At 73.8% G+C, this 57671-nt stretch carries 31 protein-coding genes and 2 pseudogenes (1 of these 33 running past the window's edge); 20 read left to right on the forward strand and 13 right to left on the reverse strand.

Annotated features, from left to right (window positions below; translation table 11 throughout):
- Nucleotides 1-196: pseudogene (locus tag HS99_RS46815) on the reverse strand (homoserine kinase); the annotation flags it as partial.
- Here HS99_RS46815 and HS99_RS44140 point away from each other — a divergent pair.
- From HS99_RS44140 to HS99_RS18885, 6 genes are all read left to right on the forward strand, one after another.
- On the forward strand, nucleotides 195-437 hold the full coding sequence (locus HS99_RS44140) for a hypothetical protein (RefSeq protein WP_141763760.1): 243 nt from the start codon (nucleotides 195-197) through the stop codon (nucleotides 435-437). The pseudogene HS99_RS46815 and the gene HS99_RS44140 overlap by 2 nt on opposite strands.
- 250 nt (nucleotides 438-687) lie before the next feature.
- Nucleotides 688-1545, forward strand: a complete 858-nt coding sequence (locus HS99_RS18865) for a sterol desaturase family protein (protein WP_305953116.1) — start codon at nucleotides 688-690, stop codon at nucleotides 1543-1545.
- A gap of 87 nt (nucleotides 1546-1632) precedes the next feature.
- The gene (locus HS99_RS18870) at nucleotides 1633-10932 is read left to right on the forward strand and encodes a non-ribosomal peptide synthetase/type I polyketide synthase (protein WP_030550902.1); all 9300 of its coding nucleotides are present in this window, start codon (nucleotides 1633-1635) and stop codon (nucleotides 10930-10932) included.
- Nucleotides 10919-12613, forward strand: coding sequence for a phytoene desaturase family protein (locus HS99_RS18875; RefSeq protein WP_030283526.1), 1695 nt, complete (start codon nucleotides 10919-10921; stop codon nucleotides 12611-12613). Before HS99_RS18870 ends, HS99_RS18875 begins: the two co-directional genes overlap by 14 nt.
- Before the next feature lie 14 nt (nucleotides 12614-12627).
- A complete protein-coding gene (locus HS99_RS18880) occupies nucleotides 12628-14292 on the forward strand; it encodes a phytoene desaturase family protein (RefSeq protein ID WP_030283529.1) in 1665 nt (554 codons plus the stop codon).
- Nucleotides 14289-15356: an MDR family NADP-dependent oxidoreductase gene (locus HS99_RS18885; RefSeq protein ID WP_223886137.1), complete on the forward strand. Its 1068-nt coding sequence runs from the start codon at nucleotides 14289-14291 to the stop codon at nucleotides 15354-15356. The genes HS99_RS18880 and HS99_RS18885 overlap by 4 nt, the downstream gene beginning before the upstream one ends.
- A gap of 133 nt (nucleotides 15357-15489) precedes the next feature.
- On the opposite strand, the gene HS99_RS18890 is transcribed toward HS99_RS18885, so the two are convergent.
- Both HS99_RS18890 and HS99_RS18895 read right to left on the reverse strand, forming a co-directional pair.
- Complete coding sequence (locus tag HS99_RS18890) at nucleotides 15490-16707, reverse strand: threonine synthase (protein ID WP_030550900.1); 1218 nt, start codon at nucleotides 16705-16707, stop codon at nucleotides 15490-15492.
- A gap of 135 nt (nucleotides 16708-16842) precedes the next feature.
- Nucleotides 16843-17397: a YceI family protein gene (locus HS99_RS18895; protein WP_030550898.1), complete on the reverse strand. Its 555-nt coding sequence runs from the start codon at nucleotides 17395-17397 to the stop codon at nucleotides 16843-16845.
- A 231-nt stretch (nucleotides 17398-17628) separates the two neighbouring features.
- On the opposite strand from HS99_RS18895, the gene HS99_RS18900 reads away from it, so the two are divergent.
- Nucleotides 17629-17931, forward strand: coding sequence for a hypothetical protein (locus tag HS99_RS18900; RefSeq protein ID WP_141763761.1), 303 nt, complete (start codon nucleotides 17629-17631; stop codon nucleotides 17929-17931).
- A gap of 51 nt (nucleotides 17932-17982) precedes the next feature.
- On the opposite strand, the gene HS99_RS18905 is transcribed toward HS99_RS18900, so the two are convergent.
- On the reverse strand, nucleotides 17983-20793 hold the full coding sequence (locus HS99_RS18905; protein WP_030550896.1) for a penicillin acylase family protein: 2811 nt from the start codon (nucleotides 20791-20793) through the stop codon (nucleotides 17983-17985).
- A 213-nt stretch (nucleotides 20794-21006) separates the two neighbouring features.
- On the opposite strand from HS99_RS18905, the gene HS99_RS18910 reads away from it, so the two are divergent.
- Together HS99_RS18910 and HS99_RS18915 are read left to right on the forward strand one after the other, a co-directional pair.
- A complete protein-coding gene (locus tag HS99_RS18910) occupies nucleotides 21007-22230 on the forward strand; it encodes an SUKH-4 family immunity protein (RefSeq protein ID WP_157846517.1) in 1224 nt (407 codons plus the stop codon).
- A 58-nt stretch (nucleotides 22231-22288) separates the two neighbouring features.
- Nucleotides 22289-23002 carry a hypothetical protein gene (locus tag HS99_RS18915; RefSeq protein ID WP_030550894.1) on the forward strand — a complete coding sequence of 238 codons (714 nt, stop codon included), beginning with the start codon at nucleotides 22289-22291 and terminating at the stop codon, nucleotides 23000-23002.
- Between the two features lie 171 nt (nucleotides 23003-23173).
- On the opposite strand, the gene HS99_RS18920 is transcribed toward HS99_RS18915, so the two are convergent.
- Together HS99_RS18920 and HS99_RS18925 are read right to left on the reverse strand one after the other, a co-directional pair.
- Nucleotides 23174-23770 (reverse strand): DUF1349 domain-containing protein, encoded by a 597-nt coding sequence (locus tag HS99_RS18920; RefSeq protein WP_030550892.1) that lies wholly within the window; start codon nucleotides 23768-23770, stop codon nucleotides 23174-23176.
- 24 nt (nucleotides 23771-23794) lie between these two features.
- Nucleotides 23795-24808 (reverse strand): zinc-binding dehydrogenase, encoded by a 1014-nt coding sequence (locus HS99_RS18925; RefSeq protein ID WP_030550890.1) that lies wholly within the window; start codon nucleotides 24806-24808, stop codon nucleotides 23795-23797.
- 101 nt (nucleotides 24809-24909) lie between these two features.
- On the opposite strand from HS99_RS18925, the gene HS99_RS18930 reads away from it, so the two are divergent.
- On the forward strand, nucleotides 24910-25569 hold the full coding sequence (locus tag HS99_RS18930; protein ID WP_046386322.1) for a TetR/AcrR family transcriptional regulator: 660 nt from the start codon (nucleotides 24910-24912) through the stop codon (nucleotides 25567-25569).
- A 98-nt stretch (nucleotides 25570-25667) separates the two neighbouring features.
- On the opposite strand, the gene HS99_RS18935 is transcribed toward HS99_RS18930, so the two are convergent.
- The gene (locus HS99_RS18935) at nucleotides 25668-26039 is read right to left on the reverse strand and encodes a DUF4180 domain-containing protein (RefSeq protein ID WP_030283553.1); all 372 of its coding nucleotides are present in this window, start codon (nucleotides 26037-26039) and stop codon (nucleotides 25668-25670) included.
- A 93-nt stretch (nucleotides 26040-26132) separates the two neighbouring features.
- Nucleotides 26133-26810 carry a macro domain-containing protein gene (locus HS99_RS18940; RefSeq protein ID WP_030283555.1) on the reverse strand — a complete coding sequence of 226 codons (678 nt, stop codon included), beginning with the start codon at nucleotides 26808-26810 and terminating at the stop codon, nucleotides 26133-26135.
- A 240-nt stretch (nucleotides 26811-27050) separates the two neighbouring features.
- Between HS99_RS18940 and HS99_RS18945 the strand changes: the two genes are divergently transcribed.
- From HS99_RS18945 to HS99_RS18955, 3 genes are all read left to right on the forward strand, one after another.
- The gene (locus HS99_RS18945; protein WP_030283558.1) at nucleotides 27051-28676 is read left to right on the forward strand and encodes an ADP-ribosyltransferase domain-containing protein; all 1626 of its coding nucleotides are present in this window, start codon (nucleotides 27051-27053) and stop codon (nucleotides 28674-28676) included.
- A gap of 115 nt (nucleotides 28677-28791) precedes the next feature.
- Complete coding sequence (locus HS99_RS45065; RefSeq protein ID WP_030550887.1) at nucleotides 28792-30861, forward strand: HelD family protein; 2070 nt, start codon at nucleotides 28792-28794, stop codon at nucleotides 30859-30861.
- A gap of 522 nt (nucleotides 30862-31383) precedes the next feature.
- Complete coding sequence (locus HS99_RS18955) at nucleotides 31384-32142, forward strand: thioesterase II family protein (RefSeq protein ID WP_157881836.1); 759 nt, start codon at nucleotides 31384-31386, stop codon at nucleotides 32140-32142.
- 57 nt (nucleotides 32143-32199) lie between these two features.
- Here HS99_RS18955 and HS99_RS41395 read toward each other — a convergent pair.
- Nucleotides 32200-32433: pseudogene (locus HS99_RS41395) on the reverse strand (zinc ribbon domain-containing protein); the annotation flags it as partial.
- An 86-nt stretch (nucleotides 32434-32519) separates the two neighbouring features.
- Between HS99_RS41395 and HS99_RS18960 the strand changes: the two are divergent.
- The 4 genes from HS99_RS18960 to HS99_RS18975 are packed head-to-tail and all read left to right on the forward strand — an operon-like array spanning nucleotide 32520 to nucleotide 38815.
- The gene (locus HS99_RS18960) at nucleotides 32520-34091 is read left to right on the forward strand and encodes a condensation domain-containing protein (protein WP_030550883.1); all 1572 of its coding nucleotides are present in this window, start codon (nucleotides 32520-32522) and stop codon (nucleotides 34089-34091) included.
- Entirely contained in the window at nucleotides 34088-35596 is a 1509-nt protein-coding gene (locus HS99_RS18965) for a lyase family protein (protein WP_030550881.1), read from the forward strand. Before HS99_RS18960 ends, HS99_RS18965 begins: the two co-directional genes overlap by 4 nt.
- The gene (locus HS99_RS18970) at nucleotides 35593-36567 is read left to right on the forward strand and encodes a GHMP family kinase ATP-binding protein (protein ID WP_223886138.1); all 975 of its coding nucleotides are present in this window, start codon (nucleotides 35593-35595) and stop codon (nucleotides 36565-36567) included. Before HS99_RS18965 ends, HS99_RS18970 begins: the two co-directional genes overlap by 4 nt.
- Entirely contained in the window at nucleotides 36557-38815 is a 2259-nt protein-coding gene (locus tag HS99_RS18975; RefSeq protein ID WP_030550878.1) for a pyridoxal-phosphate dependent enzyme, read from the forward strand. Before HS99_RS18970 ends, HS99_RS18975 begins: the two co-directional genes overlap by 11 nt.
- A gap of 96 nt (nucleotides 38816-38911) precedes the next feature.
- On the opposite strand, the gene HS99_RS18980 is transcribed toward HS99_RS18975, so the two are convergent.
- The 4 genes from HS99_RS18980 to HS99_RS18995 all read right to left on the reverse strand — a co-directional run bounded on the left by HS99_RS18980 (nucleotide 38912) and on the right by HS99_RS18995 (nucleotide 51870).
- Nucleotides 38912-44143: a non-ribosomal peptide synthetase gene (locus HS99_RS18980; RefSeq protein WP_050366944.1), complete on the reverse strand. Its 5232-nt coding sequence runs from the start codon at nucleotides 44141-44143 to the stop codon at nucleotides 38912-38914.
- A 51-nt stretch (nucleotides 44144-44194) separates the two neighbouring features.
- A complete protein-coding gene (locus tag HS99_RS18985) occupies nucleotides 44195-45463 on the reverse strand; it encodes an MFS transporter (protein ID WP_030550874.1) in 1269 nt (422 codons plus the stop codon).
- Nucleotides 45460-46212, reverse strand: coding sequence for a thioesterase II family protein (locus HS99_RS18990; protein WP_043387566.1), 753 nt, complete (start codon nucleotides 46210-46212; stop codon nucleotides 45460-45462). Before HS99_RS18990 ends, HS99_RS18985 begins: the two co-directional genes overlap by 4 nt.
- A 141-nt stretch (nucleotides 46213-46353) precedes the next feature.
- Nucleotides 46354-51870 (reverse strand): non-ribosomal peptide synthetase, encoded by a 5517-nt coding sequence (locus tag HS99_RS18995; protein ID WP_050366945.1) that lies wholly within the window; start codon nucleotides 51868-51870, stop codon nucleotides 46354-46356.
- 196 nt (nucleotides 51871-52066) lie between these two features.
- On the opposite strand from HS99_RS18995, the gene HS99_RS19000 reads away from it, so the two are divergent.
- The 3 genes in view from HS99_RS19000 to HS99_RS19010 are tightly spaced (at most 22 nt apart) and all read left to right on the forward strand, a layout consistent with a single transcriptional unit that may run on beyond the window.
- On the forward strand, nucleotides 52067-55264 hold the full coding sequence (locus HS99_RS19000; protein ID WP_050366946.1) for a non-ribosomal peptide synthetase: 3198 nt from the start codon (nucleotides 52067-52069) through the stop codon (nucleotides 55262-55264).
- Entirely contained in the window at nucleotides 55261-56466 is a 1206-nt protein-coding gene (locus HS99_RS19005) for an NAD(P)/FAD-dependent oxidoreductase (protein WP_030550867.1), read from the forward strand. The genes HS99_RS19000 and HS99_RS19005 overlap by 4 nt, the downstream gene beginning before the upstream one ends.
- 22 nt (nucleotides 56467-56488) lie before the next feature.
- On the forward strand, nucleotides 56489-57671 hold the 5' portion of the coding sequence (locus HS99_RS19010; protein WP_030283584.1) for an AMP-binding protein. The gene runs 356 nt beyond the window's last position; 1183 of the gene's 1539 nt are visible here — the first part of the coding sequence; its start codon is at nucleotides 56489-56491; its stop codon lies beyond the right edge, outside the window.

Below are 57671 nucleotides of genomic sequence, written 5' to 3' on the forward strand. Positions count from 1 at the left end.
CTCGTCCCGGGGCAGTGTCCCGGCCCCCTCCCCGGCGATGTCGACGGCGAGCCCGGAGTCGGCGACCCGGACGACCACGTCGTCGTACAGACCCAGCGCGAGCCCGAAGGCGTCGAAGCCCGGGCCGCAGGCTTTGGCGCTGGTCCGCGGGAACCCTGACCCGGACGGCGGCGGCACGGAACGCAGGACCGGCCATGCGGTGGACTCTCCTGGGGATGCCCTCCACCCGGCTGCTGTTCACCGTTCGGGCGGCCGACTGCCACGCCTGTGCGCACGACCCCCGGGCGGCCGTCGAACTGCTCGGACCCGCACTGGAGTCGGCCCCGGCGGCCGCCCTGCCCGCGCTGGTCGGGCACGAGCTGCGCGGCCTGCGCGGGCGCCTGGCGCCGTACGAGCCGCAGGCGGCGCGGCGGTTGGCGGAGCTGGCCGGGGCCTGACCGCTGGTGTCCCAGTCGGGGGCGCGGGGCGGCGGACCGTCCGGACGCCGCGCGCACCGCACTCCGGTGGCCCGGGGAATCCGGCCGCGAACGCGCCCGTTCGCGCCGCTCATGCGTCAACTTCGCATGCAGACCGTCCATCGATCGGGTTATTCATGGCGTCAACACGCCGAATGACCGACCCCGCCGGCCGCTCCCGCTAGAGTCTCTGACGTCTCAGTTCGTTGGTCTGCGAATAACTAGGGGGAGCGTGCTGTCCGCCATCGCACGCCGGCTCGCCCATCCGCTTCTGCTCCTGGGGGTGCTGTGCACGGCCGTTGCGACGCTGCGTTTCCACTGGGCACCCGACCAGGTCTCCCCGCTCGCGCTGATCGCCGTCATCGGCTACCTGGCGCTGCTGGAGCGGTTGATCCCGTACCGGACCGACTGGCACCCCAGCGGTCGTGAACTCCGCTGGTACAGCGTGTACTTCCTCCTGAGCATGGTCGGCGGCGGCCTGGCCCAGGGGCTGGTGACCGCGCTGGTGGAGCTGCTCGGCCCGGCCCGTCCGGCGCTGCCGTTCGCGCTGGAGGTCCCGCTCGCCCTGCTGCTCGGCTCGCTCGGCGACTACCTGGTGCACCGCTGGTCGCACCGCAACCGGTGGCTCTGGCGGCTGCACGGCGTGCACCACGTGCCCGACAAGGTGAATGTCGCCAACAACGGTGTGAACCATTTCCTGGACGTCCTCTTCGCGCAGTCCGTGGTCCAACTCCTGCTGGCGTTGATCGGATTCTCGGCGGATTCGGTGTTCGTGGTCGGAATATTCGTCATGGCGCAGGGCTATTTCGTCCACGCCAACATCGACGTCCGCATCGGCCTGCTCGGCCACGTGCTGGCCGGCCCGGAACTCCACCGCCTGCACCACAGCACCGACCTCGCCGAAGCCGGCCACTACGCCTCCGACCTGTCCCTGTGGGACCACGCCTTCGGGAGCTTCACCTGGCGGCCCGGGCGGACCCCGGAAACCGTCGGCCTCACCGACCCGGCCGCGTTCCCGGCCACCGGCGAACTCGGCGCCACTCTGCTGCACCCGTGGCGCCGGACGAGGACCACCGAGCAGTCCGCCTGACACCCCGGCCCCGACGAACACCCTCCGCGACGCTCTGCGAGGCCGCCCCCTCGCCCGTGCCCGCGCCACCACCCCTCGGATTGGACCATGACCACCTCGCCCTTCGCCCTGCCCTGCGAACGGATCGCGATCACCGGCATCGGCTGCCGCCTGCCCGGACACGCCAACGACCACCGCACCTACTGGCGCAACCTGATCGAGGGACGGGACTGTCTCACCGACACCCCCGCCGACCGGTACGACACCGGCACCCTGGGCAGCCGGGACCGGGCCAAGCCGGGGCGGCTGATCGGCGGCCGGGGCGGCTACATCGACGGCTTCGACACCTTCGACCCGGAGTTCTTCGGGATCAGCCCGCGCGAGGCCGCCCACATGGACCCCCAGCAGCGCAAGCTCCTGGAGGTGAGCTGGGAGGCGCTGGAGGACGGCGGACTGCGCCCCGGCGAGCTGGCCGGGCGGGACGTCGGCGTCTACATGGGCGCCTTCACCCTGGACTGGAAGATCCTGCAGTTCGCCGACCTCGACTTCACCACCATCGCCGCGCACACCGCCACCGGCACCATGATGACGATGGTGTCGAACCGGATCTCGCACTGCTTCGACTTCCGCGGCCCCAGCGTCTCGATCGACACCGCCTGCAGCTCCTCCCTGGTGGCCGTCCACCTCGCCTGCCAGAGCCTGCTCCGCGGCGAGACCGAACTCGCCCTGGCCGGCGGCGCGTTGCTGCACATGGCGCCGCAGTACACGATCGCGGAGACCAAGGGAGGGTTCCTCTCCGCGGACGGCCGCTCGCGCGCCTTCGACGCCTCCGCGGACGGCTACGTGCGGGCCGAGGGGGTCGGCGTGGTGGTGCTCAAACGGCTCTCCGACGCGCTGCGCGACGGGGACCCGGTGCACGCCGTCATCCTCGGCAGCGGCGTCAACCAGGACGGCCGCACCAACGGCATCACCGTCCCCAGCGCCGACGCCCAGGCGGCCCTGATCGAGCGGGTCTGCGCCGAGGCCGGAGTGCTGCCCGGCAGCCTCCAGTACGTCGAGGCGCACGGCACCTCCACCCCGGTCGGCGACCCGATCGAGGCGACCGCGCTCGGCCGGGTGCTGGGCATCGGCCGCCGGGCCGGGGAACGCTGCTACGTCGGCTCGGTGAAGACCAACATCGGGCACACCGAGGCCGCCGCCGGGGTCGCCGGGCTGATCAAGACCGCGCTGGCCCTCAAGCACCGCCGCATCCCGCCCCACCTGAACCTGGAGCGGCCCAACCCCGCCATCGACCTGGCCGCACTGCCCTTCGACATCCCCGCCGCCCCGGTCGACTGGCCCGAGCACCGGGGCCCGGCCCGCGCGGGCGTCAACTCCTTCGGCTTCGGCGGCACCAACGCCCACGTCCTGCTGGAGGAACCGCCGCCGCCCGCCCCCGCGGTGCCCGCCCCGCGGCCGGCCGTCACCGTGCTGCCGCTGAGCACCCGGGACCCCGCCGGACTGCCCGAACTCGCCGCCGCCGTACGGCGGGAACTGGCCGCCGGGGTCTCGCCGGCCGACCTCGGCCACACCCTGGCGCATCGCCGCCAGCACCTGCCCGAGCGGCTCGCCGTGATCCACGCCGGGCCGGCCGACCTGGACGAGGCCCTGGCCGCCTGCGAACGCGGCGAGACCCACCCGAAGGTCGTCCGGGGCCGCGCCCCGGACGGCCGAGGACCGCGCCTGGCCTGGGTGTTCACCGGCATGGGCCCCCAGTGGTGGGGGATGGGCCGGAGCCTGTACGAGAGCGAGCCGGTCTACCGGGAGGCCGTACGGGCCGTGGACGCGGAGATCCGCGCCCAGGCCGGCTGGTCGCTGCTGGAGGAACTCGGCCGCGACGAGGCCGACTCCCGGATGGCCGGGACCTGGCTCGCCCAGCCCGCCAACTTCGCCGTCCAACTGGGCCTCTCGGCGCTCTGGGAGAGTCACGGGCTGCAGCCCGACGCGGTGGTGGGCCACAGCACCGGCGAGGTCGCCGCCTTCCACCGGGCCGGGGTCTACGACCTGGCCGACGCCGTCCGGGTGGTGCTCGCCCGTAGTGGGCTCCAGCAGCGGCTGGCCGGGACGGGATCGATGCTCGCCGTCGGCCTGCCGGAGACCGAGGCCGAGCGGCGGATCCGCCCGTACCGCACCCGGGTCTCGCTCGGCGCCGTCAACAGCCCCTTCGCCGTCACCCTCGCCGGGGACACCGAGGCGCTGCGCGAACTGGCCGAGGAGTTCGAGCGGCAGGGCGTCTTCGCCCGCCTGCTGGACGTCGAAGTCCCGTACCACAGCGTGCGGATGGACCCGATCCGCGGCGAGCTGACCGCCGCGCTGGCCGGGATCCGGCCCCGGCGGGCGCGGCTGCCGCTCTACCTGACCGCCAGGGAGGGGCTCGCCCGGGGGCCCGAGCTGGACGGCGAGTACTGGTGGCACAACGTCCGCCACCCGGTGCGTTTCCGGGCCGCCGTCGAGCGGATGGCCGAGGACGGGCACCGGCTGTTCCTGGAGGTGGGCCCGCACCCGGTGCTCGGCCACGCGATCCGCGAGTGCGCCGCGCAGGCCCGCACCCTGCCCTCGATCCGCCGAGGGCAGGACGAGCCCGAGCAGATCGCCCGCACCCTCGCCGAACTCCACGCCCAGGGAGTCGAGTTGAGCTGGACGGCGCTGCAGCCGGCCGGGCGCCCGGTGCCCCTGCCGGGCTACCCGTGGCGGCGCGAGCGGTACTGGGCGGAGCCCGGGCCCGTCGCGCAGGTCCGGCTCGGGCGGGTCGACCACCCGCTGCTCGGCCGCCGCACCGCCGCCGCCCAGCCCACCTGGACCACCACGCTCGACCCCGAGCGGCTGCCCTACCTGGACGACCACCGGATCGAGGGCCGGGCGGTCTTCCCCGCCGCCGGATACCTCGAGATGGCCGCCCAGGCCGTCCGCGCCCTGACCGGCGGCACCGAGGTGGTGCTCGCCGAGATCGAGCTGAACCGGGCGCTGTTCCTCTCCGACACCGAGCCCCTCCCGGTCCAACTCGGCTACGCCCCCGAGGACGCCCGGTTCACCATCGCCTCAACCCCGCCCGGCGGCGAGCCGGCCGTCCACGCGAGCGGCCGGGTCCGCACCGGCCAGCGCCGCTCCCACGGGCCCGCCGCCGACCTCGACGCCCCGCGCGCCCGCGGGCAGCACCTCGACGGCCCCGACTGCTACCGGCGCCTGGCCGAACGCGGCTACGACTACGGGCCGGCCTTCCGCGCCGTCGCCGAGGTGTGGACCGGGCCCGGCGAGGCGATCGCCCGGATCCGCCCCACCGAACAGCTCGGCCCCGACGCGGCCGAGCACCACCTGCACCCGGTGCTGCTCGACGCCTGCTTCCAGACCCTGCTCACCACCCGGCTGCACACCCCCGAGGGCGGCGGCGTCCGGCTGCCGGTCTCGATCGAGGAGGTCCGGCTCGACGCCATCGGCTCCCGCCCGCTCTGGGTGCACGCCACCGTCACCCGGGACAGCGGCGCGGAACTCGTCGGCGACCTCGCCCTCTACGCCGAGGACGGCACCCCGCTCGGCCGGATCACCGGCTTCAGGGCCACCGACGTCGCCCGGGCGGCCACCTCGGTGAGCCTGGCCACCGTCGACGGCTGGCTCACCGAACTCACCTGGCAGGAAGCCCCCGCACCCCCGCACGAGCGGCCCACCGGCGACCTGCTGCTCCTCGCGGACGACGGCGGCCTCGCCGACCGGCTCGCCGAGCTGGCCGCCGACCGCGGCGCCCGCTGCCACCTGGTCCGGCCCGGCGGCGGGTACGCCCTCAGCGACGGGACGGCGACCGTACGGCCCGACTCCGCCGAGGACCTGCGCCGACTGTTCGACGACCTCGACCCGGCCTACCGGACCGTCGTCCACCTGTGGAACCTCGACCTGCCCGGCCTGGACGCCACCGACCCCGGGCAGCTCCACCGGCTCGCCACCCACGGCGCCTACTCGCTGATCGCCCTCGCCCAGGCCCTGTCCGCCGCCCGCCCGGACGCCCGGCTTCACATCGTCACCCGGGGCACCCAGGCCACCGGTCCGCAGGACCGGGTCGAACCGCTCGGCGCCCCCGCCTGGGGCATCGGCCGGGTGCTGTGGCAGCAGGAACTCGTCGCCCAGCGCGGCCGCCTGATCGACCTCGATCCGGCGGTACCGGCCCGCGAACAGGCCGAGGCGCTGCTCGCCGAGCTGACTGCCGGGCCGACTGCCGAGCCCGCCGCCGAGCGCGCCGCCGAGCCCGCCGCCGAGGTCACCGACGACGAGCAGGAGCTCGCCCTGCGGGCCGGCCGCCGGCTCACCAGCCGACTGCGCCCCGCCGAAGGCCTCACCCGGCCGCTGCCGCCCGTGCTGCGCCCCGACGGCAGCTATCTGGTCACCGGCGGGTTCGGCGCGCTCGGCCGGCTGCTCTGCCGCACCCTGGTGCGACGCGGCGCCCGGCGGCTGATCCTGGTCGGCCGCACCGCCCTGCCCCCGCGCACCGAGTGGCACACCGTCGATCCCACGACGCCCGCAGGGGAGCGGATCGCCTTCCTGCGCGAATTGGAGACGCTCGGCGCCGAGCCCCTGCTCGCCCCGGCGGACGTCACCGACGGGGTGGCCCTCGGCGCCTGGCTCGCCGGGTACCGTGAGCGCGGACTCCCGCCGATCCGCGGGGTGTTCCACCTCGCCGGGCAGGTCAGGGACACCCTGCTGAACCGGATGGACCGCCCGGCCTTCGACGCCGGGTACGACCCCAAGGTGGTCGGCGCCCACCTGCTGCACCGGCTGCTGAGCACCGAACCGCTCGACCACTTCGTGCTGTTCGCCTCCGTCGCCTCACTGCTCACCACCGCCGGCCAGACCAACTACGCGGCCGGGAACGCCTTCCTGGACGCCCTCGCGCACCACCGCCGGGCCGTCGGCCTGCCCGCGCTCAGCCTGGACTGGGGGCCCTGGGCCACCGGCATGATCGAGGAACTGGGTCTGGTCGCCCACTACCGCGAAGCCCGCGGCATGAGCTCGCTGCCGCCGGAGGCCGGCACCGCCGTGCTGGAACGCGTCCTCGGGCAGGACCGCGCCCAGCTGCTGGTCGCCACCGTGGTCGACTGGCCGACCTTCCTCGCCTGGTACCCGGCCCCGCCGCCGCTGGTCGCCGAGCTGGCGGCGAGCGCCGCCGAACAGGCCCCGGCCGCGGCCGGCGGCTTCCTGGACGGCTACCGCGCCGCCGACCCGGGCACCCGCCGACAGCTCGCCACCGAGCGGTTCACCGCCGCCGCCGCGGCCGTGCTGCGAACCGGCGCCGAGCGGGTCACCCCGGACACCGGGCTCGGCGCGCACGGCCTGGACTCGCTGCTCGCCATGGAGCTGCGCGCCCGGGTGCACGGCGAACTCGGCGTCGCCCTCCCGGTGGTGGCCCTGCTCAGCAACGGCACCGTCGCCGACCTGGTCGACCAGCTCACCGAGGGCCTGGACGCGCTGCTCGCCGCCGACGGCGGCCCCGAGCGCGCCGAGGTCGAGCTGTACACCGACGAGACCCGCTATCCGCTCACCCACAACCAGCAGGCTCTGTGGTTCCTGCGCCAGCTGCACCCGGACGGCTTCGCGTACAACATCGGCGGCGCGGTCGAGGTCAGGGCCGAACTCGACCCGGAGCTGGTGTTCGAGGCCTTCGCCTTCCTGGTCGCCAGACACCCCGGGCTGCGCGCCGCCTTCACCACCGAGGAGGGCCGCCCCGTCCAGCGGATCCGCGCCGAAGCCGTCACCGACACCGCGCTGTTCGACGTCGAGGGGCGCCCGTGGGAGGAGATCCACGAGCTGATCGTCCGCGAGTACCGGCGGCCCTACGACCTGGCGGAGGACCCCCTCGTACGGCTGCGGCTGTTCCGGCGCGGGCCGGACCGCTGGGTGCTGATGAAGGCGGTCCACCACATCGTCTCGGACGCCATCTCCACCTTCACCTTCATCGAGGAGCTGTTCGAGGTCTACCAGGCGCTGAGCCGGGGCCGCACCCCCGAACTGCCCCCGGTGGCCGCCCGCTACCTGGACTTCCTCAACCACCAGAACCGCTTCCTGGCCGGGCCGCAGGCCCAGCGGATGCTGGACTACTGGCGCGGCCACCTGCCCGCCGGGATGCCGGTGCTGGAGCTGCCCACCGACCGGCCGCGCCCGGCCGTGCAGACCCACAACGGGGCCTCCGAGTTCTTCCAGCTGGACGCCGAACTGACCGGCCGGGTCCACGCGTTGGGCCGCACCCACAACGCCACCCCGTTCATGGTGCTGCTCGGCGCCTACCACCTGCTGCTGCACCGGTGGTCCGGACAGCAGGACATCGTGGTCGGCAGCCCCGTCACCGGCCGCACCGAGGAGGAGTTCGCCTCCGTCTACGGCTACTTCGTCAACCCGCTGCCGCTGCACGTCAGCCTGGCCGGGGAGCCGACCGTGACCGAGCTGCTGGCCCGGGTGCGGGAGAGCGTGCTCGGCGGGCTGGACCACCAGGAGTACCCCTTCCCGCTGCTGGTCGAGCAGTTGGGCCTCCAGCACGACCCGAGCCGCTCCGCGGTGTTCCAGGCGATGTTCATCCTGCTCACCCACAAGGTTGCCGTGGAGCGCTTCGGCTACCGCCTGGAGTACATCGAACTGCCCGAGGAGGAGGGGCAGTTCGACCTCACCCTGTCCGCCTACGAGGACCGCTCGGACGGCCGGTTCCACTGCGTGTTCAAGTACAACTCGGACCTCTTCGAGCCCGACACCGTACGGCGCCTCGCCACGCACTACCGCAACCTGCTGGACGCCATGACCCGGGCCGCCGAGTCCGAACCGGTCGGCCGGCTGCGGATGCTGGACCCGGCCGAGCGGCAGCGCATCCTCGCCGGGTTCAGTGGCGTCGAGCGGCGGATCGACCACGACGTGCCGCTGCCCGAACTGATCGCCAAGGCCGCCGCCGAACATCCGGAGGCGGTCGCGGTGGTCGCCCCCGGCCGGGGCGCCGTGCGACGGCTCGGCTACGGCGAGCTGGACCGCCGCTCGCAGCGCACCGCCGAACGGCTGCGCGAACTGGGTGTCGGCGAGGGCTCGGTGGTCGCCGTCTGCCTGGACAAGTCGCCCGAACTGATCATCACCCTGCTGGCCGTCTGGCGGGCCGGCGCCGCCTACCTCCCGCTCGACCCCGGCCACCCGGCCGACCGGCTCGCATACCAGGTGGCCGACGCGGGGGCGGCCCTGCTCGTGTTGGACGAGCGGCGCCCCGCCCCGGCCGCACTCCCGGCCCCGCTGGTCACCCTGGAGGAGCTGGAGCGACCGGCCGCCGAGACCGGACCGCTGCCCGCCGCCGACCCGGACCGGCCCGCCTACGTGATCCACACCTCCGGCTCCACCGGCCGCCCCAAGGGCGTACGGGTCGACCACCGCAACCTGGCCGCCGTCACGGCCGGCTGGCGGGCCGCGTACCGGCTGGACACCGAGGCCCGGGTGCACCTGCAGATGGCCGGGACCGCCTTCGACGTGTTCACCGGCGACCTCGCCCGGGCACTCGGCACCGGCGGCACCCTCGTCCTGGTCGACCGCGAACTGCTCTTCGACACCGCCCGACTGTACCGGGTGATGCGCGAGGAGGCGGTGGACTGCGGCGAGTTCGTGCCCGCCGTGGCCCGCGCCCTGCTGGCCCACTGCGAGCGCGAGGGCCTGCGGCTGGACTTCCTGCGCCTGTTGGTCGTCGGCTCCGACTCCTGGAAGGCCGCCGAGCACCAGCGGCTGCGCGCCCTCTGCGGCCCGGCGACCAGGCTGGTCAACTCCTACGGCCTGACCGAGGCCACCGTGGACAGCAGCTACTACGAGGGCGCCGCCGAAGCCCTGGAACCCGGCCGGATGGTCCCGATCGGGCGGCCCTTCCCGAACAGCGCGCTGTACGTCCTCGACCGCTACGGCGAGCCCGTCCCAGCCGGGGTCCCCGGTGAGCTGTGGATCGGCGGCGCGGGCGTCGCGACCGGCTACCCGAACGACCCGGAGCAGACCGAACGGCGCTTCCGGACGCTCGACCTGGACGGCACCCCGCGGCGGCTCTACCGCACCGGCGACCTCGGCCGCTGGGACACCGACGGCACCGCGCACCTGCTCGGCCGGATCGACAACCAGGTCAAGGTGCGCGGTCACCGGATCGAACCGGGCGAGATCGAGGCCCACCTCACCGCCCGGCCCGACATCGCCGAAGCGTGCGTGACGGTACGCCGGGACAGCACCGGTGAAGCCGCCCTGGCCGCCTACCTGGTGCCCGTCGAGGGCGTCCGGCTGGACCGCCGCGAACTGCGCCGCCGGCTCGCCGAGCACCTGCCCACCGTGATGATCCCCTCCTACCTCACCGAACTGCCCGCCCTGCCGCTCACCCCCAACGGCAAGGTCGACCTGGCCGCGCTGCCCGAGCCCACGGCCGACACCGGCGGCGAACGGCCCGAACCACCCGTCACCCTCTACGAGAAGCGGGTCGCCGAGCACTGGTGCGAGCTCCTCGGCCTGGCCGAGGTCGGGCTCCAGCACGACTTCTTCGAACTCGGCGGCAGCTCCATCCGGCTGATCGAACTGATCCACCACCTGCAGACCGAGTTCGCGATCAGCATCCCGGTCGGCCAGCTGTTCAAGGTCACCACCCTGCACGGGATGGCCCGCACCGTCGAGCAGATCATCACCGGCGAACTGGCCGGCGGCCAGCCCCACCTGTGGTTCAACCCCGCCGCGCCCGAGAACCGCACGGTGTTCTGCTTCCCGCCGGCCGGCGGCCACGGCCTGGTCTACCGGCAGCTCGCCGCCCACCTGCCCGGGCACCGGATCGCCGCCTTCAACTACCTGACCGGCGACGACAAGACCGCCCGCTACGCCGACCAGGTCGAGGCACTGCACCCGGCCGGGCCGTACCGGCTGCTCGGCTACTCGCTCGGCGGCAACCTCGCCTTCGAGGTGGCCCGGGAACTGGAACGGCGCGGCCGCAGCGTCACCTCGGTGCTGCTGGTCGACGCCTACCGGTCACTGGAGGCCTTCGACCTCGGCGAGGAGCACGTGGCCGTGTTCGAACGCGAACTCCAGGAGCATCTGCACCGCCACACCGGCTCGCGGACCGTCGCCCGCGAGACGCTCGAACAGGCCCGGGACTACCTGGAGTTCTCCAGTCGCACCCCCAACACCGGCACCCTACGGGCCCAACTGGACGTGGTCTGCGAACGCGCGCGCCTCGCCGTGCACGTCGGCGACGAGCCGGGCTCCTGGCACGGCGCCTCCACCACCGGCATCGCCGTCCACGCCGGCCACGGCAGCCACGCCGAGATGCTCGACGGCGAGTACGCCGCCCGCAACGCCGAGCTGGCGGCCGCGATCCTGGCCGGAGGAACCACCGATGGCCGGGGCTGACCGCGGACCGGACTGGTCCGCCCGCGAGCGGCCGGCCGGCGGCCCGCCCAGGGTGATCGTGATCGGGGCCGGCCTGGCCGGCCTCGCCACCGGCTGCTACGCCCAGATGAGCGGGCTGGAGACCCGGATCTTCGAGAAGCACGTGCTCCCCGGCGGCTGCTGTACCGCGTGGTCCCGGCACGGCTACCTGTTCGACTACTGCATCGACTGGCTGATCGGCACCGCCGAGGGCACCGGCGCCCACCAGGTCTGGCGCGAACTCGGCGCCCTGGACGGCAAGTCGGTGACCCACTTCGACACCTTCAACCGGGTCGTCGACGAACACGGCCGCTCCGTCACCTTCCACACCGACCCGGACCGGCTGGAGGCCCACCTGCTCGCCCTCGCCCCCGGCGACGCCGCGCCCATCCGGGCCTTCTGCCGGGACCTGCGCCGCTTCGCCGCGATCGACCTGCCCTGGGACCTCACCCCGCCGCCGCTGCGGACCACCCGGGAACGGCTGCGCACCCTGCGCGCCGTACTGCCCGCCTTCCGGCTGCTCTGGCGCACCGCGACCACCCCGATGAGCGGCTTTGCCCAGCGCTTCCAGGACCCGCTGCTGCGCCGGGCCCTCCCCACCATGTTCCTCCAGGAGCCGGCCGGCTTCCCGCTGCTGCCGTACCTGTACACCCTGGCCGCCGCCCACACCGGCAACGCGGGCTTCCCGCAGGGGGGTTCGCTCGGACTGGCGCGCTCGGTGGAGGAGCGGTACACCTCGCTCGGCGGGGTGATCGGCTACCGCTGCCGGGTCGACCGGATCCTGGTCGAGGACGGGCGCGCCGTCGGCGTCGAACTGCGGGACGGCACCAGGCACTTCGCCGACCACGTGGTGGCCGCCTGCGACGGCCCGACGGTGCTCGACCGGCTGCTGCGCGGCCGCTACTCCAGCCCCGCGACCGACCGGCTGTACGGCGAACTGCTCGACAGGCCCGGCAACCTCTACCCGGCCGTGGTCTCCGCCTTCGTCGGGGTGGACGGCCCGCTGCCGCCGCGCGAACCGCACTGCACCACCTACCTGCTGGCACCCGAGGACGCCGGACGGCTGCCCGGCTCGCTCCAGCACAGCCTGGTCGTCCAGCTGCGCTCCGCCTACGCGGAGGGCTTCGCCCCGCCCGGCAAGTCGGTGCTGCACTGCACCTACTTCAGCGACTACCGCTCCTGGAGGGAGCTGCGGGTCCGCGACCGCCGGGCCTACCGGGCGCGCAAGCAGCAGGTCGCGGAGTTCGTCCGGGAGTTCCTGGACCGCACCCACCCTGGGCTCGGCGCCCGGATCGAACTGGTCGACGTCGCCTCGCCGGTGACCACCGAGCGGTTCACCGGCAACACCCGCGGCAGCATCCTCGCCTGGCAGGCCTTCTCCGAGGCCGAGGACACCGCCAACCGGCTGGTCAACCGGGACCGGATGCGGCTTCCGGGGCTCAGCGGCTTCTCCATGGCCGGGCAGTGGGCCTCGCTCGGCGGCCTGATCCGGGCCGCCACCAGCGGCCGGTACGCGGCGCAGTACCTCTGCCGGGAACTCGGCCGGCCGTTCCGCGCCTGGCCCAGCGACAACCGGGAACCCTGGCACCCGGGCAAGTGGGGCCACCTGCCGCAACTCGACCGGGTCACCGTCGGGGCGGCGGAGCCGGGAGCGGGCGAATGAACCCCAGGCAGAGCATGGTCGTCATCGGCGGCGGGCTCGGCGGCCTGTCCACCGGCTGCTACGCGCAGATGAACGGCTACCGCACCCGGATCCTGGAGATGCACGAGCTGCCCGGCGGTTGCTGCACCGCCTGGGACCGCGGCGAGTTCACCTTCGACTGCTGCGTCAGCTGGCTGCTGGGCAGCGGGCCCGGCAACGAGATGCACCGGATCTGGCTCGAACTCGGCGCGCTGCAGGGCAAGCGGATGCGCAACTTCGACGTCTTCAACGTGGTGCGCACCCGGGACGGCCGGGCGGTCTACTTCTACTCCGACCCGGACCGGCTGGAGGCCCACCTGCTGGACCTCGCCCCCGAGGACGCCCGGCAGATCCGTCAGTTCTGCGACGGCCTGCGCAAGTTCCGCCTGGCGCTGGCGCGTTACCCGTTCCTCAGGCCGGTCGGACTGATGGGCCGCTGGGAGCGCTGGCGGATGCTCGCCTCCTTCCTGCCGTACTTCAACGTGATCCGGCGCTCGATCTCGGTGCTGATGAGCGACTACTCGGCGCGGTTCCGCAGCCCGCTGCTGCGCGAGGCGTTCAACTTCGTGCTGTACGAGAAGCACCCCAACTTCCCGGTGCTGCCCACGTACTTCCAACTCGCCTCGCACGCGGGGCAGTCGGCCGGGGTTCCGGAGGGCGGCTCGCTCGGCCTGGCCCGCTCGATCGAGCAGCGCTACCGGCGGCTCGGCGGGGAGATCACCTACAACGCCAAGGTGACCGAGATCCTGGTGGAACGGGACACCGCCGTCGGGGTGCGGCTGAGCGACGGGCGGGAGGTGCGCGCCGACATCGTGGTGGCCGCCTGCGACGGCCGCACCACGATGATGGACCTGCTCAAGGGCCGCTACCTGAACGACACCTACCGCCGGCTGTACACCAGGACGCTGACCGAGCCGGGCATGGTCTTCCCCGGCTACCTGACGGTCTTCCTCGGCCTGCGCCGCCCGTTCCCGGCGGGCGACCCGTGCACCACCTACCTGCTGGAGGAGGAGTTCGCGGCGCGGCTCACCGGCATTCGCCACCCCAGCATCAACGTCCAGTTCCGCAGCCGCCACTACCCGGAGCTGAGCCCGGCCGCGACCACCGTCGTCTACGTCAGTTACTTCTGCGACATCGCACCCTGGCGGCAGCTGAGCACCGGCCCCGAGCAGGCGCCCCGGCTGCGACGTGGAGAGGAACTGCACACCCTGCCGGTCGGCCGGGGCCGGGAGTACCAGCGGGAGAAGCGCCGGGTGCGCGACGCCGTGATCGGGTTCCTGGACGGCCACCACCCCGGGCTGCGGGAGGCGGTGGCCGTCCGGGACGTCTCCACCCCGCTCACCCAGGTGCGCTACACCGGCAACTACGACGGCACGGTGCTCGGTTGGCAGCCCTTCGTGGAGGGCGGGGAGACCCTGGAGGAGGAGATCAGGCGCAACGGCCCGGGGCTGCCGGGCCTGGCCAACTTCTACCTCTCCGGCGTCTGGGCGACCACCGGCGGACTGATCCGCGCGGCCGCCGCCGGCCGGCACGTCGTCCAGTTCGTCTGCCGCGACGACGGCCGGCCGTTCACCGCCGAGGTCGACGACTTCGCCCCGCCCCCCACCCTGATCACCGAACCGGTCGGCCCCGACGACCGGCAGTTTGGAGTCACCTCGTGAGTGATGTGGTACGGATCGAGAAGTGGGTCGTCCGGGAGCACGTGGACGGCGTTCCGGACGTGGACCGGATGTACCGGAAGGTCGTGGAGCAGGTGCCCGTCCGGCTCGCCGAGGACGAGATGCTGCTGCGCACCCGGTGGGTGTCGGTGGACCCGTACCTCCAGGGGATCGCGCTGGACACCCCGGTCGGCGACCACATGGGCGCGGACTCGATCATGGAGGTGGTGCAGGCCGGGCCCGCCGCGCGTTTTGCCGTCGGCGACCTGGTGCAGGGCTTCGGGGGCTGGCGCAGCCACGTGATCGGCAACGGCGGGTCCCGGCTCTGGCAGACCGGCACCTTCCCGATGGTCTTCCCGGCCTACCGGCGGCTGGACCGCGCGGACTACGACGAGGCGATGCCGGTCACGACCGCGCTCGGCCTGCTGGGCGGCCCGGGGATGACGGCCTGGGGGACGGTGGAGAAGTTCCTGGACGTCCGGCCCGGCCAGACGGTGCTGGTCAGCGGGGCCAGCGGGGCGGTCGGCTCGGTGGTCGGCCAGCTCGCCAAGCACCGGGGTGCCAGGGTGATCGGCACCACGGCGACCCCGGCGAAGGCCGGGTGGCTGGAGGAGCTGGGCTTCGACGCGGTGCTGAACTACCGCGACGGCGACGACCCGGAGCGGCTGGCGAAGGAGCTGGCCGACCTCGCCCCGGACGGGGTCGACCGCTACTTCGACAGCCTGGGCGGCACGCTCACCGACGCGGTCTTCGGGATGCTCGCGGTGGACAGCCGGGTGGCGGTGTGCTGGCAGTGGGGGAGCCAGGTGGGCGGCGAGTGGGCGGGCCCCCGGTTGCTGCCGATGATCATGTTCCCGCGCACCCTGATCCGCGGCATCTTCGCGCTGGAGTGGTTCACCGAGGAGAACTGGTCCGCGCTGCGGAGGGACCTCGGCGCCCTGGTGCGCAGCGGGGACCTGCGCTACCGGCAGACCGTCCACCGGGGGTTCGACAGCATCCCGGCGGCCTACCGCAGCCTGTACGCCGACCGGTCGGCGAGCCGGGGGAAGGTGCTCGTGGAGCTGTGAGCGGCGGAGCGGCCGAGCGGCGGCGCGAAGTGACGGTGTCCCAGTGTTCCGGTGCTTCGCGTCAGCGAACGGTGCGACGAACAGCAGGCTGCCGGACCCGGTTCCCCGGCCCTCCCCCGTGCCCCGTCCTCGGTCAGCCGGTGATCCCGGCCGCGCGCAGCCGGCGCTCGACCTCCTCCCAGGTGGGGACGGCGGGGGTGGTCCGGTGGGAGCCCATGCCCTTGTCCTTGAAGCCGCTCGAGGTGGAGACGCACACCACCGGGCCGTCGTCCGGGGCCTGCGCTCCGAGGCTGCGCAGCCCGGCCAGACCGGCCGCCGCGGACAGTTCGGCCCACAGCCCGGCGAGGGCCAGCTCGCCCTGGGCCTCGGCGAGTTGACGGTCGTCCACGGTCAGCGTCCGGCCGCCGCTCCCGCGCACCGCCAGCACGCCCCGGTAGCCGCTCACCGGCGAGGCGATCGAGTACGCCTCGCTCGCGCCGACCGTCACGTGCGCGGCCGGCGCGCCCTCGGCGAGCGCCCGGTGCAGCGCGCCGGAGGCCGCGGACTCGCAGGCGAACACCCGCGGCACCCGGTCGGCCAGGCCCAGCCGGCGCAGCTCCTCGAAGCCCTTCCAGACGCCGAAGAGCAGCTCCCCGTACCCGGTCGGGACGAACACCGCGCTCGGCACGCCGACGTCCTGGAAGATCTCGTACGCCACCGTCTTGTAGCCCTCGGGGCCGTAGGCGTGTCCGGTGTGGGTGGTGGTCAGGTTGCTGACCGGGTGCAGTCCGAGCCGCTCCACCACCTGGCGGAGCAGTGGCCAGCGGGCCTCCCACGGCACGGGCAGGACGACGGCGCCGTAGGCGTTGAGGAAGGCGTCCACGGCGGGCGGGGCGTCCGGGCCGGTGAACACCACGCAGGGCAGCCCGGCGCGGGCGGCGTAGGCGGCCGCCGAGGCGCCGTGGTTGCCGGAGGACGCCACCGCGATGCCGGGCGCCCCGGCGCCGACGGCGGCGCTGGTGGTGCAGCGGTTCAGCCGGTCCTTGTGGCTCCACGTGGGGTTGCGGGACTCGTCCTTGACGTACACGCCCGGCTCGAGCTCGACCAGCGGGGTCGCCCCCTCGCCGAGACCGGGCGCCAGCAGCGGCGGTAGCAGCGGCGCCCAGCGCTCCAGGCCGCCGCGGGCCCGTACGGGGGCGAACAGGTCGGCCGGGTCGGCCTTGTCGTAGGCGTAGTCGACCTCGACGGGGTAGGAGACGTCCTCCGTGCTGGTGCGCGGGCAGCCCGAGGTCAACGGGGGCCAGAGGGGGTAGTCGAGGGCGGGGTCGCCGAGCGAGCGCTGTCCGGTCGCGAGGGAGTCGTCTGTTGCCATGTAAGCAGCCTAAGGGGGTTTCAGGTGCTACAGGCGGGTTTTCGAATCATCGGTTCCGGCTGGGTCGTGGAAGGGCCGCCGGTGCCCCCGGTGCCGGCGGCCCACTCGTTCCGGCGGGCTGCCGGTTCCCGAGGCCTACTCGTTCTGGCGGACGGCGGAGATGTCGAACTCCAGGACGACCTTCTCGCCGACCAGGACGCCGCCGCCCTCCAGCGCCGCGTTCCAGGTCACCCCGAAGTCCTTGCGGTTGATCGTGACCGAGCCCTCCAGCCCGACGCGCAGGTTGCCCATGGGGTCGACGGCGTTGCCGGTGTACTCGAAGTCGATGGAGACCGGGCGGGTGGTCCCCTTGATGGTGAGGTCTCCGGTGACCCGGTACTCGCCGTCCCCGCGCGGCTCGACCGCCGTGACGGCGAAGGTGATGGTCGGGAAGTCGGGGACGTCCAGGAAGTCGTTGGTGCGCAGGTGCTGGTCGCGCTGGGCGACGCCGGTGTCGATGCTCCCGGCCTGGATCGTGACCCGGGCGGAGCAGCGACTGGGATCGCTGCCGTCCAGGTGGGCGGCGCCCTCGAACTCGGTGAACGCGCCGCGGACCTTGGTCACCATGGCGTGCCGGGCCACGAAGCCGATCCGGGTGTGGGCGGGGTCGAGGACGTAGTCCCCGGTGAGGTCGGAGAGGTCGGCGGTCATGGTCGGGGTTCCTCCTGATCGGGGTATCGGGCTCCGCCCGGGCGCGTCCGGGCGGTCCCCGGCCCCACGCTAGGAGGGGTTTCGGGCCGGGGCTCGTCGGACTGCGCCGTCCGCCGGGTGTGGCGAGGGCGGCCGGGTGGGAAAGCTGGTCGAAACACCGGGGGGCGGACCGGATCGGTCGGTGTCGGACGGGACTGTCGTTCCGGATCGTCGGACGGGACTGGAGGCGCGATGGACAGCGGGACAAGGGCGATGGTCGACGCGGTCGAGGAGGCTCGGCGGCAGCTGCGGGAGAACGCGCTGCCCACGTCGAAGGAAGGGTGGCGCGCCAGGGTCCCGCCCGCGGAGGAGCGGGTGATGCTGGGCGCGCTCGCCGATCTGGTGGAGGTCACGGCCGAACTGGCGACGGCCCTCTCGGACCGGATGACCACGATCGAGAGCCCGCACTTCTACAAGGGCGCGGGCAGCCGGCTCGGGGACCAGGCCCGCTACCTGCGGGAGGCCGAACAGAAGGTCGCCAGGCGGCTGGGCTGAGCGGGCCGCGGTCGCCGGCGCCGCCAGGGGCGCCGGCGACCGCTTCGCTGCTCAGCGGTGGGCGGAGAACTGCACCACCTGCTGGTAGGTCGGGCGGTTCTGCCAGGTGGTCCTGCCATCCGTCACCCCGCCCAGCGGGCGCTGGATGACGGTGTCGGCGCACCACTGGTCGCCCACCGCGCAGTCCGCGTCGCCCGGGTAGACCTGGGCGGGGGTCCGGGCGGCGGCCTGGCTCAGGGTGGTGAGCAGGACGTTCCGGCAGGCCGTGAGGTCGCCTCCGCCGCAGAAGGGGCGGGCCAGCGGTCCGGCGACCGGATCGCCCAGGACGGACCGCAGGTCCTTGTCCAGGTAGCTCCACCAGCCGTACTGGAAGGCCGAACCCTTGTGCGGGATCGACTCGTTGGCGCTGACCGGGCCGCCCGCGGAGGCTCCCGTCTGCCCGCCGGAGGGCGACTCGTTGATCTGCAGCGCGCCGGTCAGGGCGGTGAACAGCTGGTCGCCGAGCCCGGGCCGCATCACGCCGTCGGCGAGCAGCGGCCACCAGGCGTCCAGCACCCGGATCGCGGTGGCGTCCGCGTAGCCGTGGCTGCCGGGTGAGGTCTCCTTCCGCTGGGCGCCGTCGGCGAGCCAGGCCTCCAGCTGCTGGAGGGCGGTGGCGGCCGCCGGGTCGGTGACCGGTGCGCTGCGCAGCACCCGGATCAGGTCGGGCAGCACGTCCTCGGCCCGCAGGTCGGCCAGTGCGGCGCTCTCCATGGCCTGGGTGAGTGAGACCCTGCTGGCCTTGCCGCCGCCCTGCAGCAGCGCCCTGACGCGGTCGTCGAGCAGGTTGGCGCGGTGCACCGAGCCGTTGCCGAAGCCCGCGGCGGTGTAGCCGTCGGCCTGCTTGTTGTTCCAGGAGACGTAGTAGTCCTGGTTGACGGACTGCGGGTGCTCGGCGGGCGGGGTGTACCGGGCGGTGTTGGTGGCCGGGTCGAAGTCCGCCCACTCGTAAACCGGTTGGGCGAGTACGGGGAGGCCGGGGTCGACGCCGGGGGCGCGGACCGGATTGCTGCCGGAGTTGTAGTAGGCGATGTCGCGGGAGTCGGCGTAGAACCAGTTGAAGGTGTAGTTGATGTCCTGCGCCGCCTGCTGGAAGCTCGGCGCGTCGTGCACCGCGCCGGGGTCGTTCAGCTCCTGGAAGCCGATGATGGAGTCGGCCTCGTGCCGGTAGGTGGAGCGCAGCGAGGTGAAGGCGACCGGGGCGCCGCCGACTGTGCCACGGGCCGTCACCAGGCCGTAGTCGGAGCGGTACATCACCAGGGTGTACGAGCCGGCCGGGGTGGAGTCGGCGGTGGTCGGGCTCCAGGCGTCCTTGCGCTCCAGCCGGTCGAACGGTACGCAGCTGCCGTGCCAGAGGTAGGAGTTGGCGGCGGTGGTGACCGGTGAGCCGTCGGTGGTGCAGAGCGGGACGGCGTAGGTGTCGGTGATGTCCTGCCCGGCCGAGGTGGCGCTCCAGGCGTAGTCCTGGCCGCGGCCGAGCTGCACGTAGAAGCTGAGGCCCGCGAAGGCCGCGCCGCGGGCGCTGATCCCCGGGCCCTGGAGCTCCTCAAGCATCAGCAACTGCGGTGCGAAGTAGCCGGTTTGAGGGCCGAACACGGCGACGGGGTGGCCGTCGTCGGTGTGCGCGCCGGAGACCAGCAGGGCGTTGGACATGCCGTGCTTGGCGGTGAGCAGGTTGCCGGGCAGGACGCCGTTCGCCTTCGTGGTCGCGGTGTTGGCCGAGCCGGTGGCGTCGTAGATCATCCGCTCGGGGACCACCGAGCCCGGGTCGGGCAGCGCCTGGCCCCGAGGGTCGTCGGGCACCGTCGCGTACGGGAAGCTCTGCCCGTCGTGCAGGGTCCGCACGGCCTCCGGGTCGTCGGCCTCGCGCAGGGAGCGCCACACCGCGTCCCCGGCGTCCTTGCCGTAGCGGGCCTCGGCGGCCGACCTGACCTGGGCGGAGGCGAGTTCACCGCCGCCGCCGGAGCCGAACAGCGCACCCACCACCGAGGCCAGGGCGACCAGGTCGGTCAGCTTGAAGGGTGCGATCGAACCGGCGTTGGTGATCGGGTCGATGTGCCCGGTCAGGTCGTACTCGCCGGGGAAGGTGCGGCCGTTGTACGCCTCGGTGACGTACCGGTTGATGCCGTCCAGGTAGGCGTTGGCGTCGGCGAGCGCCTGGGTGGCCCGGCCGCCGCGGGCGGCGAGCGCGTCGATCTGCTGCTGCAACTCGGCCTCGGTGTACGGCGCGGCCTGCCAGAAGCTCTGCTCCAGCTGCCGGTTGGCGGCCGCGCCGCCGGCGAAGCCGGACAGCTCGCCGCGGCCGACGTGCCGGAACAGGTCCATCACCCAGAGCCGGTCCTGCGCGGCGGCGTAGCCGGCGCCGAACTCGGTCCCGTACCGGGTGGTACCGGTGATGTGCGGCACGCCGGTGGCCTTGTCGCGCACGATCGTCACGTCCGGGCGCGGGCTGGCGGTGCTGGCCACCTGGTCGGCGGGCACCCCGAAGGACGCGTCGTTGAAGAAGCTCCGTAACCCGGCCTCGGTGAGCCCCGGGTACCCGGAGGCGAGGGCGGCGTACGGCCCGAGCTGGTCGTCGGTGTGCGCGGGGCGGCTGCCGAACATCCGGTTCAGCAGGATCTCGGCGAGCGTGGCGTTGCCGTTCTCGCCGGGCGGCAGGATGTCGGTGCAGCGGCCGCCGCAGTAGTCGGGGGCGGCTGCCGCGGTGGGGGAGGGGGTGGCGCCGGCGGTGGCCGGTGCGGTCAGGGCGGCGGTGACGAACAGGGCCGACGCGAGGGCGACGGCGGCGGACCTGAGGCGGTGGGGGCGTGTGCGTGGGCGCAAGGAGAGCTCCTCCGTCGAAGCCACGGGGAGTCGACGGTAGGGGGGCTACTGAACGGTTGGCTAGTGGCGTGCATGCCATTTCGGTGCCACGACTGCGGGGAACTGACGGTTCGTGGACCCGGGGACCGGGGCCGGTTGTCAGTGCGGTCGGTTATGGTCGCTCGCGTCGGTGGAAGATCGTCCGTCGCGGGTCGGCGGGGCAGGGGGCGTGCGGTGACGGGGACTGGTGTGGAGGCCGGGCGGCTTCGGATGGTGCCCGAAGGGGTCACGCACGGGCCGAGCCGGGAACTGCTCGCGGCCGGGGAGCTGTGCTGGTCGTACGCGTACCTGGACCTGGAGGCCTCGGGGGACGAGCCGCTGCAGTCCGCGAGCTCCTGGTACGAGCGGCAGGGCGTTCGGGGCACCGAGGGCCTGTACGTGCTGGGGGAAGCACGGTACGAGGCCTTTGAGGGGCCGGTCACCGTGCTGCTGGACGGTGCGAGCGGAGAGGTCTTCCTGGCCCGGCCGGACGATGACGACATGCTCCAGCGGGACTTGCTGGCCAGCAGCCCGCAGTGCCTGATCGCGCTGGCGGCGGAGATCGAGGCCGTCAGCGCGGCCGCTGGCGGCGAGCACGGCCTGGCGGACGGCGAGGTGCGGCCGTACGGCCCGGCGGCCGTCGCCGAGGTCGAGCAGCTGGTGCGACAGCTGCTGCGCGAGGCCGACCCGGAGCTGTTCCGGCGGACGGACGACCGGCCCGCGCACTGGGAGACGGCGCTGGCGATCCGTGCCCTCGACTGGGGAGCCGACGCGGGCGGTCCGGGCGGGGCGGCGTACGCGGTCTCCGCGGCCCTGGTCGAGGACCTCGCGACGCTGGAGGGCGAGGGCAGCGTCCGGCGGTTCGAGGAGGCCGAACTGCCCGCGAGCGTCAGCCACGCCCCGACCCGCCGGCTGCTGCGCGAGATCGGTCTGCCCGTCTCGGACCGGTGCCTGCTCGACGTCGAGGCCGAGGGCCCGCTGCGCACCCTGGCGCAGCAGTACCCGGAGAACTTCGACCCCGGGGACGAGGACGAGGGCGAGCTGACGACCCGCCCGCAGCAGGGCGGGTTCCTGGTCGTCGGCGGGTGGATGTACGACTTCGTGGTGCTGCTCGACGGCGCCACCGGCCGGGTCGAGCTGCCCGACCTGTGGGACGACGGAGAGCCGGCCGCCTACCTGCACCGCGACCTGTCCGCCCTGCTCTACGTGCTGTGGACCTTCGAGCGCCTGCGGGCCGTGCGCCGCGAGGCGGGACACCCGTGGACGCCCGGGCCGTGGTCGGTGTTCGAGCCGTCCGAACTCCTCGACGGCGCGGCCGAGGCGGTGATGCGGGCTCTCGACCCGGAGGCGTTCGAGAGCGAAAGCCACTTCTGGCCGATACGGGTCGACGACGGGCACATGGGCAGCCTGCTGGAGTAGCAGCGCTGGTTGGGACGACGACCGGGGTGGGGCGTTGAGCGGGAGCGGGAGCGGATCCGTGCGGGCGTCGGTGGGGGTGGTGTGGCGGCGGAAGAAGCTGCTGCTCCTGCCCGGGATCACGGTGGCGGTGGTGGGCGGGGCCGCCGCGCTGGTGGTGTGGACGGAGGTGCTGCTCGGGGGGAGCCTTGCGCTGGGCGTGGCGGGGCTGGTGGTGCTGTCGTTCCTTGCCGTGTTCGGCACGTCCGCGTTGCTCGTTGCAGCTGCCGACGCCCTGCGGGGACGGCCGGTCGGGATCAGGGCCAGCTACGGGCGGGTTGCCGGGCGGGCGCGCCCGATCGCCGGGTGGGCGCCGATCGGGCTGATACAGGTGCTCGCGGCGGTGTTGCTGGTCGGCATGGCGTGGGTGCTGGGGAGTTACCTGGTGGTTCCGGCGTTGGTGCTCGACGGGGTGCGAGTGCGCGAGGCGATGCGGCGCTCGCGAGAGGTGTACCGGCGGGACCGTGCGGAGTTCACGCGTGGCTCGACCTGGCTGGCCTTGCCGTTCCTGCTGACCTTCCTGCCTTCCGTCGTCCTGTTCGTCCTCGGGCTCACGGCGACCGACCGCGCGCTCGGGGCGCTGCTGATGGCCGCGGCGGCGCTGTGCCTGGGGGCCGGTACGACGGTGACGGCGGGCTTGTCCGGGGTGTTCCGGGCGCGGCTGTACCTGGAGTCGAAGGGGGTGGCGGCCGCGGACCCGGTGAGCCCGGGGCTGCACGTGTCGCCGGTGGAGTAGCGGTCAGCGGCCCGCGGTGATGCGGGCCCTGACGATGGTGTCCTCTGCTGGATCGCCATCGATCCGGACCCGGATCGATGGCCGGTCGTGGTGCGGAAGGCAGTTCGGGTACACGCTCGGGGGTCGGCGGCCGAGTGCTCGGCTGCCGACCCCCCGGGTGCCGTGCCCGGCTCAGTCGGGCAGGTGCAGGGCGGGGTCCGCGGGCCCCTGGGAGCGGCGGGTGAAGCGGACCTGGAGGCCGGCGCGTTCCGGGGAGCAGCAGAACGGGCCGGCCGTGGCGGTGGCGTCCGGGGCGAGCGGCGCGAGGCGGACCAGGCGCCAGGGGCCGTCCTCGCAGCGGGCGCGGATGGTGACGGCGTCGCCGGTGCGACTGGCGCGGATGGTGACCGGACGGCCGTGCCAGTCGGGGACGGGCGCGAGGGACCAGTCGGAGACGCCGTGGGTGACCACCGCGCCCACGTGCGGGAGGCCGTCGCTCATCTCGACTCCGGCCTTGATCCACGTCCGGGGGTCGACCCGGATCAGCAGGCCGGCCTGGTCGTAGAGGGCGGTGAAGTCCGCGAGGAAGGTGACTTCGGTGGCGCTGCCCGGCGGGAACTCGGTGAGCAGCGCGTGGCCGTCGTCGCGGACGAAGCCGTAGCTGGTGGTGCGCCAGAAATCGCTGCGGTCGCGGGCGGTGACCAGGAGGTCGGTGCCGTCGATCCGTACGTTCTCCGGTTCGTTGAGCCAGCTGCCCTCGTGCCAGGGGATGTCGCGGGTCGGCTGCATGCGGATGTCCTCTCGGTCGGCGGGTCAGGGCTTGAGGACCAGGCGGATCGGGTTCCCCTCCTTGCGCTCCAGTGCCTCGACCGCGCGGGCCGCGTCGGCCAGCGGGTAGGTGCCGCTCACCGAGCGGGCGAAGTCCAGGCGGCCGCCGTGGACCAGGTTGACCAGGTCGATGACGTCCTGGCCGTCGGAGCCGTAGTGGCCGAGGATCTGCTGACGCAGGTAGCTGACCCGGGTGCCGTCGGTGACGGTCAGCGGCTTGTCGGTGAGGCCGACGAGCACCAGGCGGCCGCGCTCGCCGAGGGTGGCCATGGCCTGCTCGCGCACCGGGGCGACGCCGGCGAAGTCGAAGGCGGCGGCGAGCGGTCGGCCGCCGGTGGCCGCGCGCAGATGCTCGGTGAACTGCGGGTCGGCCGGGTCCAGGGCGGTGTCGGCGCCGAAGGCGAGGGCGCGTTCCCGGGCGGCGGGGAGCGGGTCGACGGCGACGATCGGGAAGGCGCCGATCGCGCGCAGCAGCTGGACGCCGTGGGCGCCGAGCCCGCCGACGCCCCAGACGCCGACGGCCTCGGCCGGGCGGACCGCGCCGGTGGTGGTGATGGCGGCCCAGGGGGTGGAGACCGCGTCGGGGATGAAGCAGGCCTGCTCGAAGGGGAGCTCGTCCGGGATCGGCACCAGCGTGGTGGCGGTGGCGAGCGCGTACTCGGCCCAGCCGCCGTCGTAGTCCACGCCGCGGGTGAACACCCTGCCGTTGCGGTGCTCGCCGGCCTGGAGCAGGACCCGGTCGCCGACGGTGGCGCCGGTCACGCCCGCGCCGAGGGTGTGGACGGTGCCCGCCACCTCGTGGCCGAGGGTGACCTTGTCGCCCTTGAGGAGGAAGGGCTTGAGCGTGCCGTCGATCAGGTGCACGTCGGAGAGGCAGACGCCGGCGGCCTCGACCTTGATCAGCACCTCACCCGGGCCGGGCGCCGGGACGGGCACCTCCTCGACTGCGAAACCGCCCTTGGCGACGTCGAGGCGGCCCGCGAGCATGGTGGCGGTCATCGGGATGTCCCTTCTGCCGGGGGCGGCGGGGTCGGGGGAGTGCCTCGCCGTCCCACACTTGCTTGTTGGCCAACAAGCAAGTTCGACCCTAGCATGGTGCCATGCCCACGCACGATGACCTGGCTGCCCGCGCAACCGGCCCGCAGGACGCGCCGCCCCGCCGTACCCAGGCCGAGCGCCGTGCCCATGCCGAGCGCGCGCTGCTCGCCGCCGCCGCCCGGCTGATCGCCGAGCACGGCAGCACCGGGGTCACCCTGGCCCGGGTGGGGGAGGAGGCGGGCTTCAGCCGTGGCCTGGCCACCCACTACTTCGGCTCCAAGGCCGCGCTGCTCGCCCGGCTCCAGGAGGAGGCGCTGGCCGAGGCGATGGCGGCGGCCGCGCCCGAGCGCAGCGGCGCCGGGGCGGCGGAGGAGCTGTGCCGCTTCGCCCGGGGCTGCCTGGAGGGCGTGCGGAACCCGACCGACCTGGGCCGGGCCTTCGTGGTGCTGGGCGCCGAGGCGCTCGCCGGTGCCTCCGAACTGACTGCCGCAGTCGCCGAGTTGGACGAGCGGACGCGGGGCTGGGCAGCTGAGGTGGTCGGCCAGGGGCTCGCCGAGGGGCAGGTGCGGGCCGGGGTGGACGCACGGGCCTTCGCGTTCGCCTTCGTGGGGCTGCTCAAGGGGCTGGTGGTGCAGGCGGCGGCCGCGCCGGGGGCCTTCGACGTGACAGCGGCCACGACGGAGGCGGAGCGCTGGATCCGGCTGGCACTGCCGGCCGGCTGAGGGCGGCTCCCGGACGTACCCGGAAACGCCGCGCGCCGCGCCGGAGGTCCGGCGCGGCGCGGTTCGCAGCGGGTTTCTCAGCAAGTTTCGCGGCGAGGTCAGGGGGCTGCTGGCTCCAGCCGGGCCGCGAGGGCGTCGGTGTCCGCGAGGAACCAGATGTGGGAGCCCCGGTTCGACTCGACGACGAGCGATCGCAGCGCCGAACTGGCCTCCAGATGACGGGAGATGTCGCCGAGCACGACCAGCCGGACGTGGTAGTTGACGAACTTCTGCATCACCTCGCCGGCGAACCCGGTGCTCAGGACGAAGAACGTGTCGTCCAGCCGGTCGGCGGGCACGGCGACCAACTCGGCACCGTCGTACGTCGCGCCGATGAGATCCAGTGCGTCCTGCACGGTGGTGATCGAGGGCCCGGCGGGGTCGCACACGAGCACCTTCACCCCGCTCAGTTCCCGCACTGTGTCTGCCATGGCGCTCTCCTGCCGGTCGGTGTACGGAACCGGACGTGATCATCCGGGAACGAGCCCCAACGTAGACCGGACGGAACGCCGTTCGGAAACGATTTACCGCCTCCGGCCGCGGCCCGTCGGCGCCGTGATGCGCACCCGCGTGGTGGGGGCCGCCTGTTCGAGGTCCTCCAGCTGGGCCAGGACGGTGGCGCGCAGCTCGTCGTCGTCCTCGAAGTGGTGGTCGTTGAAGAGCGTGTAGCCCGTCCACATCAGGTTGGCGCACACCCGGGCCGGCACCCGGCCGGTCTGGGCCCCCATGCCGACCAGTGCCACCGACCGGATGCTGCCCGGCGCCAGCCGGTTCTGCCGGTGGACGGCCTGGAAGGCGGCCGCGCAGGCGAGGGCCACGTTGAGGGTCTCGCTCACGTTCTGCGAGGAGGTCTCCATCGTGGGCGCGGATATCAGGAACTTCGGGTTGACCGCCCCGGACGGCACGCAGACGGCGCTGCCCACCGGCAGTGTGCCCGCGTACCGGCTGCGGATCGCCCGCTGCACCTTCAGCTGGATGCCCGCCCCCAGGTGCCGCTTGATCGCCGCGTCCGTCCCGCCGTCCATCCGGCCGCGGGAGTTGGTCGGGCTGACCCAGGCGTCGACGTTCTCGGCGAGGATCGAGCCGTGCCGGATCTCGATGTCGGGGACGTCGGCGAAGGCCGCCCGCCACGAGTCGACCACGGTCGCGTTGAGGTCCGTCAGTACCACCCTGAGCGGGGACTGCGCGCCGTCCGTCGTCATGCTGCCACTCCTGTCGTTCGTCGAGCCCTGTCGTTCGTCGAGCCCTGTTGTCCGTCGAGCTGTGTCCCGCCGTCGAACTCGAAGCTAATGCCAGGCACTGACAATCCGCCCGCCGTCGACCGGTCGCGCCGGATTGTCAGTGCCCGCTGTTAGGAATGTGCTGTCCGCCAGGGAGCTGACGGGCAGTCATGCGAAGGTCCGTACGACTTTTCCGTGTTCCGATCCAGCCGGAGTACCGCCATGAGCGCTGCCGATTCCCCCACCCCCGTCCAGCCCGACCCGAACGACCCGCTGGCCCTCGCGGAACTCTTCCGCGGCGGCGGCGAGCCGTGGCTCCCGGTGCTGAAGCCGGTCATCGAGGCGCGGCCCGGCGCGGCCTCGTTCATCGGCGCGGGCCGCAGTCCGGAGGTCGTGCCGGTCCGCGAGCTGACCTTCCAGGCGCTCAAGCCGCAGGCCCCGCACAAGTGGAGGGTGGTGGTCTTCGGCCAGAACCCGTACCCGCGGCCGGAGAGCGCCACCGGCATCGCCATGTTCGACAACGCCTTCCACGACTGGAAGGACAGCCAGTTCGGCCGGGTGATCAGCATTCGCTGCATCATCAAGGCCGCGGCGATGTGGAAGTACGGCATACCCAAGAAGACGCCGATCGCGGACGTCCGCGCGCTGCTGAAGAAGGAGGAGACGGTCCAGCCGCCGGAGTGGTTCCAGGCGATGCTGACCCAGGGCGTGCTGCTGCTGAACGCGGCGCTCACCGCCAGCGCCGACGGTTCGATGGGTCCGGACGAGCACACCGGGTTCTGGCGGCCGGTGGCCGAGCGGATCGTCGAGGAGATCCTCCGGGCCAAGCAGCAGGCGGGGGAGGAGGACCGGGGCGTCGTTTTCGCCTGGTGGGGTGCGCACGCGCGCAGCCTGAAGAGCGTCGTGCAGCGGCTGGAGAAGAAGTACCCGGAGGTGCAGGTCCGCCACATCGACCACGCCAACCCGGCGGCCCAGGGCGACATCTTCTGCGACAACGACCACTTCGCCACGGTGAACGCCGCCCTCACCTCGCTCGGCGCGGACGAGATCGACTGGCTGCCCAGCAAGGGCTGGAACGACGCCGCGGCACAGGGTGAGGGCGCGGACGGCGGGGTCGCCGAGCGGATGGGCGCGTTCATCGCCTCCACCATGGAGCTGCACCAGCTCTACCTGGACCGCCTGGCGAGCGTCAAGGACGAGGGCCTCGAACTCCCCGCCATCAGCGGGGTGTTCGAAACGCCGCTGATGGACTTCCGGGATGCCGTGGCCCCGGTCGCCGGGCTGCTCCGCGGCCTGGACCGGCACGTCGCGCTGTCGCACGACTTCGGCAAGCGGCGGGCGGACGAGGGTGCGGCCTCCGGCCTGTCCGCCGACGCGATCGCCGCGCTGTACCTCTACACCTGCGAGTCCGCGTTCTACCGGGAGATCAATGCGGTGCTGCGCTCGCCGGACCGCGGTCGGCTCGTCCCGTACCTGCCGTACCTGCGGCTGCTGTTCGCGGCGGTGGCCCAGCTGCCGGTCCGCACCGAACCGCTCTGGCGCGGGGTGTCGCTGGACCTGCGCAAGCAGTACCCGCTCGGACGGACGGTCACGTGGTGGGGCGTGTCCTCCTGCACGTCCGAGCTCGGCGTGGCGAAGTCCTTCCTGGGCAGCCGGGGCAAGCGGACGCTGTTCGAGGTGCGGCCGCTGCGCGCCACGGGCATCCAGCGCTTCTCGGCGTTCACGGGCGAGGAGGAGTACATCCTGCTGCCCGGCACCCAGCTGGAGGTCACGGACGTGCAGGCGCAGCGCGGCGGGCTGTGCACCGTGACGCTGACCGAGATCGCGGAGGGGCCGCTGGTGTCCTGAGAACCGCATTCGGGCCGAGCGCCGCGGCCAAGCTGTCTGACCAAGTCAGAATGTTGACTGAGTTAAGTTAAGATGGTTCCTCCGAACAACAGCCGAGCCGAGCGCGGAGGAAGCGATGACGTCAAAAGCCATGGGCCTCGACGGTGAGTTGGCGCGCGAGCGGAGCTATGTCGAGTCCTGCCGGGCGGCGTCGGCCCGGCAGGTCGCGGACGCCGACCACCAGGTCGTCGCCGGCGAGGACGTCTCCGGCGACGGTGCCAGTGCCGAAGCCCTGGGCCGGTACCTGCGGACCAGGGCCAAGCGGATGAAGGAGCTTCCGGAGAGCCCCGTCTTCTTCGGCCGCCTCGACTTCGGTGACGCCCCCGAGGCCGGGGACCACCGGGGGCAGCGCTACTACGTCGGCCGCCGGCGCATCTCCGAGGACCCGACCGTGCCGCCCCTGGTCGTCGACTGGCGAGCACCGGTCTCCCGGGCGTTCTACCGGGCGAGCGCCCACGACCCGCTCGGACTCGCCGGACGCCGGCGGTTCGGCTGGGCGCCGTCGAGTCCGGGCCTGCCGGAGGACCTCACCGGACTGGAGGACGAACTCCTCGGCGACGCCGACGGGCGGGGACCGAGCCGTCCGGGCGGCATCCTCACCGCCGAGATCGAGCGCCCGCGCACCGGTCCGATGCGCGACATCGTCGCCACCATCCAGCCCGAGCAGGACGAACTGGTGCGCGGCGAGCTGAGCGAGTCCGTCTGCGTCCAGGGCGCGCCCGGCAGCGGCAAGACCGCCGTCGGCCTGCACCGCGCCGCGTACCTGCTCTACAGCTTCCCCCAGCGGATCCGCCGCGGCGGCCTGCTGGTCATCGGACCCAACCGGACCTTCCTGCGCTACATCGCCGAAGTCCTCCCCGCCCTCGGCGAACTCGACGTCTCCCAGTGCACCGTCGAGGACCTGGTCGCCAGCCGCCCGGTCACGGCGGTGGACGGGGAACGGGCCGCCGCGGTCAAGCAGGACGCCCGGATGGCCGAGGTGCTGCGCCGGGCGCTGTACGGCCGGATCCGGGCGGCCGGCTCCGAGCCGCTGGTCGTCCCTGAGGGCTCCTACCGCTGGCGGGTGCCCGGCGAGCGGCTCGACCGGCTGGTCGCCGAGGTCCGGGAGCAGGCAGCGCCGTACGCGATCGGGCGGGAGAACGTCCGAGCCCGGGTGGTGGCGCTGATCCAGCACCAGGCCGAACGCCGGACCGACGTCAAGAACGCCACCTGGCAGCAGAAGATCGGCCGCTGCCGACCGGTCGCGGCCTTCCTGGAGACCGCCTGGCCGGCGCTGCGCCCCGAGACGGTGGTGGCCGCGCTGCTCGGCGACCCCGCCGTGCTGGCCGGGGCCGCGCACGGCGTGCTCGACACCGAGGAACAGGCGGCGCTACGGTGGCCCAGGCCGCCGCGCTCGGAGCGCAGCGCGAAGTGGTCCGAGCACGACCTGCTGCTCCTCGACGAGGTGGCCGGACTGATCGAGCGCCCGGCGAGCTTCGGCCACGTGGTGGTGGACGAGGCCCAGGACCTCTCCCCGATGCAGTGCCGGGCGATCGCCCGCCGCAGCGCCTTCGGCTCCCTCACCGTGTTGGGCGACCTCGCCCAGGCCACCGCCCCCTGGTCCGCCCGCAGCTGGGCCGAGCAGCTCGCCCACCTGGGCAAGCCGCAGGCCGCCCTGGTACCGCTCACCACCGGCTACCGCGTCCCGGCCGCCGTCATGGCGCTGGCCAACCGACTGCTCGGCGCCCTGGACGTGGACGTGCCGCCTGCGCTCTCACTGCGCCCGGACGGCGAGGTGACCGTCCGTCCGGTGCCCGACCTGGACGGGGCCGTCGTGGCCGCGGTGCGAGCCGCCCTGCAACGGGAGGGCTCGATCGCCGTGATCGCCGCCGACGACACCCTGACCCGGGCCGCCGCCGCACTCCGGGCCGCCGGGATCCCGACCGCCCCCGCCGAGGACGCCGGCACCACCGCCCGGGTCACGGCCCTGCCCGCCGCGCTGGCCAAGGGTCTCGAGTACGACCACGTCATCGTCCTGGAACCCGCCGCCATCGCCGAGGCCGAACCCCGCGGCCTGCACCGCCTCTACGTGGTCCTCACCCGCGCGGTCTCCCGCCTCGACCTCCTCCACACCCGCCCCCTCCCGGCCCCGCTGACCACTCCCTGACCGCCGCCGCGGGGTCAGAGCACCCGGCGGGGCCAGGAGCGGGGGTCCTGGGGCGTAGTGCAGCACCGCCGCGCCCGGGTGCAGCGGGAACGGGGCCGGCGGACCGACCCCGGCTGCCCCGGGCCCCGCGCGGGCGGGCCGTGCCCGTCCGGTGGCGCTGCGGCGAGGCGGCGCCGGATAAGCCAATGCGACTTCCCCGTGAGTTGCGCCCCCGATTCCCCGCCGGGGTGGCCCGGTTGTCGAATCGGACCATTCAGGAGGGGGCGCAGCCGGGCAGCTGGCCGGTTATCGCCAACTATTGAGCGTGCTCACTCAGCTGAGGTACAGTCATCAGCGGTTGATCGGCACACTATTCATCATCCTCGATGGCAGAACCGACCAGGCGGCACAACCGGCCTCCGCAGAGCGGCGATCCAGTGACGGATCGAATGAGTTCTGGCATCTTTTCCAGAAAGGCCGCTTCGGAGCCATGGACTTTCCGGACGACCTCGGGCCAAAAGCCGGACTTCCTGGATGGCGCCCGTGAACGGCCAGATACTCCCCGACAAATGGTTCGTTTCCCGAGAATTGCGTCCGGAGGCGACGGTCAGGCTCGTCTGCTTCCCCCATGCCGGCGGCGCCACGGCCATGTTCGCCCGCTGGCCCGCCGCGCTCGGCCCCGGGGTCGAGGTCGCCGCACTGGCCCTGCCGGGCCGGGAGCGCCGCATCGGCGAGCCCGCGGCCGTGGAGGTGGAGCGGATCACGGAGGCCGTCGCGGCCACCGCCGACCGGCCGTACGCGCTCTTCGGCCACTCGATGGGCGCCCTCCTCGCTTTCGAGGTGGTCCGCCGACTGCGCCGGGACGGGGCCGAACTGCCCGTCCACCTCTTCGTGTCGGGCTGCCCGCGGCCCGATCACCCGCGTGGCGGCGACATCTTCGACGGCCTGTCACGACTGCCCGACGCCGAGCTGCTGGACCGGCTGGTCCGCGGTGGCGGTCTGCCCGCACTGGTGCTGGACGAGCCGGAGCTGCTGGAGCTCGTCCTGCCCGTCTGCCGGGCCGACCTCGGCTGGCTGGACGCGTACGACTGCGGCGGTGAACCGCCGGTGCCGGTACCGATCACCGCCTTCGTCGGCACCGACGACGCCTCCGCCCGGCCCGAGGACGCGGCCGGCTGGGCCGCGCACACGACCGGGCCGTTCACCCAGCACGTGGTGCCGGGCGGCCACTTCTTCCTCGACGACAACCTGGACGCCATCAGCCGGGCGATTCGCACCGGGATCGGGAGCCCCGTGGCATGACCGCCGGGTCGGTCCACTGGGTCCGGTCCACGCCACAGGGGCCGTTCCGCAGGTGTTCCGGTGGGTTCCTGTTTCAACGGGCTGTGCCTGGCGTGGGGTCGTCACACCGGGTCCCACCGGCCCTCCGCAGGCGTTTAGCCTGTCCGCCCGTCCGGCGGCCAGGATGTTACGAGAGGCGTTGAGATCACGGTCATGGAGTGCGCCGCATGCCTCGCACGTCCACTCGCGTACGGCGAGGGGTTTCGGCCCGTCCAGGACGCCACACGCGGAGCAGACCTGAAAGGTCGCCTGCGAGGATCGCTCCGTGGCGTCGCGGCTCCGATCCAGGCACTCGTTCCCCCTCGTGTCAAGGCCAGGGCCGTCCGGGGAGAACTCCGGTGACGGCGGACGGAACCACCGGGTCGGCCGTGCCCGGCGCGGGCGGGGAGCGCGTCGCCCGCGCGGCCCACGGTCAGGAACTGGTCTGGCTGACCGGCCGCCGCTCCCGGGGCCTGCTGCTCCAGCACGTGGCCGACACCTTCCGGCTCGGCGCCGCGATCGACGAGGCCCGACTGCGCGCCGCCCTCGGTGAACTGGCCGAACGGCACACCGCCCTGCGCACCTCGCTGCGGGTGCTGGACGGCGAGCTGCGGCAGGTGGTGCACCCGCGGATCGACCTCCCGGTGGAGTTCACCGACCTCGGTGCACCGGACGACGGCAGGCCGGCCGAGCGGCTAGCCGAAATCGCCGACCGGGCGGCGGCGCAGCCCTTCGACCCGGACCGGGCGCCGCTGTGGCGGGCCGTCGCGGTCCGGCTCGGCGCGGCGGACTGGGCGGTGGTGCTGGTCGCCCACCAACTGGTGTGCGACCCGGACTCGTTGTTCCTGCTCAACGCCGAACTCGTCGAGCTGTGCGCGGCGTCCGAGCAGGGCCGGCCCCCGGTGCTGCCCGAGCTGCCGACGGACTTCGCCGGTTACGTCGACCGCAGGCAGGGCCGCCCGGCCGCCGAGTTCCGGCGCGAGCAGCCGTTCGGCCTGCCGCCCGGCCACGGCATCCCGCTGGACCGGCCGCGCCCGGTCGTTCGGGCCTTCGCGGGCGCCGAGGTCCGCTCGGAACTCCCGGCCGGCCTGCCCGCCGCGCTGCGGAAGGGCGCCGCCCGGCTCGACGCGGCACCCGCCGTGGTGCTGCTGGCCGCCTGCGCGGCGCTGCTGCACGGCCGGTCCGGCCGGACTGACCACGGGATCGGAGTACCGGTCTCCGGGCGGCACCGGCCGGAGACGCTGCCGCTGGTCGGAGCCCTGGCCGGCACGGTGGTGCTGCGCCTGGACACCTCCGGCGACCCGGCCTTCGCCGAGCTGGTCGACCGGGTGCGAGGGGCCGCGGTGGCGGCCTGGGAACACCAGGACACGCGGTTCCCGCAGTTGGCCGACGAGCTGGTCGACGGGTCGCTTGACGTCCTGGCCGACGCCGCTGAGGAGCAGGGGCGGTCCGGTGTGCCGGGCGACGTCCCGGAGCAGTACCGGCGGTCCGGCGTGCCGTTCGACGACCGGGCGAACGTCCCGCACCGGCCCTGGCGGGCCGGTCTCCCCCCGGTCGGTCAGCTTACCTTCACCACTAGCGAGGGCCCGGAACCCGGCCCCCCGTGCGGCTTCGCCGAGGACGACCTGTTGCTGGAAGTCGCCGACCGCGCCGCGCGGTTGGTGTACGACAGTGCGCTGTTCGCCCCCGCCACCGCCCGCGGCCTGCTCGACGACTACCTGGCGCTGCTCGGTGCCGCCCTCGCCGAGCCGGCCACGCCGCTGTCCCTGCTGTTGTCCCCGCTGCCCGGAGCCGCCGGAACCCGGCCGCCCCGACCGGCCCGTGACGAACGGACCGCCGGTTCCCCCACCGGCGGCCGCGGACCGTCCGGGCCGGACGCCCCCCGCGGGGGCCGGGCCGCCCCATCGGTTCTTCTGAGGAGCACGTCATGACGGTGACCGGTCGGATCGTCGGCATACCGAGCGAGGTGTGGCACGAGGAGGTGCTGGCACCGCAGTTCGCGTACGAGGCGGAGCACCTGCTGCGGCACTACGTGGCGATCGAGAAGGTGCTGCTGCTGGAGTACCGGCGGATGGAGCTGGTGGACGACGCGGGGACCGCGGCGATCGCCGCCCGGCTGGACGGGGTGTCCCCGGAGACCGTCCGGGCGAACCCGCAGGAGAACATGTCGGACATCTCCTTCGCCCTGGAGCGGCACGTGGCGGCCGGCCCGGTCGAGCCGTTCGCGGCCTGGCACGTGGACCGCAGCCGCAACGACCTCCAGGTGTGCGCCCAACTGATGTCCGCCCGGGAGCAGGTGCGGGCGCTGGCCGCCGACCTGCTCGCCTTCGACGCGGCGGTCCGCGAGCTGGCGGCGGGCGCGGTCGAGGTGCCGATGCCCGGCTACACCCACGCCCAGGCCGCCCAGGTCGTCAGCCCCGGCTTCTACCTGGCCGCGCTGTCCTACGAGACGCTGGCCGCGGTGCGCCGGCTGCTGGCGGCGTACGACGAGATCGACGCCTCACCGCTGGGCGCCGGCAGCATGGCCGGCCAGGAACTCGCCTGGGACCGCACCCGGATGGCCGGACTGCTCGGCTTCGCCCGGCCCCAGCCACACGCCCTGGTGGCCGTCGCCTCGCGCGGCTGGGCGCTGGCGATCGCGGCCGAGGCGGCGAACTTCGCCGTCGCGCTCAGCCGCTTCACCACCGACCTGATGGCCTGGGGCGGCAGCGCCCACGGCTTCCTGGACCTCCCGGACGAGCTCTCCGGGATCTCCGCCGCGATGCCGCAGAAGAAGAACTTCCCCGTGCTGGAGCGGATCCGCGGCCGCTGCGCGCTGGTGGCGGGCAGCGCGGCCGAACTGGCGGCGGCTCAGCGCAACACCCCGTACACCAACACCGTGGAGGTCTCCAAGGAGGCGGGCGCGCACCTGCGGGTGCAGACCGAGGCGCTGCGCTCGACGCTGCGGCTCGCGCACGCCGTGGTCGCCGGGCTGGAGTTCCGCAGCGACCGGATGCGCGCGGCCTGCGAGGAGGAGTTCCTCGGCGGCTTCACCCTCGCCAACCGGCTGACCCTGGACGAGGGCGTGCCCTGGCGTACCGCGCAGATCATCGCGGGCCGCTACATCAAGGTCGCGCTGGACAAGGGCCTGGCCCCGGCCGACGGGGACGCCGCGCTGCTGTCGGCGATCGCGGAGGAGGCCGGACACCGACTGGCCGGTCCCGAGGCGCTGTTGGCCGCCTCGCTGAGCGTCGAGGCGGGGCTGCGCGCCAAGACCTCGGTCGGCTCGACCCACCCCGAACAGGTCCGCGCGACCCTCACCGAACTCCTCGGCGAGCACGAGCGGTTGACCGGACGGTGGGCGGAGCGGGACGCCGCCGTACGGGCGGCGGCGGACCGGGTCGCGGCGCTGCTCGCGCCGTCGGCGGAGGCGGACACCCCGGCGGAACGGCCTTGACCCCGCCGCCGCCCCAGCCGGTGACCCCGCCCCAGCCCGAGCCCCCGCGCCGTCCCTCCCTCGCCGCCCCCCGCCGCGGGATCGACCTGCGGACCGGCTCGGCCCGCGCCTTCGGCACCTTCGGCGAACTCCTCCAGGGCGCCCTGCCCGGCGGCCCGGAGTTCCTGGTGACGCTGCCGGTCGACCGCTGGGCCCGGGCCCGCTTCCGCCTCGACCCGGGCGGCCCGCTGCGGGTCTTCCCCTCGCACAAGACCAAGACCCGGCGGGTGGCCGAGGCGATGCTCGCCTCCTGCGGCCGGCCGGGCGGCGGGGTGCTGCTGCTCGACGGCGACCTGCCGGTCGGCAAGGGGATGGCCAGCTCCTCGGCCGATCTGGTCGCCACCGTACGGGCGGTCGGCGCCGCGGTGGGCCTGGACACCTCCCCGGCCGCGGTCGAGCGCTGGCTGCGTCCGATCGAGCCGACCGACGGGGTGATGCACCCCGGCGTGGTGGCCTTCGAGCACCGCGAGGTGCGGCTGCGCGAACGCCTCGGCGGCCTCCCGGCGGCGACCGTGGTCGCGGTGGACGAGGGCGGGCTGCTCGACACGGTGGCGTTCAACCGGGTGCCGAAGGTGTTCTCCCCGGCGCACTGTGCCGAGTACGCGGACCTGCTGGCCGAACTCGCCGCGGCGGTCCGGGCGGGCGACCTCGCCCGGGTGGGGGCGGTGACGACCCGCAGCGCGGTGCTGAACCAGCGACTGGCGCCCAAGCGCAACCTCGACGCGATGCTCGCGATCGCCGAACGGATCGGTGCGGAGGGGGTGGTGTGCGCGCACAGCGGCACCCTGCTGGGCCTCCTGCTGGACGAGAACGACGCCGACCACGGACCCCGCCTGGCCGCCGCCGTGGCGGCCTGTTCGACCCTGCCCGGCACCACCACCACGGTCCGGGCCCTCAACCTTCAGGACATGGAGCCAGCTCATGCGGCATGAATCGATCGTCGAGGCCATCGGTCACACGCCACTGGTCCGGTTACGGGTGCCCGCACCGGAGGGCGTCGAGGTGTACGCGAAGCTGGAGCTGGCGAACAACTTCGCGATGAAGGACCGGGTGGCCCGGCAGGTCGTCACCGAGGCCCGCCGTTCCGGGGCGTTGAAGCCGGGCGCGCCGATCGTGGAGAGCTCCTCGGGGACGATGGCGCTCGGCCTGGCGCTGGTGGGGACCCACCTGGGCCACCCGGTGCACATCGTCACCGATCCGAGGATCGACCCGATCACCCTGGCCAAGCTGCGCACCCTGGGCTGCGAGGTGCACGTGGTGTCGGCGATGGGTGAGCAGGGCTGGCAGTCGGCCCGGCTGGACCTGCTGGCCGAGCTGATGACCGGCCTGCCCGGCGCCTTCTGGCCGCAGCAGTACTCCAACCCGCAGAACCCGGCGGCCTACCGGGGCCTGGCCGAGGAACTGGTCGCCGACCTCGGCACGGTGGACGTGGTGGTGGGCTCGGTCGGCAGCGGCGGTTCGCTGTGCGGGACGTCCCGGGCCCTGCTGGAACGTTTCCCCGAGCTGAAGGTGGTCGGCGTCGACGCGGTCGGCAGCGTGCTGTTCGGCCAGCCCGACGTGCCGACCCGCCGGCAGTCCGGCCTCGGCAACAGCCTCTACCCGGACAACATCGACTACCGGCTGATCGACGAGGTGCACTGGCTCTCCGACGACGAGGCCTTCGCCGCGACCAGGGCGCTGGCCCGGGAACAGAAGATCTTCGCCGGGAACACCTCCGGCTCGGTCTACCGGGTGCTGACCCACCTCGCGGCGAACGCCGCGCCCGGCACCCGGCTGGTCGGCATCATGCCGGACCGCGGTGACCGGTACGTCGACACCGTGTACGCCGCCGACGCCGAGGCCGTCGAAGGTACGGCGACCGAGCCGACGCCGGTCCGCTACGGGGAGCTGGTGCACAGCTGGTCGTACGCCGAGATCTCCCGCCGGGAGCGCCCGCTGCTGCTGTTCGTGGAGTCCAACACCACCGGCACGGGCATGCTGGCGCTCACCACGGCGGTACGGCTCGGCCTGGAGCCGGTGCTGTTCGTGGTGGACCCGGCCCGCTACCAGGGGCTGGCGGAGACCGGCTGCCGGGTCGTGGTCTGCGACACCGACGACCCGCAGGCGCTGCGCAAGGCCGCCGAGGAGGCGGCCGGCGGCCGCGAGGTGGCGGGGGTGACCACGACCAGCGAGTACTACCTGGTCCAGGCGGCCGCGCTGGCCGAGGGGCTGGGGGTGGCGGCCAACCCGGCGTCGGCGCTGGCGGCCTGCCGGGACAAGTCGGCGACCCGCCGCACCCTGCTCGCGCACGGGGTGCGCCAGCCCCGGTTCGCCGAGGTCCGCGACCCGGCCGAGGTCGAGGCGGCCGTCGCGGCGGTGGGCCTGCCCTGCGTGGTCAAGCCGGTCGACGAGTCCGGCTCGCACGAGGTGCTGTGGTGCGGGGACGTCGCCACCGCCACCGAACAGGTCCGCAAGCTGCTGGCGGTCACCCGCAACGTGCGCGGGCAGGCCAGCGCCGGGACGGTGCTGGTGGAGGAGTTCCTGACCGGGCCGGAGTTCAGCGCGGAGATGTTCTGGGCGGACGGCGACGCGGTCTGCGTCGGCATCACCCAGCGCACCGTCAGCGAGCTGCCGTACTTCGTGGAGACCGGGCACCTGTTCCCGGCGGTGCTCCCCGACGGGACGGCCGCGGCGATGGCCGACACCGCCCGGCACAGCCTGGAGGCGGTCGGGCTGAACCGGGGCCCGGCGCACGTCGAACTGCGGCTGACCGCGGACGGGCCGGCCGTCATCGAGATCAACGCCCGGCTGGCCGGCGGCATGATCCCGGAGCTGATCCGGCCCGCGACCGGCATCGACCTGCTGGAGCAGCAGATCCGCGCCGCCGCCGGGCTGCCGCTGAACCTGACCCCGGAGCGGGAGCGCTCCGCCGGGATCCGCTTCCTGATCGCCGCCGAGCCGGGCCGGCTGGCCGCGGTCGAAGGTGTCGAGCGGGCGGGCGCGGTCGCCGGGGTGGACCGGGTCACCGTGACTGCGGCCGTGGGCCGTTCGGTGCGGCCGGTCCGGGAGGCGTACGACCGGCTGGGCCACGTGATCGCGGTCGGGGACGGCCCCGAGCAGGTGGGCGCCGCCCTGGACGCCGCGCTGGCCGAACTCGCGGTGGTGGTCGAGCCCGGGCATCAGCGGGCCGAGCAGCAGTAGCCGCGTACGGCAAGGGGAGCGCCGGCCGGCCGGCGCTCCCCTTCGCGTTCCGGCCCCTTCGCGTTCCGGCCGCCGCCTTCAGGCCCCCCGCCGTCTTCAGGCTTCCGGCGCGGGGCGGCGTCGGCGCACCACGACCGGCTCCGTCGCGTCCGAGCGGGGCGTCCGGTCGATCAGGGCCGCCAGCGCCGCGACGGTCGGGTGCTCGAAGCAGGCGCTCAGCGGCAGTTCGACGCCCAGGCCCTGGTGGATCTCGGCGAGCATCCGGACCGCCGCCAGCGAGTGGCCGCCGAGGGCGAAGAAGTCGTCGTCGATCCCGATCCGCCCGGTCCCGAACAGCCGCTGCCAGATCCCGGTCAGCGCCCGTTCGGTGGCGGTGCCCGGCGGGGTGAGGAAGCCCTCGGCGCCTTCCTCCGGGGGGATCCGCAGCGCCTTGCGGTCGGTCTTGCCGGACGGCAGCGTCGGCATCGCGCCGAGCACCACGAACCGAGCGGGCGTCATGGCCCGGGGCAGCGAGCGGACGCAGTGCGCCCGCAGCTCGGCCGGGGTCGGCCGGGCGGCCGGATCGGCCGGGTCCACCGGCGTGACGAAGGCGACCAGGCGCGGCCCGGCCTCCGCCGAACCGTCGACGACCACCGCCGAGTCGGCGACCTTGCGGTGCGCACCGAGAACGGCCTCGACCTCGCCGAGCTCGATCCGCACCCCGTGGATCTTCACCTGGTCGTCGCCCCGGCCCAGGTACTGCAGCTCGCCGTCGGCCGTCCACCGGGCCAGGTCGCCGGTACGGTACATCCGCTCACCCGGCGCGCCGTACGGGCAGGGCAGGAAGCGGTCCGCGGTCAGGTCGGGGCGCCCCAGGTAGCCGCGGGCCAGGCTGGCGCCGGCGAGGTACAGCTCGCCGGGAACACCCGGCGGGACGGGCCGCAGGCCCTCGTCCAGGACGAACAGCCGGGAGCCGGTGACCGGCCTGCCGAGCGGCGGGCTCACCGTGCCGTCCAGCGGGCCGGACAGGGTGCCGAGCACGGTCGTCTCGGTCGGCCCGTAGGCGTTGTGCAGCCGCCGTCCGCGCCCCCACTGCGCCGCCAGGTCGGCGCCCATCGCCTCGCCGCCGCTGACCACCGTCCGCAGCCGCGGGAACGCGCGGGCGGGCAGCGCGGCCAGCGCGGTCGGGGTCAGCACGGCGTGGCTGATCCGCCGCTGTTCGAGCAGGACGGCCAGCTCCTCGCCCAGCACCGGGTGCGCGGGGGCCACCACCAGGGTCGCCCGGGATCGGAAGGCCAGCAGGAGTTCCATGACGTACATGTCGAAGGTGGGGGACACCTGCTGCAGCACCCGGGGCTTCTCGCCGCCGGTCGCGCTCTGCTCGCCGCCGGTCGTGCTCTGCTCCCCGCCGGTCGTGCTCTGCTCCCCGTCGCCGCCCGCCGTCACCACCTCGTGCAGCCGCTCGCACAGCGGCGCCAGCCCGGTGTGGGTGACCACGACGCCCTTGGGCCGTCCGGTCGAGCCGGAGGTGTACAGCAGGTAGGCGGCGTTCGCCGGGTCGACCGGCGCGGTGGCCGGGCGCTCGCCGGAGTGCTCCGCGAGCGCGTCCAGCAGGTCCGGGTCGTCCAGCAGCAGTGTCGTCGGGGCGCCGACGGGCAGGGCGGAGGCGCCGGCCGAGTCGGTCAGCACCAGGGCGGGCCGCGCGTCGGACAGGATGAACGACAGCCGCTCGACCGGGAACTGGACGTCCAGCGGCAGGAACGCGCCGCCGGCCTTGGCGACGGCCAGCACGGCGAGCACCAGCTCGCCGCCGCGCGGCAGGGCGAGCGCGACCGTGCGCTCCGGGCCGATCCCGCGGGCGACCAGTTCGGCGGCCAGCCGGTTCGCCTGCTCGTCCAGTTCGGCGTAGCTGAGGGTGATGTCGCCCGCCTCCAGGGCCGGCGCGTCCGGTGCCGCCGCCACCGCCCGCTCGAACTGCCCGGCGAGGGTGACCGGTTCGGGCGCGGCCGCGCCGGTGCTCCACCCGCCGAGGACGGCCTCGCGCTCGCCCGGGAGCAGCAGGTCCCAGTGGGAGATCGGCAGGTCGGGCTGCTCGGTCGCGAGGGCCAGCGCGAGCAGCAGCCGCTGCGCCAGCGCCTGCCCGGCCGCCTCGTCGAACAGGTCGGCGCTGACCGTCAGGACGCCGCTGATGGTCGCGCGGGCGCGGTCCTCGGTCAGCTCGAAGGTCAGGTCGAAGGGCGTCGCGGGGGTGCCCAGGTCGAAGGGCTCGGTGGGCAGCCCGCCGAGCGCGGGCACCGGCTCTGGCTCGCCGTTGAGGCTCGCCATCACCTGGAACAGCGGGTTGCGGCCGTGCCGGCGGGGCGGGTTGAGGGCGGTGACGATCTCGTCGAAGGGCAGCTCCATGTGGTCGTGCGCGGCGAGGTTGGTCTCCCGCACCCGGGCGATCAGGGCGCGGAAGCTCGGGTCGCCGGAGGTGTCGGCGCGCAGCACGGCGGTGTTGATGAAGCAGCCGATCAGCTCGTCCAGCGCCTGGTCGGAGCGGCCCGCGGTGGGGGTGCCCAGCGGGATGTCGGTGCCGGCGCCGAGGCGGGTGAGCATCGCGGCGATCGCGGCCTGCAGCAGGATGAAGACGCTGGCGCCGTGCTCGTGGGCCGCGGCGGTGATCCGCCGGTACAGCTCGGGGCCGGCCTCCACCCGGGTGGGCAGGCCGCGGAAGGTCGGTGTCGCGGGGCGCGGCCGGGCCCCCGGCAGGGCGAGCTCCTCGGGCAGCCCGGCCAGCGTCCTGGCCCAGAACTCCAGGCTGCGTCCGAACGGGCTGGCCGGGTCCTCCGGGCGGCCCAGCTGCTGTGCCTGCCAGAGTGCGAAGTCGGCGTACTGGATGGGCAGTTCGTGCCAGTTCGGGGCCTGCCCGGCGGATCGGGCAGCGTAGGCGGTGGCCAGGTCGCGGCAGAGCGGGGCCAGCGAGAGGCCGTCGCAGGCGATGTGGTGGACGTCCACCAGCAGGACGTGCGAGCGCGGGCCGGTGCTGAACACGTGCAGCCGCAGCGGGACTTCGACGGTCAGGTCGAAGTGGGTCTCCAGCGCGTCCCGCAGCGCCTGCTGGAGGCCGTTGGGGTGGATGGCGCTCGCGCGGACCACCCGGGTGACGGCCTCGGGCGGCTGTACCGACTGGCGCGGCACGCCGGTGTCGGCGGGGAAGACGGTGCGCAGGATCTCGTGCCGCCGGCCGAGGTCGGCCGCGGCCGCGGTGAGCGCGGCGAGGTCCAGCTCGCCGGCGATCCGCACCGCCAACGGCATGTGGTAGAAGGCCTGTTGCTGCCCCAGCCGGTTGACGATCCAGATCCCGCGCTGGGCCATGGACAGCGGCAGCGCCTCGGGCCGGGGGCCGGAGGCGGCCGGGATCGCGCTGCGGGCGGGCGCCTCGGCGGGGGTCGCGGCGGCCTCGTCGAGCAGTTTGGCCAGGTCGGCGAGCACCGGGGTCTTGAGGATGTGGCGGACGGAGAGCTTGACCGACCACTGCCGCCGGATCCGGGCGACCAGCCGGGTGGCGAGCAGCGAGTCCCCGCCGTCGCGCAGGAAGTCGGTGTGACGGCTGACCGTCTCGGTGCCCAGCAGCCGGGACCAGATCGCCGCGAGGGCCCGTTCGGTCCCGGTCGAGGGAGCGTCGGAGCTGTCGGAGCCGTCAGCGCCGTCGGTGGCTCCCGCGGCGGGGCGGGGCAGCGGCGCCTGCGGGTCGGCGGCGTACTCGACGGTGCCGTCGGCCAGCACCCGGGCCCGGCGGCCGCTCGGCGCGCCCGCCAGCAGGAGTTCGCCGTACACCCCGGTGGGCGCCCGGTTGCCGTACCGGTCGCGGACCTCCGCCTCGGCGCCGTCCACCTCGGCCGGGCCGTGCTCGCCCAGCGGGACGCGGCCGACGCCCGCCACGCCCTCGCCGCCGACGCCCGCCACGCCCTCGGCCAGGAAGGCCTCCAGCAGGGCCAGGTAGTCGGCGGCGAGCCGCTCGACGGTCGCCCGCTCGAACAGGTCGGTGGCGTAGTCGAAGGTGAAGCCGACCTCGTCCGCCGTGTAGCTGACCGCGAGCTCCAGGTCGAACTTGGCGGAGTCGTTGCGCATCTCCACGATCTCGACCGCCAGCCCGGGCAGCTCCGGCGGGGGAACCACCTGGTTGACGCTGCACATCACCTGGAACACCGGGTTGCGGGACGGGTCCCGGACCACGCCCAGCGTCTCCACCACCCGGTCGAACGGCACGTTCTGGTGCGACAGCGCCTCCGCCGCCACCGTCCTGACCTGGCCGAGAAGGTGGCGCAGGGTCGGGTCGCCGGTCAGGTCGACGGGCACGGCCAGGGTGTTGGCGAAGTAGCCGATGACCGGCTCCCACTCGGCGCGCGGCCGGTTGGCCACCGGCACGCCGACGACCACCCGCTCCTCCCCGTTGTACCGGTGCAGCAGGGCGGCCAGCACCGTGACGGCGGTGGCGAACAGCGAGGCCTCGTGCCCCGAGCCCCAGGCGGCCAGCCGCCGTTGGAGATCCGCCGGGACGGGCACGGTGACGCTGGCGCCCGCGCCGCTGAGCAGGACCGGCCGCGGCAGGTCGGACGGGATCCCGGCCTCCTGTGGCAGCCGGGCCAACTGCTCGCGCCAGAAGGCGAGCTGGCCGCGGTAGAGCTCCACCGTGGCGGGCTCGGCCTCCCAGGCCGAGTAGTCGGCGTAGCGCATCGTCAGCGGGGCCAGGCCGGTGGGCGCGCCGCCGACCCGGGCGGTGTAGCAGACACCCAGCTCCCGGAAGAACAGGCCCTCCGACCAGCCGTCGGTGATCGCGTGGTGCATGGTGACGGCGAGGTGGTGCACCGATGCGCCCGCCCGGACCAGCTTCGTCCGGAACAGCGGACGCCCGGCCAGCGGGAACGGGATCCGGCTCTCCTCCTCCATCAGCCGGATCACCGCGGCCTCGCCGAGGTCGGTCAGGTCCACCTGCTCCCAGGGCAGTTCCTCGGGGTCGAGCAGCAGTTGGAAGACCTCGTCCTCGTCCCCGGCGAAGGTGGTGCGCAGACCCTCGTGCCGGGCCACCAGGTCGCCGACGGCGAGCCGCAGGGCCTCGGTGTCGAGCTCGCCCGCCAGCCGGAGCCGGAACGGGACGTTGTAGGTGCTGTTGGGGCCGTTCAGCTGCTCCAGGAACCAGAGCCGCTTCTGCGCCAGGGACGCGGGTGCCCGCCCGTCGCCCGAGCGGGCGGCCGGTACGGCGGCGGACGAGGGGGCGGCGCTGGTCGAGGCGGTGGCCTCCTCCGCCAGGGCGCGGGCGAAGACGGCGTCCAGTGTGGCGCGGCCGACCGCATCGGTGTCGTTCACGAGCGTTCCTGGCCTTCCGGGTCGTGGGGGGGTGATTGTCCTGATCCGACGTCAGACGGTGGCGGGCTCGGGGACTTCGGTGGGGATGCCGGTCGCCGTCCGCACCGGGGAGAGGGCGAGCAGCAGCGCGGCCAGCCCGATGCCGCCGGCGCAGACCACGATCGCCAGCTGGGTGCCCAGCCAGGAGCCGAGTGCGCCGCCGACCATGGCACCGAACGGGGTGCCGGCCATCACGATCATCCGGGTGGAGGCGTTCATCCGGCCCTGCATGGCGTCGGGGGTGATCGCGGACCGGTAGCTGCGGATGTTGACGGCGCTGGCGATCACCAGCACGGCGTAGGCGACCTGGACGAACATCAGCATCGCGAAGGCGACCCCCTTGGGCATCACCGTCGCGGCGGGGATGACGAGTTCGACGGCGGTCATCGCCACGGTGGTCCAGATCACCATCCGGCCGAAGGGCAGCGCCTTGCCCAGCCGGGCCGCGATCAGGGCGCCCATCAGCGAGCCGACGCCGGTCCCGGCCAGCAGCGCGCCGACCAGGATGCCGGGCAGGTCCAGGGTGCGGGTGATGAAGACCAGGAACACCGGGTCGATCGCGATGGCGGAGAAGTTCACCAGGAAGGTGACCAGCACCAGGGTGCGCAGCGTCGCGTCGCCGAAGATGAAGCCCAGGCCCTCGCCGATCTCCTTCCACATCGAGGACGGGTCTCCGGTGGCGGGTTTCTCCGGCACCGGCTCGCGCTTGCGGATGCGCAGGGTGCAGGCGGCCGCCAGCCCGAAGGCGAAGACATTGACCATGATGACGACGGGCCCGGTGAGCAGCTGCACCAGCAGGCCGCCGAAGGTCCGGCCGCCGATGTTGGAGACCGAACTGCTCATCTCCAGCTTGCTGTTGCCCTCGACCAGGTCCTCGCGCTCGACCAGGGCGGGCAGGATCGAGGCGTTGCCGATGTCGGAGACCGTGCTGCAGGCGCCGGTGCCGAACACCACGGCCAGCAGGAGCGGGACGCTCAGCAGGTGCGCCCAGGACAGCAGCGGGACGGAGAGCAGGATCAGCGAGCGCACGGCGTCCGCCGCCACGATGATCATCTTCTTCGGCCGCCGGTCCAGCCAGACCCCGACGAACAGGCTGATCAGGAGGTAGGGCAGGAACTCGGTGGCGAGCAGCAGGCCCATCTGGAACACCGAGGCGCCCAGGCTGACCGAGGCGATCAGCGGGACGGCCACCGCGACCATGTTGGTGCCCAGCATGGAGAGGGTCTGGCCGGCCCAGAGTCTGCGGAAGTCCGCGTGGTCCCACAGTCCGGTGAGCTTCACGACGCCGCTCCCGCCTGGGCCATGGCGCGGCCCATCAGGTCGAGCAGCGGCTGCGGGGCGGCGAGGAAGGCGTGGTGCCCGCCGTCCAGCAGGTGCTCGTGGTGGCGGCCCGGCGGGACGTACCGCGTCCAGCCGCCCAGCTGCTCGGGGCGGATCTCCACGTCCTGCTTCCAGCCGACCGTGTGCACGGCGCAGGCCAGCGGTTCGGGGGCGTCGAGCCGGTAGCGGCGCTGGGCCGCGAGGTCCTCCTCCAGCACGTCCAGAGCGACGTCGAGGAAATCCGGGTCCATCCTGGTCCCGGCCGCCTGGGCGAGGATGTTCAGCTCGACCGCGAGCTCGTCCCGCCCGAGCCACAGCCAGCGCCCGAACGGCTCCTCGTCGGGGGCGAGTTGGGAGGACATGAAGAGCGCGGTCAGCTCCTTGCCGTGCGCCCGCTCCAGTTCCAGCGCGGTGGCGAAGGCGGAGAGGGCGCCGCCGCAGTGGCCGAAGAAGCCGGTCGGCCGGTCCACCAGCGGAGCCAGGGCCGCCGCGGCGGCCGCGGCCAGGTTCTGGTACGTGACCGGGTGCGGCTCGCGCAGGCGGTTCTCCCGTGCGGGCAGCTGCACCAGGCACACCTCGACCTCGCCGATCCGCTCGGGCCAGGCGCGGTACATCGACGCGCCCGTGCCCGAGTACGGGAAGAGGAAGATCCGTGCCGGGGCGTCCTCGGATGGTTGGCGGAACAGCCATTTGCCCGCGTCGGTCTGCATGGCGCCGTGAACTCCTTGTTCCCGCCGTTGCGGTGTCGGGATGGTCGGTGTCGGGATGGTCGGTGATGGGGCGGTGGGGCGGTGGGGCGGTCGGGCGGTGGGGCGGTCGGGCGGTCGGAGTCCGGGGCCGCGGCGGCCGGGTCAGTCGCCGAGCGCGGCGGCGCCGAGCGCGGCGCCGACGGCCCGGACGTGCGGCTGCCGGACCAGGCCGTAGTGGTCGGTGTCGAAGCGGTGGACCCGGAAGTCGCCGGACACCACCGCCCGCCAGGCCTCGGCACTGCCCAGCTCCCGGCCGTCCCGGCTCTCCAGGTAGACCGCGTCGCCGGGGTGGCGGCGCGGCCGGTAGGCGTGGTGGGCGTGCAGATGGGCGGCGAAGACGCGGTGGCGCGCCGTCCAGGCCTCGCTGCCGGACTCGGCGGGCGGGGCGCCGGTGAGTGCCAGGGCGTCCCGCAGGAGTGCCTCGGTGGTGCGGGCGTCGTCCAGTCCGGCGAGCTGCCCGGGGTCGGGGAAGGCGGCGTCGACCATGGCGAGGGTGACCTCCCGGCCGGCCTCCGTCAGCAGGCCTGCGGTCTCGAAGGCCAGCACCGCGCCGAAGGACCAGCCGGCCAGGTGGACCGGTCCGGCCGGGTGGTCCCGCCCGATCCGGGCCGCGGCGGCCGCGGCCATCTCCTCGACGGTGGCGCCGACCGGCTCGGCGCAGTCCAGCCCGTACACGGCCAGCCGCGGGTCGAGCGCGGCGGTCAGGGCCAGGTAGCCCAGGGCGCTGCCGCCGACCGGCGGGAACAGCCACAGCGGCGCCGCGCCGGAGGGGCGCAGGGCCAGCACGTCCCAGCCGCCCGGGGCGTCCGGTGAGGGCGCCTCCAGCAGGGCGGCGAGGCGCTCGACCGTGTCGTGGGCGAACAGCTCGGCGACGCTCAGCCGGCGCTCGAAGTCCCGGCGCAGCCGCCCGATCAGCCGGACGGCGGCCAGCGAGTGCCCGCCGACCTGGAAGAAGCCCACGTCGACGCCGAAGTCCGCGGTGTCCAGCACGTCCGTCCAGGCGGCGGCGACCAGGCGCTCGGCCCCGGTCAGCGGCCGGGTGGGTGCGGTGGGCCTCCCGGTGTCCGCGGGGGAGGGGAGCCGCTTGCGGTCGACCTTGCCGCTGCCGGTCAGCGGCAGCTCGGGCAGCGGCTGCCAGGCGGCGGGCACCATGTGCCGGGGGAGCAGTCCCTCGGCGTGCCGGCGCAGCTCCGCGACCGGCAGCGCGCCGCCCGGCCGGACGGTGAAGTACCCGACCAGCCGCTCGCCGTCGAAGGTCACGGCGGCCGAGCCGCAGTCCGGGTGCGCCGACAGCGCGGCCTCGATCTCGCCCGGTTCGACCCGCATGCCGCGGATCTTCACCTGGGCGTCGGTCCGGCCCAGGTACTCGATCGCGCCGTCCGGGCGGCGCCGGGCGAGGTCCCCGGCGCGGTAGAGGCGCTCGGTGCTGCCGTCCGGCAGGGTGTGCTCGCGGAAGCGCTCGGCGGTCAGTTCCGGGCGGCCGTGGTAGCCGTCGGCCAGGCAGACGCCGCCGATGAACAGCTCGCCGGCGGTGCCGACCGGGACGGGGTGGCCGGACGGGTCCAGCAGGTGGATCCGGGTGTTGGCGATCGGACGGCCGATCGGCACGGTGTCCGCCTCGTCGCGTGAACAGTGCCAACAGGTGACGTCCACGGCGGCCTCGGTGGGGCCGTACAGGTTCGCCAGGGCGGCCTTGGAGCGGTCCAGGAAGTCCCGCCGGAGGTCGGCCGGCAGCGCCTCGCCGCTGCACACCACCTGCCGCAGCGCGGTGGCGGCGGAGACGTCGGCGGCGTCCAGGAAGGCCCGCAGCATCGAGGGGACGAAGTGCGCCACGGTGATCGACTGCCGGGACAGCACCTGTTCCAGGTAGCCCGGGTCCCAGTGGCCGCCGGGCTCGGCGACGACCAGCCGGGCGCCCTCGCGCAGCGGCCAGAAGAACTCCCACACCGACACGTCGAAGGTGTACGGGGTCTTCTGCAGCACCCGGTCCTCGGCGGTCAGCCGGAACTCCTCCTGCATCCAGTCCAGCCGGTTGGCGATCGCCCGGTGGGACACCACCACGGCCTTGGGGCGGCCGGTGGAGCCGGAGGTGTGGATGACGTAAGCCGGGTCGCCCGGGCCGGTCCCGACGCCCGGGGCCCGCTCGCCGCACGCCGGATCGTCGGGCACGAACTCGACCCGCACGCCGGGTAGTTGGAGTCCTTCCGTTCCGGCGGCGGTCAGCACCACCCGGCAGTCGGCGTCGCTGAGCAGCCGGGCCGTGCGCTCCGCCGGGTCCGCCGGATCCAGCGGGACGTACGCGCCACCGGCCTTGAGCACGGCCAGCAGCGAGACCACCAGCTCCGCCGAGCGGTGCTGGACGATCCCCACGTGCTCGCCGGGCCGTACGCCGAGCGCGACCAGCCGGTGCGCCAGGGCGTTGGCCCGGCCGTCCAGTTCGGCGTAGCTCAGGACGCGGTCGCGGAACAGCACTGCGGGTGCCTGCGGGGTGGTCGCGGCCTGCCGTTCGACCGCCCGGTGCAGCAGCCGCGGGCCGGGGTACTCCCGTTCCGTCCGGTTCCACTCCCGCAGCTCGGCCAGCTCCGCCCGGTCCAGCAGCGGGACGGCGGTGGGTGCGGCGGCCGGATCGGCCAGCAGGACCCGGATCACGGCCACGTGGTAGCCGAAGTAGCGGTCGGCGTCGTCGGCGGCGATCCGGTCGGCGTCGTAGCGCAGGGCGAGCCCGATCAGGTCGGTCCCGGTGTCGCGGGAGAACTCCGAGCCCAGCAGGAAGTCGGTGGGGGTCCGGCTGCGCTCCTCCAGGACCTCCAGGTCGCCGGTGGGGACGGCCGACTCGTTGCGGAAGTGGGTGTAGTTGAAGAAGGTCTCGAAGGCGGCCGCGCCGGCCACCCGGCCGCGCAGTTCGGCCATCGGGAAGCGCCGGTGCTGCTGGACGGCGAGGTCCGTCGCGGCGACCTGCCGGATCAGCTCGGACCAGCTGCCGACCGCCAGGCGGCAGCGCACCGGCAGGGTGTTCAGGAACAGGCCGACCACCCGGTCCCCGTCCGGCTCGGCGATCCGGCCGTTGTACACGGCACCCGAGACCACGTCCTCGGAGCCGGTCAGCAGCGCGATCACCCGCAGGTGCACGGTGAGCAGCACGATCCGCACCGGGACCTGCAGCCGGGCGGCCAAGGCGACCAGCCCGGCGGAGAGTTCGGCCGGCAGTTCGCGCGGCACCACGGCCATGTCCGGCACCCCCGTGCCCGGAGTGGCCGGTACGGATCCGAGCGCGACGCCGTCGAGCTGCGCCTGCCAGAAGGCGAGCTGCTCAGCGTCCCGCACGGCCGCGCGCTCCAGGGCGACGAAGGAGCGGTAGTGGGCACCGGGCGCCGGCGGCAGGGCGGCCGGGCCGCCGCGCCCGAGGGCGGTGAGGTAGAGCGAGAGCAGCTCGCCGAACAGGATCCGCTCGCTCCAGCCGTCGATCACCGCGTGGTGGACCACCGTCCACAGCTGGACCTCGTCCCCGGCGAGCCGGGCGAGGTGGTAGCGGATCAGCGGGGGCCGCTCCCAGTCGAACAGGTGGCGGCCCTCCCAGTCGGTGCGCTGGTCGATCAGGGCCCGCTGCTCCTGCTCCGGCAGGCCGCGCAGGTCCTCGAAGCTCACCGGCGGCTCGGCGATCCGCCGGTGGACGACCTGGAGGGGTTCGCGGAAGCCGCCGGGGGCGAAGGAGGTGCGCAACAGCTCGTGGCGCTCCAGCAGCCGGGCGACGGCGGTGCGCCAGGCCTCGGCCGAGAACTCGACCCGCAGCCGGGTCAGCAACACGTCGTGGTACATCGCGGTGTGCGCCTGCTGGCCACTGCGGTAGAGCATGCCGGCCTGCAGGGCGGTCAGCGGGTAGGCGGCGACGGCGTCGGCGGGCAGCCGCGGCCGGTCCTCGGGGTGGACCAGCTCGAAGGGTCCGGGGGCCGCGGGGCCCGCGGCGGGCTCCGCGGTGCGCACCAGCGGGGCGAGCTCGCGGACGGTCTGGTTGCGAAGCAGGTCGCGGACCCGGAAGCCGAGGCCGCGGGCGCCGGCCCGGGCGACGATCTGCACGCTGCTGATGGAGTCGCCGCCGAGCTCGAAGAAGTTGTCGTCGATGCCGACGGCGGCGCGACCCAGCACCTCGGCCCACACCTCGGTGAGCACCCGCTCGGTCTCGTCACGCGGCGCGGAGTCCTCGGCGGCGGTGGGCGGCTGGGGGCGTTCGGGCTCGGAGGCCACGGCCGTACGGGCGGTGGCCCGCGGCGGCGAGGCGGAGCCGAGGAAGTCGGTCAGCGGTCGGTCCGGGCGTTCGGCGGCCAGTTCCAGCACCCGGGCGTAGCTCGCGGCGAAGTCGGCGATCCACTCGGGGGTGAACCGGTCGGCGCGGTACTCGAACTCGGCGACCGGTCCGTCCGCGGTCCGGTTGACCTGCAGGGACAGCTGGTACTTGGCGGTGACCGACGGGACCTCGACCGGGCGGAACTCCAACTCCCCGGCCCGCACCGGCTGGAAGAAGTCCTCGCCGACGGTGAAGGCGACCTGGAAGACCGGCGGGTGCCCCCGGTGCCGGGGCGGCCGGACCTCCTTCACCACCGTCTCGAAGGGTACGGCCTGGAGGTCCTGGGCCCGCAGGACGGCGGCACGCACCCGCTCGACCAGCTCCCGGAAGGTCCGCGGCCCGCTGAGGTCGGTGCGGACCGCGACCATGTTGACGAAGCAGCCGACCGTCGACTGGAACTCGGTCCGGCCGCGGTTGGCGGCAGGGGTGCCGACCACGAGGTCGCGCAGCCCGGTGCGGTCGGCGAGCAGCAGGTCGTACGCCGCCAGCAGGACGGTGAACGGGGTGGTGCGTAACCCGGTCGCCAGTGCGGCGAGCTGTTCGACGGCCGCGGCCGGCAGCGGGACGTCCGCGGTGCCGCCGGGGGCGGCGGTGGAGTCCGGGTCGGGCAGCGGGAGGTCCCCGGGCAGCTCCAGCACCGGCAGGTCGCCGGCGAGCAGTTCGGCCCACTCGTGCCGGGCCCGTTCACCGGCCGGGCTCGCCAGCCACTCGTCGTGCCAGAGCGAGTAGTCGCCGTACTGGTAGTTCACCCCGGGCAGGCCGGGCTCCGTCCCGGTGGTGAACGCCCGGTAGTGGGCGGCAAGTTCGTCGAGGACCAGCTTCGCCGACCAGCCGTCGAAGACCGCGTGGTGGGCGCAGAACATGACCACGTGGCTGCCGTCGGCGCAGTGCAACAGTCCGGCCCGTACCAGTGGCCCGTTCTCGAGGTCGAAGGGGGCGCGGGCGTGGCGCGCCATTCGCTGTTCGCGTTCCTCGGCGTCCCGGCAGGTGGCGAGGCGCCATTCCCAGCGCGGTTCCGGATGGACGACCTGGAGGAGTCCCCGCTCGTGAATGCGGAAAGTGGTGCGCAGCGCCTCATGCCGGGTGAGCACGGCGTCGAACGCATTGCGCAGCGCCGGGATGTCGACCGTTCCCCGGACTTCCCAGAAGCACGGGATGTGAAAGGTCGGTGCGTCACCGACGGTCTGCTGCGCGAGGAAGAGTTGCTCCTGGACCTTCGACGCCGGGAACGGATCCTCGTCCGCGGCGTCCGATTGGGCGGGGAACTCGCTGTCCACGGCTCGTAGACGCCCTTTCCTCCTGGGTGTGGAGACACGGATCGGCGTCCCCCAGGAACGTCAGCATACAGGCGGGAATTGGCTCGGCAAGGGGTGAGATCTTGCCGTGCCCGTAAGGGATTTGACCTCTGTCATGATCGCATCGAGTAGGGTAGTCTCGCCGCATCTTGCAGCGATGAGAGCGGGGGATCAACCCATGCCCGACCGTGTCGTTCCCATCTCGCCGCAGCAGCGCAGGCTGTGGCTGCTGCACAGCCTGCATCCGCGGCTCCCGCTCTACAACGGGCCCGTGGCGCACGAGATCCGGGGCGAACTCGATGTCCCGATGCTGGAACAGTCAATCCGTGCACTGATATCCCGTCATGCCGCACTGCGGACGGGTTTTTCCGTGGTGGACGACCAGCCCGTACAAGTGGTGTCCGAGCGCCTGGAGTTCACCCTTCCCGTGCACGACCTGAGGGGGGATCCCGATTCCCTCCGGGCCCGGGTGCGCGAGGCCGCCGCCGCGCCGTTCGACCTGGAGCGCCCCGGGGTCTTCGACTTCCGGCTGTTCCGGTCGGCGGACGAGGAGTGGACGCTGCTGCTGAACCTCCACCACATCGTCACCGACGGCTGGTCCAACGCGGTGATCGCCGAGGAGATCGGCCGGGGCTACGCGGACGCGCTGGCCGGGCGCCCGCCCGCCGCCGAGGAGCCCGGCCACGGGTACGCCGAGTACGGTGCCGCGCTGGCCGAGCGGCTGGCCGACGGCCTGGCGGAGCGTCAACTCGCCTACTGGTCGGAGCACCTGTCCGGAGCCCCCGACCTGCTGCGACTTCCGCTGGACCGCCCCCGGCCGGCCCGGCAGCGCTTCCACGGCGAACTGCTGGACTTCGCGCTGGACGCCGGACTGGCCGAGCGGGTGCGGCAGACCGCGGCCCGCCACCGCACCACGGACTACGTGGTGCTGCTGGCCGCCTTCACCCTGCTGATGCACACCTACACCGGAGAGCGGGACGTGGTGGTCGGCGCACCGGTGTCCAACCGGGACGACGAGGCCCTCGACCGGACCGTCGGGTTCTTCGTCAACATCCTTCCGCTGCGCAGCCGGAGCCGGCGCGGGGAGAGCTTCTCGGAGTATCTCCAGCGCTGTCGGGCGACGTTCATCGGCGGATTCCGCAACCAGGCGGTACCTTTCGACGAAATCGTCAAGGTGACGGACAGTCAGGGCTCGCTCGGGCACTCTCCGCTGGTGCAGGCGGTATTCGGATACCACCAGCAGAGCGCGCCGGTCCTTCCACTGGAGGGCCTGCGGACGAGCCGCTGGAACGTGCCGACCGGATTCGTCCAGACGGACCTGGAGTTCGACCTCGCACGAGCCGGGGACGGTTCCGTGGCCGGAATCATCGCCTATGACAGCGACCTGTTCGACGAGACGACGATCGCCCGGCTCGGCGCGAATTACCGCGCTCTGCTGGAGGGGGCGTTGGCCGATCCGCAGTCGCCGCTGGACCGGCTCGAACTGCGTTCCGCCGAGGAAATTCGGTTCGACCGCGAGGTGAACGCAACCGCGGCGGAGTTTCCGGCGGACGCCTGCCTGCACGAGCTGTTCGAGGCGCAGGTCGAGCGCACCCCGGACGACGTCGCCGTGGTCTCGGAATCCGCGCAACTCAGCTACCGCGAACTCGACGCCCGTGCCGAGGCGTTGGCCCGGCGGCTGAGGGCGCGGGGCGTCGGCCCCGAGCGGGCGGTGGGCATCTGCCTGGAGCGCTCGGTGGAGCTGGTGGTGGGGCTGCTCGGCATCCTCAAGGCCGGGGGCGCCTACCTGCCGCTGGACCCGGCCAGCCCGCCGGCCCGGATCCGGCAGATCCTGGCCGACGCGGCCGCGCCGGTGCTGCTGGTGGACCGGGCGCTGGGGGAGGAGATCGACGCGGCCTCGGTCGGCGCCGAGCCCCTGGACCCGGCGGCCGCCCCGGACCCGGCGGCCCTGGATGCGGCCTTCCCGTCCGAAGGCACCGTGCACCGCCCGCACCCCGAGAACCTGGTCTCCGTCTACTACACCTCCGGCTCCACCGGCATGCCCAAGGGCGTGGCGAGCCGCCACCGCGGCTGGGTGAACCGGATGGTCTGGATGCAGCGCCGGCACCGCCTGGCCAGGGGCGAGACCGTCCTGCACAAGACCACCCTGACCTTCGACGACTCCGCCCTGGAGATCTTCTGGCCGCTGTCGGTCGGCGGCCGGGTGGCCGTGCTCGAACCCGGCCGCCACCGGGACCCGTTGGCGGTGCTGGAGGCCGCCACCCGCTACGAGTCGGTCTACCTCCAGGTCGTCCCGAGCATGCTGAGCGCGGTGCTCGACCTGGTGGAGCAGGCGCCCGAGCGGGTGCCGCCCCGGCTGCGCAACACCACCTCCAGCGGCGAGGCGCTCACCTCGGCGACGGTCGAGCGCTTCCACCGGCTGATGCCGGGCGCGCTGCACAACACCTGGGGTGCCACCGAGGTGTCGATCGACTCGACCTGCCACACCTGCGGCGCGGCCGACGAGACGGCCGCCGGACCGGTGAGCCTGGGCCGTCCGTTCGACAACAACACCGTGCACGTGCTGGACCGCGAGCTGCGGCCGGTGCCGGTCGGCGTGGTCGGCGACCTCTACATCGGAGGCCTGGGACTGGCCCGCGGCTACCTCAACGACCCGGCCCGTACGGCCGGCGCCTTCCTGCCCGACCCGTTCCGCCCCGGCGAGCGGCTCTACCGCACCGGCGACCAGGGCTTCCTGCACCCCGACGGCGGCTTCCGCTTCGTCGGGCGAAGCGACCACCAGGTGAAGATCCGCGGCATGCGGGTCGAACTCGGCGAGATCGAGACCGTGTTGCTCGGCCATCCGCAGGTGAAGGAGGCGGTGGTGGTGATCGCCGAGGGGGGCCCGGTGCAGCGGCTGGTGGCGTTCGTCACCGCCGTCGACCCGGCCGACCCGCCGGGCTTCGACGCCGTCAGGGAGCACGCCAAGGAGTGGCTGCCGCACTACATGATCCCGGCCCAGCTGGTGGTCGAGGACTCCTTCCCGCTCAACGCCAACGGCAAGGTCGACCGGCGGGCGCTGAAGGTGCCCGAGCCGCCGGCCGGCTCGCAGGCCTCCGGGGGCGAGGCGCCGCGGACGCCGTCCGAGCAGTTCGTCGCGGGGGTGTGGCGGGAGCTGCTCGGTGTCGAGCGGATCGGCGCCGAGGACGGCTTCTTCGTGCTGGGTGGGCACTCCCTGGTCGCCACCCGGTTCACCGCGCGGGTGCGCCAGCGCCTCGGCGTCGAGTTCCCGCTGGTCACGCTCTACTCGGAGCCGACCGTACGGGCGACGGCGAGGACGCTGGAGGAGCTCGTCGCGCAGAAGCTCGCCGCCGACGAGCAGGTGGCCGAGCGGTGACCGGCGGCTGGGACGCCGTGGTGGTGGGTGCCCGGGTCGCGGGCGCCGCCACCGCACTGCTGCTGGCCCGGCGCGGTCACAGGGTGCTGCTGATCGACCGGGCCGCGTTCCCCTCGGACACCATGTCCACCCTCTACATCCACCAGCCCGGCGTGGCCAAGCTCTCCGAGTGGGGCCTGCTCCCGGCGCTGCTGGACTCCGGCTGCCCGGTGCTGGACACCATCGGCTACGACGTCGGCGGCGTCCGGCTGGCCGGCCCCGCGCCGGTGATGCCGGGCGCCCCGGCCGCGTTGGCGCCGCGCCGCCTGGTGCTGGACCGGTTGCTGGTCGAGGCGGCCGTCAAGGCAGGCGTCGAGTTCGTGGACCGGGCCAACCTCCAGGAGCTGGTGCACTCCGAGGGAAGGGTCACCGGTGTCCGCTTCCGCACCGCGAGCGGCGTGCGCACCGAGCACGCCCGGCTGGTGGTCGGCGCCGACGGGATGCGCTCCCGGGTGGCCCAACTGGTCGAGGCTCCGGTGGAGTTGAGCGACCCGCGGGCCAGCTGCGTGTACTACACCGGCTGGGTCGGGATCAGCACCGGCTTCGGCTTCCACGAGAGCCCCGGCAACTGGATCGTCCGGATCCCCACCCACGACGACGTGACCCTGATCTCCACCTACTTCCCGCAGGACCGCTTCGCCGAGATCAAGCAGGACCCGTTCCGCCACCACCTGGCGGCCGTGCGCGGCACCGCGCCCGAGCTGTACGAGCAGCTCGCCGGGGCCGAGCAGGTCGAGCAGATCATCGGCACCGGTGACCAGCAGAACTACTTCCGCCGCGGGCACGGCCCCGGCTGGGTGCTGGTCGGCGACGCCGGGCACCACCTGGACACCATCAGCGCCCGCGGCATCACCAACGCCCTGCTCCAGGCCTCCTTCCTGGCCGAGGAGTTGGCGGGCCGGGTGGACGACCCGGCCGCCTCGGCCCGGTTCACCCGGCGCCGCGACGAGGAGCTGACCGAGCCGTACCGGAGCACGTTGGAGCTCGCCAGGCTCACGGTCACGCCCTCGCGGCTGCGGATGCTCCGCGAGATCGCCGGGTCCCCCGAGCTGACCCGCCGGTACTTCGCCGTCGTCGCGGGGATGCTCGGCATCGACGAGCTCTTCGACGAGGACGAGCTCCTCGGCGACGACGACGGCCTCGATGGCGACGATGTGTTCTGATCCCTTTTCTGGAGGAACCGCGATGAGTCCCGCTCCACTCTCGCTCTGGGGCGGCGAGTCCCAACCGCCCTGTCTGCTGGCCGCGTTCCACGAGCAGGCGGTGGCGAGGGGCCCGCAGACCGCCGTCGTGGACGGCGCGCGAGGCGTCACCTACAGCGAGCTGCTGTCCTGGGTCCAGGGCATCGCCGAGGGCCTGACCGCGGCCGGGATCGGCCCGGGCGACCGGGTCGCCGTCACCGGGCGGCGCAGCGCCGCCGTGGTGGCCGCGATGCTCGGCACCATGTGGGCGGGCGCCACCTATCTCCCGCTGGACGCCGAGTACCCGGCGGCCCGGCTCGCCCACATGCTCAAGGACAGCGGCGCCGGCCTGCTGCTGTACGCGGACGAGGAGCCGGAGTTCGAGGTGCCGGTGCCCAGCCTGCCGATCTCCGGCCTGCCGACGAAGGGCACCGTCGATCCGGTGGCCTGCCGGTCCGAGCTGTGGACGTACATCATCTACACCTCCGGCTCCACCGGCCTGCCCAAGGGCGTGGCCGTCCCGCACAGCTGCCTGGACACCATGGTCGACTGGCAGCGCAACCACTCCGTGTGGCCGCACGTGCGCACCGCCCAGTTCGCCCCGCTCAACTTCGACGTCTCCTTCCAGGAGGTGCTGGGCACCCTGTGCGGCGGCGGCACGCTCGTCGTGGTGCCGGAGGAGCTGCGCCAGGACCCGTTCGAGCTGCTGGAGTGGCTGGGCGAGAACCGGATCGAGCGGCTCTTCCTCCCGTACGTGGCGCTGCAGATGCTCGCCGTGGCGGCCGCCGAGGAGGAGTCGCTGGACCACCTGGCGCTGGCCGAGGTCAACGCGGCCGGCGAGCAGCTGGTCTGCACGCCGGACATCCGCGAGCTGTTCGCCCGGCTGCCGCGGTGCCGGCTGAACAACCACTACGGGCAGAGCGAGTCCGCGATGGTCACGGCGCACACCCTGACCGGCCCCAGCAGCTCCTGGCCGGCGCTGCCGCCGATCGGCGCGCCGCTGCCGGGCTGCGAGCTGCTGATCGACCCGCTGGACGCGGCGGAGCCGAACGTCGGCGAACTGCTGGTGGCCGGTGCGCCGTTGTCGCCGGGCTACCTCAACCAGCCGGAGCTGAACGCCAAGCGCTTCGTCACCGTCGACCCGACCCCGCGCGGGCACACCGCCGCCTTCCGCACCGGCGACCTGG

It is taken from the genome of Kitasatospora aureofaciens (assembly GCF_001188955.3).
GTDB lineage: Bacteria > Actinomycetota > Actinomycetes > Streptomycetales > Streptomycetaceae > Kitasatospora > Kitasatospora aureofaciens.

Excerpts from the sequence above, each read along its gene's own strand:
- HS99_RS44140 (WP_141763760.1), top strand. The coding sequence starts at position 195 with ATGCGGTGGACTCTCCTGGGGATGCCCTCCACCCGGCTGCTGTTCACC.
- HS99_RS18870 (WP_030550902.1), top strand. The coding sequence starts at position 1,633 with ATGACCACCTCGCCCTTCGCCCTGCCCTGCGAACGGATCGCGATCACC.
- HS99_RS18875 (WP_030283526.1), top strand. The coding sequence starts at position 10,919 with ATGGCCGGGGCTGACCGCGGACCGGACTGGTCCGCCCGCGAGCGGCCG.
- HS99_RS18880 (WP_030283529.1), top strand. The coding sequence starts at position 12,628 with ATGGTCGTCATCGGCGGCGGGCTCGGCGGCCTGTCCACCGGCTGCTAC.
- HS99_RS18890 (WP_030550900.1), bottom strand. The coding sequence starts at position 16,707 with ATGGCAACAGACGACTCCCTCGCGACCGGACAGCGCTCGCTCGGCGAC.
- HS99_RS18895 (WP_030550898.1), bottom strand. The coding sequence starts at position 17,397 with ATGACCGCCGACCTCTCCGACCTCACCGGGGACTACGTCCTCGACCCC.
- HS99_RS18900 (WP_141763761.1), top strand. The coding sequence starts at position 17,629 with ATGGACAGCGGGACAAGGGCGATGGTCGACGCGGTCGAGGAGGCTCGG.
- HS99_RS18920 (WP_030550892.1), bottom strand. The coding sequence starts at position 23,770 with ATGCAGCCGACCCGCGACATCCCCTGGCACGAGGGCAGCTGGCTCAAC.
- HS99_RS18925 (WP_030550890.1), bottom strand. The coding sequence starts at position 24,808 with ATGACCGCCACCATGCTCGCGGGCCGCCTCGACGTCGCCAAGGGCGGT.
- HS99_RS18930 (WP_046386322.1), top strand. The coding sequence starts at position 24,910 with ATGCCCACGCACGATGACCTGGCTGCCCGCGCAACCGGCCCGCAGGAC.
- HS99_RS18935 (WP_030283553.1), bottom strand. The coding sequence starts at position 26,039 with ATGGCAGACACAGTGCGGGAACTGAGCGGGGTGAAGGTGCTCGTGTGC.
- HS99_RS18940 (WP_030283555.1), bottom strand. The coding sequence starts at position 26,810 with ATGACGACGGACGGCGCGCAGTCCCCGCTCAGGGTGGTACTGACGGAC.
- HS99_RS18945 (WP_030283558.1), top strand. The coding sequence starts at position 27,051 with ATGAGCGCTGCCGATTCCCCCACCCCCGTCCAGCCCGACCCGAACGAC.
- HS99_RS45065 (WP_030550887.1), top strand. The coding sequence starts at position 28,792 with ATGACGTCAAAAGCCATGGGCCTCGACGGTGAGTTGGCGCGCGAGCGG.
- HS99_RS18965 (WP_030550881.1), top strand. The coding sequence starts at position 34,088 with ATGACGGTGACCGGTCGGATCGTCGGCATACCGAGCGAGGTGTGGCAC.
- HS99_RS18975 (WP_030550878.1), top strand. The coding sequence starts at position 36,557 with ATGCGGCATGAATCGATCGTCGAGGCCATCGGTCACACGCCACTGGTC.
- HS99_RS18990 (WP_043387566.1), bottom strand. The coding sequence starts at position 46,212 with ATGCAGACCGACGCGGGCAAATGGCTGTTCCGCCAACCATCCGAGGAC.
- HS99_RS19000 (WP_050366946.1), top strand. The coding sequence starts at position 52,067 with ATGCCCGACCGTGTCGTTCCCATCTCGCCGCAGCAGCGCAGGCTGTGG.